A 57,671-nucleotide genomic window follows, 5' to 3' on the forward strand; every position below is an offset into this window, starting at 1 on the left:
AGGAAAGCTGCCTGGGCATTCAGGTGCGTACGGACTGCGGGCGTAACGGCTTGCGAGAACGGGAACATGGCATACCTCATGAAGTGAAGTTCATCAACTGGCGAACACGGCAGTTGCAGGATGCGCATCTGGCGGGTGGCCGGAAAGGGCAACGTCATTGCTGAGTTGCGTGCAGCGCGCCAGGTGGCCTGGTGCGTGCTGCCTACCTTATGGGCCATTTGTGACAGGCGTTTGACGTGCCGGGTCGGATTATTCTGAATCGAGCCGGTGGCGCCGCGAGCCCTGCGCGAGCCCTGCGTCACTAGCAAACGGGCGCCCGGGCTTGCTTTCATCTGGCATGATTTCCCTGCCGGCCGCCCATGTCCCACAAGAACGGCGGCCAACCCGCGCAGCTTGTCAAGCGTTGTTCCAGCCCGTGCTGGTGCCCGTGCAACAGCTCACTTCAACAGCTCACTTGCGGATGAAAATAATGTCTGGTCCCATGGTATAGTGCCAAAAATCAACTAGTTTCCTGGCCGTTGCCATGGCCAGGCCGTTGATGACCCGGGCATGGAGGAGGGATGAGCGGCCACCCGGCCGTGGCCAGCCATCCATGTTGACTTGCACGAGCGGCAATGGACCATCGCACCAGACCTTGAAGCCACCAGTCTCCACCCCAGCACATCGCCAGGTTCCAGAGCAGGCAGCACATCTACCGCGGTACGGCAAGGCGCGGTCCCGTAGCGGATGGCCCTCCACCGTCCGTCGTTCGTGGGGCGATGCCCTTTCCACCAGCCCGGAAGGCCATCGTGGATGCCATTGAAGCGGGCAAGGCGGCCCGGCCCCTGATGACACGCGCGGCGCAGCGCATCGGCGATCTCGTCCTCTCGGCCGACTTCAAGCAGCGCCGCCGGGCGATCGTCGCCCTGATGACGGCGGGCGTGTACGCGATCTGCATCGTCATCCTGTTCTACGGCGGCGAGCGGGGCATCTTCGATCCCGGCTGGACCGGCGTGCTGGCGCTGGCTTGCGGCTCCGTCGTCACGGCGTTCTATGCCGCCATCCGCAGCGGCTTCAACCTCCGTTTCAGCGCGCCGTCGCTGGCGCTGCCGCAGGCCATCTGTGCGCAGACACTGGTCGCGGCGGCCTACATGATCGCCGGGCCGGCCCATCCCTCCATGCTGGCGCTGGCGGCGATGGTGATCGTGTTCGGCATGTTCGAGATGCGTACCCGCTACGTGTGGCTGCTGATGCGCTATACGCTGGTGCTGATGGGCGCCGTGATGGTCTGGTGCGCGCTGCACGATCCGCTCACGTATCCGCCCGAGGTCGAGGTGATCCACTACGCGATCCTGGCCACCGTGCTGCCCGCGATCTCGTCCCTGTCCGCCCAGCTGCGGGCGATGCGCGAGCGCCTGCAGAAGCAGAAGGCGGAACTGGAAACCGCGCTGGAAAAAATCCGCCGCGTCGCCACCCTCGATGAACTGACCGGCTTGCCGAACCGGCGCCACATGCGCGAGCTGCTGGCCGAGCACATCGCGCGCTTCGACCGCGGCGGCCCGGCGTTCGCGGTGGCGCTGGCCGACCTCGATCATTTCAAGAGCATCAACGACCGCTTCGGCCATGCCGTCGGCGACGACGTGCTGACCGGCTTTGCCGACCGGGCCCGCGCCCACCTGCGCACGACCGACATCGTCGGCCGCTGGGGCGGCGAGGAATTCGTCATCATCCTGGCCGGCTCGCCCCCGGCCGACCTGGATTCCGGCATGGAGCGCATGCGCCGCTCGCTGCGCGACACGCCGGTCTGCGCGGACGTGCCGGAAATCCGGCTCACGTTCTCGGCGGGCGTTACGCCGTACCGGAAAGGAGAATCGATCGACGACGTGATCGAGCGCGCCGACAAGGCCCTGTACGACGCCAAGCATGCGGGGCGGGATCGCTCGGTGAGCCGGTAGCTCCAGTCACCTGGAGGTCTGGGAAAGGCAGTGCAGCGCCAGCAGAGTTGTCTGAACGCTACAACATAATTGGTCCGGACGATTGCTAAACCGGCCTGACCAATCTAAAATGGGCCGGACCGAAAGTGCTGTTTTCATTGTAACTTCGGCTTGACCGTCCGCGCGCAAGGCCATCCTCCTCCGGCCGCCCCCGCAACGGCGCGGGACACGCGAGGTGTTCCACGGCGACCGCTCCCCGCGGCGCTTCCGACATCACAATAACCAGATCGGAGACACGTTTGAACACCCAAGACCTTCTCAAGGCCCTGGCGCTTGCCGCCATGGGTACCGCCCTCGGCATGGGCAGCGCGCACGCGGGCATGCTGCCGCTGCAAGGCGCCATCGTCACGGCCACCTACAACGGCGATGCGGCGGGCATGCTCGGCCTCGACCATGGCTTCGCCGCCGAACCGGGCGCCAACACCACCGCGCTGGATACTACCGGCACGGGCGTCGAATTCCTGACGGCCGATTTCCTGTTCGGGATCGATATTTCCGCCAGCGGCGCGCTGACCGTGATCGCCAACGGCACGATCCCGACCGGCGCCTACAGCATGCGCTTCGACTTCGGCAACAGCCTGGCCAGCCCGATCGGCGCCTTCACGTTCACCGGCACGGATGGCGCCAGCGGCGTGCCGGGCCTGTCGCTCGTCGATCCGCACACCATCGCGCTGGAACTGGGCGGCGTCGAATGGAACGAGTTCGGCGCGATCACCGCGCAGATCGACGCCGTGGCGGCGGTTCCCGAGCCGTCCAGCGCCGCGCTGCTGCTGGCGGGACTGGGCTGCCTGGCCGCCGTCCACCGCGCGCGCAGCGGCTACCGATCCGCCGCGCACGACGCACACCAGCGCCGCGGCTGACCGCATACACGACGCGCTCCACGACGCAAAACACGACGCAAAACACGAAGGGCACTTCCGCCAGGGCGGAGGCAGCCCCACGCCAATTCGTTCCTCCACCAGGAGCATCACATGCGACTTCTTGCATTCAAGGCGGCGCTGTGCGCCGCATTCGTCTTCGGCGCCGCGCCCGGTCATGGCGCCGATCCGGTCGACCCGGCCCGCCAGGGCGCACCGCTGGACGGCTGGGCCAGCCAGGGCGGCGGCACGCGGGGCGGTGCCGCCGCGCCGTCCGAACAGATTTACTCGGTTACCAACCGCGCGCAGCTACTGGCGGCCATCCATAACGGCGGCGTCAATGCCAAGATCATCAAGCTGGCCGGCACCATCGACATGAGCGAAGGCCTGCCGTTCACCAGCAGCGCCGACCAGGCGGCACGGGGCGCCATCCGCCTCAAGAGCAATACCACGCTGATCGGCGCCGGTCCCGGTACCGGCATCGTCAATGGCCATATCGTGCTGTCGGGCGTGTCGCAGGTCATCATCCGCAACCTCAAGCTGGTCAATCCCTGCGACGTGGGCCCCGTGTGGGATCCCACCGACGGCTCCACCGGCAACTGGAATTCCGCCTTCGACGCGATCGGCATCTCGGGGTCCGACCATGTGTGGGTCGACCATGTCAGCTTCACGGATGCGCCGGTGACGGACGACCTGCTGCCGGTCGAGAATGACCACGTGAAGCAGTGCCACGACGGCGCGCTCGACATCACCAACGGCTCCGACTACGTGACCGTGTCGTACAACGTGTTCGAGCAGCACAACAAGAACAACCTGGTCGGCGGCAGCGACAGCGCCACGGGCGACGAAGGCAAGCTGCGCGTCACCTTCAGCAACAACGTGTTCCGCGACGTGGCCAGCCGCGCGCCGCGGGTGCGCTTCGGCCAGGTCCACCTGTTCAACAATTACTACGCCGGTGCGAAGTCGCACCCCGTGTACCCGGTCAGCTATGCGGTGGGCGTGGGCACGGCGGCGAAGATCCTGTCCAACAACAATGTGTTCGAGGTGGCCGGTGCGCGCGTTTGCGCCGACGTGGTCCGCGACTTTTCCGGCGCCATCGCCGGCGCCTTCCAGGACAAGGGCTCCCTGCTGAACGCGGCGGCGCTGGGCAGCTGCGGTGTCGCCGCCAGCGCCGGCTGGACGCCGCCGTATGCGTACAGCGTGCGCCCGGTGGCGCTGGTCAAGGCCAACGCGCTGGCGCAGGCCGGCGGCGGCAAGCTGGCGACGGCCGTCACCGGCACGGGCAGCACCACCATCGACACCGGCCCGGCCCTGGCCTGCCCGCCGTCCGGCCTGTACTTCTGCGATGACTTCCAGGGCGGCGGCGCGGCGAAATGGGATCTGCTCCCGGTGCCCGGCCCGAACGGCAGCTTCCGCGTGCAGGACGAAGTGGGCGGCAGCGCCAACAAGGTGCTGCAGTACACGGCCGCCTCCACCGGCGGCGTGCTGGCGCTGATCAAGCCGGCGGCGCTGGACAAGGTGCCCTCGGGCGACTACTTCGTCGAAGCGCGCATCCGGCCGATGACCAACGGCACCACGGGCAACAAGCAGCTGTACCTGGTGACGCGCTATGTCGATGCGGGCAACTGGTATGGCGGCGGCCTGAATGTTCAGAACAGCACCGCCAGCACGCAGGTCGAGATCGCGAAGATGTTCGCCGGGTCGCTGAGCCGGCCGAAGCAGGTGCGCAAGCCGGTCTCGATGGATGGGCCGTTCTACACGGTGCGCTTCGAGATGATCGGCAGCACGCTGACGGTCTACCTCGACGGCGAAAACCTGGGTTCCGTCACCGACAGCGCGTTCGCCGCGCGTGGGCTGGTCGGCCTGTACACGGCCAACAAGTCGTTCCAGGTCGACGATGTGCGCATCGGCGACCCGGCCCTGAAGCCCGCCCAGCTGACGCTCGATCCGGCGGTGACGAGCTTCGCCGCCGAAGCGGGCGACGCGCCGTTGCAGGTCACGGTCAATGCGCGCGCTCCCGACAGCACGCCGGACAGCTACACGGCGGTATCGAGCAATCCGGCGGTGGCCGCGGTGACCATGGAAGGCAATGTCGCCACCATCACCCCGGTCGGCGGCGGCACGGCGAAGATCGTCTTCACCTCCGGCTCGGATCCGCTGCTGACGCGCACCATCGAGGCCACCATCGCGCCGCGCTTCGTGCAGCCCACGCAAACCTACCCGCTCGACAACGCCACCTGGCCGGCCGCGCAGGCGGACAGCGAGCCGGTCGACCTGTCGCTCAAGCTGGTGTTCGACAGGCCGCCGGTGCTGGGCAGCGGCGGCACCATCCGCGTGTTCCGCAAGGCCGACGACGCGCTGGTCGACGTGGTGCGGCTGACCGGCGAAACCGACATGCTGGGCTACCCCGGCCAGGCCCAGGTGCGCAAGGTGAATACGGTGCCGGTCACGATCGACGGCAACGCGGCGACCATCCGGCTGCACGGCAACAAGCTCGAACCGGGCACCGAATACTACGTGGCGATCTCGGATGGCGTGTTCACCGGCACCTCGCTGGGCGGCGTGCCGTTCGCCGGCATCGGCCGGCTGGGCGGCTGGTCGTTCACCACCCGCGCCGCCATGCCGTCGGGCGACAGCGTAACGGTCGACGACGATGGCGCCGCGGACTTCCGCACGGTGCAGGGTGCGCTGAACTACGCGATGCAGTATTTCGGCAAGGCCGATCCCGTCACCATCCGCGTGAAGAACGGCGCCTACCGGGAGCTGCTGTTCTTGCGCGGCAAGGACAACGTCAGCATCGTCGGCGAGAGCCGCGACGGCGTGGTGATCCGCTACACCAATAACGATTCGCTCAATTCGGGCACCGGCGCCAGCCAGGGCGCCAGCACGAGTGGCGCGCGGGGCGGGCGTGCCATCATGCTGGTCGAGGCGGCCGACATGCTGAGCCTGGAGTCGCTGACGTTCAACAACACGACCCTGCGTTCACCGGCCATCTCGGCCCAGGCCGAAACGCTGTACTTCAACAGCGATGGCGGCCGCCTGGTGGCGAAGAACGCCGCCTTCCTCAGCGAGCAGGACACGCTGAACCTGAAGGGCTGGTCATGGTTCTACCGCACGCTGGTGGCGGGCAACGTGGACTTCATCTGGGGCAGCAGCCGCGCCGCCCTGTTCGAGGAAAGCGAGATCCGCTCGGTGGGCGATTCCAGCAATGCCGCCAACGGCGGCTACGTGCTGCAGGCGCGCGTGCCGACCGCCGCCGACAAGGGTTTCGTCTTCCTCAACAGCGCGCTGACGCACGGCCCCGGCCCGGGACCGCTGCACGGCGACGTGCCGAACGGCGCCACCTACCTGGCGCGCAGCCCGGGCGGTACCGACAGCTGGGACAACATCGCCTTCATCAACTGCCGCATGGACCGGCACGTGGCCGCCGCGGGCTGGGCCGGCCTTGGCGTCAACAACCAGCCGGCGCCGAATCCCGTGACACCCGATGCCATGTCGGGCTGGCGCGAATACGGCACCACCGACCTGGCCGGCACCCCGCTCGACCTGGGTGCGCGGGTGGGCGGTTTCCAGCTGAGCGCCAGCGACGTGGCGGCGGGGTTCTCTTCGCGTGCGCAGGTGTTTGCCGGTTTCGGCGGCGGGGCGGGGTGGGAACCGCAGCCGTGACGTTTATCGAGGTGTCCGATGCCTGGACACCGGCGCCGGCGGCCCGGACGACGGGCGCTGGCTGAACGCAATAAAGGGGGCGAAAATCGGGGCGAAGGTCGGGGCGCGGGGCGGGAGGCCTCGCTCCGCGCCACCGGTGGCATTGCGTCAGGCGCAACGATGAATTGACCGCTACATCGTTCCGCCATGCGCGCCCGGCTCCTACCATTGGCTTGCCGCTGTGGCCTTCACCGACAAGCCAAGGAGAAACACCATGCAAGCTCCCGTCCTCTTCCGCCCCGCCTTCCACCTCGCATTCCAGGCCATTTCCGCGCTCGGCCTGGCCGCCGCCTTCCACGGCGCGCTGGCCGCGCCGGCCACGCCCGCCGCCACCACGACCGCCAATGCGCCGGCCAACGCCGTCAGCTACCGCACCGTGAACATCGATGGCGTCAACGTGTTCTACCGGGAAGCCGGCCCGGCGAACGCGCCCACGCTGTTGCTGCTGCATGGCTTCCCCACGTCGTCGCAGATGTTCCGCAACCTGATCCCGCAGCTGGCCGACCGCTACCGCGTGATCGCGCCGGACTACCCCGGCTACGGCCAGAGCGACATGCCGCCGATGGGAGAATTCACCTACAGCTTCGACAACCTGGCGAAAGTGATCGACAAGTTCACCGTGGCCGTGGGAGCCAGGCGCTATGCGCTGTATGTGCAGGACTATGGCGCGCCGGTCGGCTTCCGGCTGGCGGCGGCGCATCCGGAACGGGTAACGGCCATCATCGTCCAGAACGGCAACGCGTATGACGAAGGCCTCGACAACGAGTTCTGGAAGCCGATCAAGGTGTGGTGGACGGACAAGTCGGCGGCGAACACGGCGAAGCAGCGGCCGATCCTGGAACTGGCCGCGACGAAATGGCAGTACACGGAGGGCGTGCGCGACGTGCGGCGCATCAGCCCCGACGCCTGGATGCTCGACCAGGCTTACCTGGACCGGCCGGGCAACAAGGAGATCCAGCTGGCGCTGCTCCACGACTACGGTTCCAATCCGCCGCACTACCCGGCGTGGCAAGCCTACTTCCGCAAGCACCAGCCGCCGATGCTGATCGCGTGGGGCAAGAACGACAAGATCTTCCCGGCGGCCGGGGCCCATCCCTACTTGCGCGATCTGCCGAAAGCGGAACTGCACCTGCTCGACACGGGCCACTTCGCCCTCGAGGAGGAGAGCGCCACGATCGGCGCGCTGATGCGCGACTTCCTGGGCCGCACGCTGAAGCCCGGCATGTAGCGCGGGCTCCGGCGCGCGAGACCTACTGTGCCGCTTTCTTCTCCACCTTGCCCGGCAGCGTCAGCTTGCCGGACGCCACCTTGAACACGTCGGCCACGCACACCAGCGGGTTGTGCACGCTTTCGTTGACGCGCAGCGCGGCGGTCACGCCATCGAAGCCGGCAGCATCGACCACGCCGATATCGTCGAACGGTACGCGCACTTCCAGCGTGTCGCCCTTGAACACCGGGCTGTAGGCGGGACTGTCGATCAGGATCGGCAGGCCCGGCCAGGTTTTCGGCAGCCGGGGTTTCGCGCCCGCGGGGATGTCGACGATCTTCAGCGCACCCTTGCCGCAGGCGTCGTCGGGTTGCAGCACCACCCAGTGCGAGTGCCACAGGTCGCCGTCGTTCCCCAGGTCGCCATCGCCATTCTCATCGTACAGCGGGGTATCGTCGAAGTCCGGGTGGGCCGTCACGGCGAACGCCAGGATGCCCGTTCCCTTGTCGAAGCCGGCAACGTAGGGATCGATCGTGGTGGGCCATACATACGAAAAGATCTTGCTGCCGGCCAGCTTGCCGGTTTTTCCCGGCCGCGATGCGCCGGCCTTGCCCGAGACGGCAACATGGAACACGGCGAGATTGCCCTCCGTGGTGATCTTCGTGTGCACGATGTCGAACGCCGGCGTGACGGCTTTCGCGCCGGCGCTGTGGATGCCGCCGGTATGGGCCTGCGCGGCGATGGATGCGGCGAGCAGCGCGATGGCGAGGAATGGCTTGAAGCGTTTCATGGTGTTTTCCTTGTTAGGATTTAGTCGGTTGTCAGGTCACGGTGGACAGTGGAATGCGGCAGCCGCCCTCGTCGCATTGCGGCTCGTCCGCCTCCTCATGGACCAGGCCCGCCACCAGGGCGCCGACCTGCATGTCGTCGGCCATGCCGAAGACCTGCTGGCGCAGCATGCCCTGGCGGTCGATCAGCAGCAGCGTCGGCGTTCCCCGCATCCGGTAGCGCGCCATCGTGCGCGGCACCGGGCCGCTGTCCGATGGCTGGTCGATGCCGACCGGGAAATCGATGCGGTATTCGTGGAGGAAGGCGTCCAGCGCATCACGGCCCATCACCGCGTGATGCTCGAATACCGTATGCAGGCCCAGTACCTCGACGTCGCCGCGGTCGAACGTGGCGGCGATCTTCTTTGCCTGCGGTATGCCATGCGAGACGCAGCCCGGGCACAGCATCTGGAACGCGTAGACCACCACCACCTTGCCGCGCAGGGCGGCAAGGCTGGGCGAGCCGTGGGCATTCAGCCAGGCCGCCACCTCCAGTTCGGGGGCGGCCGTCACGGTGGCGGGCCTCATTTGGCGCGCAGCTTCACTTGCGGGAAGTCGACCGGCACCGCCAGCGCCACGTTCACGTAGTTCGTGAACAGGTTCAGCGCCACGTGGGCCACGATTTCCACCACCTGGCCATCGTCGAAGCCGGCCTCGCGCAGTGCATCGACATCGCCGGCACCGATCCTGGCGCGGTTGCGCACCACGCTCGTGGCGAACTTCAGCGCGGCGGCCGTCTTCGGATCCTGCGACTGGCCGGCCTGGGCGGCGGCCATCTCGTCGCTCGTGGCGCCGGCCTTGCGGCCCAGGGCCGTGTGCGCGGCCAGGCAGTACTCGCAATCGTTGATGTCGGCGATCGCCACGGCGAGCTGCTCGCCCAGCCTGGCACCGAGCGTGCCGTTGCCGAGGGCGCCGAACGCGCCCCACATGCTGGCCAGCGCGGCAGGGGAGTTGGCGACGGCCTTGAACATGTTCGGCGTAACGCCGAATGCGCCATGGATTTGTTCGAGCAGCGGTTGCGAAGCGCCCGTCGCGGTGTCGCGGGTGAGGAGGGCAACGCGGGCGGTGTTGGCATTCTGGGACATGATGTTTCCTTTCGTGGTTGGCCGTAGGGGGAATGGAAATGCTGGCCTCGGCATTTACATTAGGACTCCTAACTATGGTTCTCGAACTGAAAACCGGACTGGCGTTGCCTTGTCAGTGGTTGCCGCGCCGTCCATGTGAAGCATCTTAGCACGGTCAAGAATAATAGCAAGGAGTCCTAAGCAAATAAATTCGGGGCCCGCGGTAGGCCAGGGCTCGGCGAGGAGCCCGGCTGGGCGTTGTGTCAGTGGAGGTTGAACGCCACCAGCGTGCCGCCACCGGCGATGTAGAGGACACCCGGTTGGACAGCGACAGTTCTCCATCAGGCAGGCGCCTGCGGGCCTTTCCGTGAGTGGTTCGGTCGATGGGCTGTCGACTGCTACCGCTGCTGTCCAGCCTGGACATGCGGGCTGGCTAGGCGTGACTGCAGGCGCCGTGCGATGGCGTGGCGGTATTGTCGCTTTGGCGCGACCCCTCGCAGGCCGGTCCCGCAAATGGCAACGCCTGCCCCGTCTTGCCATGCCGGCAATGTGCAGCGATGACGGGCAGGATCGCCGCCAGGCTCGATGGCTTGGCCAGGTGCCGGTCGAAGCCGGCCGCGGCAACGCGGGCCCGGGTAGTGGCATCGTCCCAAGCTGTCAGCGCGACGATATACGCCGCCGACCGCAGTTCGCTGCGGAGGGCGCGGATCACCGCGAATCCATCCATGACAGGCATGCCGAGATCTAGGAAGATCACTTGCGGATCGAACGTGGCAGCCAGTTCGATGGCTTGCCTGCCGCCGAAAGCGGGGCGCGCGTCGATGCCGTTCAGGCAAAGCAGCTGGGCCAGCATGTCGGCCGCGTCGCGATCGTCGTCGATGACGAGCACACGCGGTTGGGGCGTAAAGGAATGCGAAGCGGAATGCGGAAGATCGATAGTCATGGCCAATGTCCGTGAGTGCCGCCGTGGGGCGGTGGTGCAAACGGCATTGGCTTGGCCGTGGAGAAGAACAGGAAGCGGCATGGCTTTCCTCCCGGTAATTCTAGCACGGCGTACGGCAGGGATCGCCATGAAATTTCATGGTGTTGCAACGGCACCGCCGGGCAGGGTTTGCCGCCCTGGACCCGGTCAGCGGGCGGCGGGCGCCGGCACCCGCCGAAGCACGTCGTCGTAGGCGGGCAGGTCGAGGAAGGCGGAGGCTTCGATGACGCGCCCGCCGCGCATCCGGAAGATCCACGCGTAGCTGTTCCGGTAAGCCTGGCCATCGCCCGCGGTGCCTTCGCCTTTCCAGCGCACGATCACGTGGTCGGCGTCGGCCCAGACCTGGCGCGACACCGGCCTGACGGGGGTGGCCATGCGCGCGGCGAACGGTGCCACGGCGCGGTCCATGAACGCCTTGCGGCCGCGGTAGGTGCCGGCGGAAGGGCCGCTTCCCTCGATGGTCCACACCACATCCTCGTGCAGCAGCTCGTTGAAGAAGCCGTTGCCGCCCGCCGCCCAGCGCTGGAACGCCGCGTCGACGATCCGGCGGTTGCCGGCCGCTTCGGCCTGTGAGGTGCCGGCGGCGGCGCAGGCGCCGGCCGCGGCCAGCATCACGATGGCGATGGCGCACCGGGCGCGCAAAACAGGGTTTGTCGCGACGCCGGCGGCCGGCCGGTCAATTCGTGCAATCGTGGTCGGCATGCGGTCCTCCATGGGTTGACAGTACAGCCCACATGATGCCGCCCGCCTGTCGCCCGCGCACAGGCCGGAAAGTCCGGATTGATTGCCCGATCCTCTGGGGAACGGCCGCCAACCGGACGGCCGGCCATCGCCCTTACACCTTGGCTTCCAGGCCCGGCGTGGCGGACCGCACCAGGAAGGCTTGCGTCAGTTGCGGCAGGTGCTCCAGCAGCCAGGCGGCCATGGCCTTTTCCTGCACGATGATGCGCTCGCACGCGGCCTGCGTGGTGGTATCGCCGGCCTGCTGCGCGGCGGCGATCAGCGCGGTGTAGCTGGCGATTTCCAGGTTCTCGAACACATAGCCGGCCATTGCGCCCTTGACCACTTCATCGCTGACGGTCATGCCGCCGACCGCCTGGCCGAACGCCATCAGCTTGCCGCCCAGGTCCTTCAATATCGAATTGCTGACGCCGCGGCGCGCCATGCATTCGTCGAGCAGGCCCTGCTGCCCGCGCGTTTCCTCGATGTGCTGGACGATGCGCGCCTTCAGCTCGGGATAGTGTTCCAGCCGCTCGGCCTGCGCCGTCAGCATCTTTTCCGCCTGCTGCTCCATCGCGTGCGCGTCGCGCAGCCAGTCGTTCAGGTTCTCGTTCACGTCGGTCGTCATCGCTTCCTCCTTTGGCTGTCAGTAGGGGCGATGGGGAGCCATCGCCGCCGGGAGAACGCATGGTAGCCGCATGGCCCGATCCGATCTGTCGGGGCGACCCTTCAGCGGCTGTAGGAATGCGCCGCACCTGCTTGGCGAGGCGCCGGCAGGGCGGCCGGCCGGCAATTCGTAAGGATTTGTGAGGGCGCCGCCGCCGGGCTCCGTGCCGCGAACACGCTTTTACGGGCTTGCCGGCCACGCGCCATGGGCCTCTGTAAAGAAATGTAAGCCCCACCTGTAGGTGCTCACGGCAATACCGTTTGAAATCAATGACTTGCATTTTATGGACGATGGCTGGGCGGACCGTTGCCGGCGCCGCCGGCCCGTGTTACGGTCGGGACCGTTACGCCCGGAAACCGTTCTCCAGCCGACGCCATGCCAGCCCAGCCGACCACACTTTCGCCCGCACCGCCTTCACCCGCACCGCTGACCGCGCAATCGCCCGGCCTGCCGCGCCAGCGCATCGCTTCGATCGATGCGCTGCGCGGCCTCACGTTCTTCACCATGCTGTTCGTCAACGCGCTGTCCGGCGCCGAAGGCGTGCCGGCCGGGCTGCAGCACCTGCCCGCCAGCGCCGATGGCATGAGCCTGGCCGATGTCGTGTTTCCCGCCTTCCTGTACGTGGTCGGCATGTCGATCCCGTTCGGCCTGGACCGGCAGGCGGCCGGGCAGGGCGCCTGGACCGCGCTGCGCCGCGCGGCACTGCGGGCCTTCGGCCTGATCGTGCTGGGCCTGTTCATGGTCAACGCGGAGGAGAGCGACGGGGCATCGATGGCCATCCCCATCCACCTGTGGATCCTGGTCTTCTACGGGGCCGCGTTCCTCGTGTGGGGCGCGTGGCGTTTCGCCAATCCCTGGCACGCGCGCCTGCTGCGCGGCGCCGGCGTGGCCATCATCGTGGTGCTGGCGCTGCTGTATCGCGGCCAGGACGGCGGCTGGATGAACACCTCGTGGTGGGGCATCCTCGGCTGCATCGGCTGGGCCTACCTGGCGGCCAGCGCCGTCTACCTGTGCTGCCGCGGCCAGGGCCCGCGCACGCTGGCCGCGCTGGCGGCCGCCACGGCCGGCTGCGTGCTGTGGTTCATGGCCAGCCGGGCCTGCAACGGCAATGGCGTGATCGCCATGCATGCCACCCATGCCTCGCTCGTCCTGTGCGGCATGGCTTGCGTGCTGCTGTTCTTCGGCGCCGGCACGGGCGGCCAGGGCTTGCGGACGGTGGCCGCCGGTGCCGCGCTGGCGGCGCTGCTGGCGGCCTGCGCATGGCTGCTGCACCGCTGGTATCCGATCTCCAAGATCGGCGCCACGCCGCCCTGGGCCCTGTATTGCGCGGCACTGTGCACGGCGCTGTACACACTGCTGTACTGGCTGGTCGAGCTGCGCGGCGCCGTGCGCTGGACCGCGCTGGTCGAGCCGGCCGCCACCAATCCGCTGGTGACGTACCTGCTGCCCATGATCCTGGTGTCGCTGATGCACCTGCTGGGCCTGCGCTGGTGGCCGGCCCTGATGCAGGGTGCCGGCGCCATCGCGTTTTCCCTGCTGTTCGCCGCCGCCACGCTGGTGGTGGTGGCCTTCCTCAACCGCTATCACGTCAGGCTGAAACTGTGAACACGCCATCTTCCCCTCCCTCGCGCAACCTGGCCCTGGACGTGCTGCGCGGCCTCACGCTGGCCCTGATGATCATCGTGAACACCCCCGGCAGCTGGAGCACACTCTATGCCCCGCTGGCGCACGCCGCATGGCACGGCTTCACGCCGACCGACCTGGTATTTCCCACCTTCCTGTTCGTGGTCGGCGGCGCGCTGCGGCTGAACATGAAGAAGCTGGCCGCCCTGGACAACGCGGCGTTCCTGCGCACGGTGGCGCGGCGCGGCGCGCTGATCTTCCTGTGCGGTTTCCTGCTGTACTGGTTCCCGTTCTTCACGGCCGACTTCACGCCGGAACCGATCGGCACCACGCGCATCATGGGCGTGCTGCAGCGCATCGGCATCTGTTACTTCTGCGCCGCCGTGATCGTGCGCCTCGGCGGCATCCGGGGCGCGCTCGGCTTCGGCGCCGCGGCCTTGCTTGGCTACTGGTGGCTGCTGTGGCAATTCGGCGACTACACGCTGGCCGGCAACGCCGTGCGCGCGCTCGACCTGGCCGTGCTGGGTGCGCCGCACATGTATGGCGGCGACGGCATCCCGTTCGACCCGGAAGGCATCCTCAGCACCTTGCCGGCCATCGTCAACGTGCTGGCGGGCTACCTGGCCGTGGCGTGGCTCGGTCACCGCGGCCGCACGATGGCGGCGGTCGGTGGTCTGGCCGCGGCCGGCGCCGCATGCCTGCTGCTGGCGTACGGGTGGGACACGCTCCTGCCGATCAACAAGAAGCTGTGGACCAGCTCCTACGTACTGTGCACCGTCGGCTGGGACCTGCTGGTGCTGGCCGTCCTGGTCTGGGCGGTCGACATCGGCGGGCTGCGCGCCGGCCTGCCGTTCTTCGAAGCGTTCGGCAAGAACACGCTGTTCATCTACCTGCTGTCGAGCGTGGGCGCGACCGTGCTGGCGCTGGTGCGCGTGGGCGGCACGTCACTGCACGGATGGCTGTACGAAAAGGTCTTCCTGTCCTGGGCCGACCCTTACTTCGCATCGCTGTGCTTCGCTGTCGCCTACATGCTGGCCTGCTGGCTGGCGGCCTGGGCGCTGGACCGGCGGCGCATCTACATCAAACTCTGACACGGGAACACCATGCGCATGTCTTCGTCCATTCCGCTTCGCCGGCTGTCCATCTTCTGTGCCGCCGCCATGCTCGTGGCCAGTGCCGCGCCTTCCGCCGCCGGCTCTGACAAGAATTACCAGGTGGGCTCGTACTACACCGGCTGGAGCGTCGACAAGGGCTTCCGCCTGAAGCAATTCGACCGCTCCCCGGCGGCCGACGGGTTCACCTTCCTGGTCTATGCGTTCGAGAATATCTACCCGATGCCCGATGGCAGCCACCGCTGCGACAGCGGCCGCGACGTGCCGGACCGCGACGGCGCCGGCATGCGCGCCACACTCGACTACGCGCGCCGCTTCGGCGCCGGCGAATCGGTCGACGGCAGTGCCGACAAGCCGGGCCAGCCGCTGGCCGGCAATTTCCACCAGCTGGCCCAGCTGAAGGCGCGCCGCCCGAACCTGAAGGTGCTGGTGGCGCTGGGCGGCGGCGAGTGGTCGCGCTGGTTCGCGCCGGGTGCCGCCACCGAGGAGGGCCGCCGCGCGCTGGTCAGCTCCTGCATCGACCTGTACCTGCGCGGCAACCTGCCGCACCTCGACGGCCACGGCGGCCCCGGCGCAGCGGCGGGCGTGTTCGACGGCATCGACCTCGACTGGGAACACCCCGGCCCGGCCGACAAGGGCAACTTCACGCTGCTGGTGCAGGAACTGCGGCGCCAGCTCGATGCGCTCGGCAAGGAAACCGGCAAGCGCTACCTGCTGACGGCGGCCGTCAACAGCACCGATGAAAAGATGCGGCACACCGAACCGGCCGTCTACAGCCGTTCGCTGGACTGGATCAACCTGATGACCTATGACTTCAATGGCGCGTGGAACGCCCAGGGGCCGACCGGTTTCCAGTCGAACCTGTATCCCGATCCGGCCAGCAAGGACGCCAGCCCGCGCAGCGTCGATACCGGCGTGAAGCGCTTCCTGGCCGCCGGCGTGCCGCCCGAGAAAATCGTCGTCGGCGTGCCGTTCTATGCGCGCGGCTGGCGCGGCGTGGCTCCCGCCAACAATGGCCTGTACCAGCCGGCGCAAGGCGCCGCGCGCGGCTTCGAGGAGGGCGCGGAAGAGTATGCGCGGATCGCCGCGCGCAAGCTGCCCGGCCAGTACCACCCCGTCACGCGGCAATGGTGGACCTACGCGGACGGCACGTTCTGGACCTATGACGATCCGCGCGTGATCGAGGAAAAGGCCGGCTATGTCCGCACGCGGCGCCTGGGCGGCCTGATGTCGTGGGCGCTGGACCAGGACGACGCGGCGTTCTCGCTGTCGCGGGCGATGACGACGCTGCGCCGCGCGCCGTGAACGGCCGCTGTGGCATCGACGGCACACCGCTCTGTAATGATTTGTAAGCTTTTGAATCGGAATCTGCGGCCAGGGCAGGCGCGCCGCGGGGTTTCCGGCGATGCGTGCCGCGCTTCGTAAGGAAGTGTAAGCACAATCGCCCTTGGGAATCGGAAAATCGTTTGGAATCAAGCATGTAGCAACTATTTTTGGCGGAAAGGGTGGAGGGTTGGCCGGTGCCGGGCGCGCTGTTACTGTCGAATCACCGCAGCACAGGACACAAAGGCAGGCGGTGGAACACTCGAGCAGGTGGACCAGATGACGACCCAGCCGTCACGCTACTAAAAAGGAAAGAGCATGTTTGATTCGAACCGCAGCAAGACCCTGATCAGCTCCGCGGTGGCCGGAGCGCTGGCGCTGCTGGCCGCGCCGGGCACCTTCGCACAGGAAGCGCCGGCGCTGTCCGGCGATGCGATCCAGGAAGTCATGGTGACGGCCACGCGCTACAGCACCTCGCTGCTGAAGACACCCGTCGCCGTGTCCGCACTGACGCAGGACGACCTGACGCGCAAGGGGGCGCTGAACATCAAGGCGCTGACCGGCGACATCCCCAACCTGCAGCTGGGCGGGGCGGTCGATGGCAGCTCGGGCGTGCAGATCGCCATCCGCGGCGTGTCCAATTCCGACTTCACCGAGATCGGCAATCCGGCCGTCGGCCTGCACGTGGCCGGCATCTACTCGCCGAGGCCGCAGGGCGCGCTGGCGCTGCTGTTCGACCTGGACCGGCTGGAAGTGCTGCGCGGCCCGCAGGGCACGCTGTTTGGCCGCAACTCCACCGGCGGCAGCATCAACATCATCCCCAACAAGCCCGTCTTCGGCAGCAGTGCCGGCAGCGCGGAACTCGACCTGGGCAACTTCAATCACCGCCAGCTGTCGGTGGTGCAGAACATCCCCGTCAACGACCGCTTCGCGCTGCGCGTCACGGCCAGCGGCGTCAAGCGCGACGGCTGGGTCGACCAGGCGCAGGACCTGTACGACGTGAACATGCCGTCGAAAGGCTTCGTCGCCGACGGCATCCCCGATGTCGACCAGCGCCGCAACCGCAAGGTCGGCAAGGGCGACTTCTACACCAACCGCGACCAGTGGGCGGTGCGCCTGTCCGGCCTGTGGAAGGTGACGGACCGGCTGCAATGGCTGCTCGCGTTCGAGAATTACCAGAACAACGATGCCGGCGACATCGCCCTGAAGGATTGCGAGCAGGCGGCCGGCACGCCGTATGCCTGCCAGGGCGGCAAGTACGACGTGGCGATCAACGTGCCGGGCGTGACCGACATGTCGATCCGCACGCTGCGCTCGAACCTGGTGTGGAACGTGAATGCGCAGACCGACATCGAGTACAGCTACGCGCATGCGATCCAGCGCCGCTTCCAGCAGCAGGACAGCGACGCCGGCTATCACCGCATCGAAGCGGACGTGAACGCCACGGCGGCCGCCGGCGGCGCGCGCTGGCCCGTCGAGGACAATGCCACGTACACGCTGGGCTCGAAGTTCGAATCGGACGTGCACGAGCTGCAGCTGCGCCAGAACTTCGGCAAGCTGCGCTATGTGGCCGGCCTGTTCTACATGAAGGAACGCAACAGCATCGACTTCGGCCAGGACTTCCTCGCCAACGACAGCAACGGCTACCCGTACGCCAACTTCTACCACCAGCCGGACCGGGTATCCGAATCGAAGGCCGTCTTCGCCCAGGCCGACTGGCAATTCCTGCCGGCGTGGACCTTCACCGCGGGCGTGCGCTACAGCCGCGACGGCCGCGCCGACCGCAACGGCCAGTTCTGGGAAGCCTACGGCACCGATTACTTCAATGGCCTGCTGGTGCCCGGCGCCCCCGGCACGCCCGGCTACACGGGCATCAACGCCGGCATGCTGCTGCCCGGCATGGGCGCCTTCTACGGCGGCGGCGCCTTCCCGGCGGCTTCCACCATCAGCGACAATGCGGATTCCTGGAGCAAGACCACGGGCCGGCTGGGCCTGACCTGGCAAGTCGATCCGCGCAACATGCTGTACACGTCGCTGTCGACCGGCTACAAGGCGGGCGGCTTCAACGACCGCTTCAACCTGTGCGGCAACGACATCAATCCCGCCACGGGCACGCCGTACGATTGCGCCACCGGTCCCGCCGGCCCGCAGTACTCGTTCCTGCCGTACAGCCCCGAGACCGTCACCAGCCTGGAACTGGGCTACAAGGGCAAGATGCTGGAAGACCGCCTGACGCTGTCGGCCACGCTGTTCTACAGCCGCTACAAGGACATGCAGGTGACGGGCCAGCACACGGTGGGCCGCACCAAGCGCGTCTGCGAACCGGACAACCCGGGCTGCGACGCCGTCATCAGCTGGTGGTCGACGCAGAACGTGGGCCGCGCCAACATCAAGGGGCTGGAGCTGGAAGGGCAGTACCGGCCGTGGCGCGATGCGCGCATCACGTACTCGGCATCGCTGCTGAGCGCCAAGATCGCCGACTACCCGACCTACAGCGACGACATCGGTTGCGCGGCGCGCGAAGCGCAGGGCATCACGCCATGCCCGCCATACTACTCGGGCACCGACCCGTCGCTGGCCCAGCTGCGGCCGTACGACGTGACCGGCAACACGCTGCCGTACTCGCCGCGCCGCACGATGAACCTGAGCTTCTCGCAGGACTTCCGCTTCGACAACGGCTGGTCGCTGACGCCGTGGCTGTCGGCACGCTGGCAGGACAAGGTGTACTTCAACCTGCGCAATCTCGACGAGGCGCACCTGTCCGGCGTGCAGAAGGCCTACAGCATGTTCGATGCATCGCTGCGGCTGGACGGGCCGTCGGCGGGGCGCTTCCCGTGGCATGCGGAACTGTACGTGCGCAATATCGCCGACAAGCGCGTCAAGACCTGGGCCGGCGCCGGTGGCCCCGAGTCGAGCTTCACGCTGGCGTCGTACAACGACCCGCGCATGTTCGGCCTGCGCGTCGGAACCGAGTGGTAAGCGTGCCGGTCAAGGCGAGGAACATGGCACCGCTGCTGCTGGCGGCCTGGCTGGGGGCGATGCTCCCGGCGGGCGCCACGGAACTGTTCGTCGCCACGCCCCTGACGGCGCCGCGCGGCTTCACGGCCGGCATCGAAGGCCCGGCGGTCGATGCGGCCGGCAACATCCATGCCGCCAATTTCGCGCGCCAGCAGACCATCGGCATCGTCGCGCCGGATGGCACGGCCCGCGTGCTGCTCGCCATGCCGGGCAAGGCGGTGGCCAATGGCCTGCGCTTCGGCCGCGACGGCACGCTGTACGTGGCCGATTACGTGGGCCATGCGATCTACCGCGTCGCCCCGGGCACCACGACCGCCGTGCGGTTCGCGCACGAGCCGTCGATGAGCCAGCCGAACGACATCGCCATCACGGCCGATGGCGTGCTGTATGCCAGCGATCCCGACTGGCGGCGCGGCAGCGGGCGGATCTGGCGCATCGATACCGCCGGCCGCGCCACCCTGGCCGCGGACGGCCTGGGCACGACCAACGGCATCGAGGTGAGTCCGGACGGCCGCACGCTGTACGTCAACGAAAGCGAGCAGCGCGCCATCTGGGCATTCACGATCGGCGGCGGCGGCGCGCTGGAAGACAAGCGCCTGGTCGCGCGCTTCCCGGACTTCGGGCTGGACGGCATGCGCGCCGACGTGGACGGCAACCTGTACGTGACGCGGCATGGCAAGGGGACGGTGGTGAAGCTGGCGCCGGACGGCACGCTGCTGCGGGAGATCACGCTACCCGGTGCACGCCCCAGCAATATCTGCTTCGGCGGCCCGGATGGCCGCACCGCCTATGTCACGGAAGTGGAGCATGGCCGCCTGCTGCAGTTCCGCGTCGACCGCCCGGGCCTGGAGTGGCAGCGGCTGCACGGGCCGCCCTAGGCGGCGCCGGCGGTCCGGCCGCTCATCGTCATCGTCATCGTCGAGTCTCAACAAGGTAAAGAGTACAAGGTCAAGAATGTCGATACAGCAAACGCAACGCATGCACCAGTATTTCCTCACCGCCGTGTGCGGCCTCGGCGGCCTGCTGTACGGGATCGATATCGGCATCATCGATCCGGCGCTGCCCTACCTGCATCGCGCCACCAGCCTGCCGGAAAGCCAACTGTCGCTGGTGGTCGCCGCCGTGATGGCGGGTTCGATCCTCGGCTCGGTGGTGGCCGGCATGCTGGCCGACTGGCTGGGGCGGCGGCCGATGATGGTGGTCAGCGCGCTGCTGTTCGTCGGCAGCGTCACCGTGATCTGGCTGTCGCAGTCCTTCGTGCCGCTGCTGCTGGGGCGCCTGCTGCAGGGACTGAGCGGCGGGGTGATCGCCGTGGTGGTGCCGCTGTACCTGGCCGAATGCCTGCCGGCCGACCAGCGCGGCCGCGGCGTGGCGCTGTTCCAGTTCATGCTCACCGCCGGCATCGTGCTGGCCGCGTTCATCGGCAACCATTACCTGGGCAACGCGGAACTGGCGATCCAGGCCGCCGGCAGCGACACGCGCGCCGCGGTGGCCGCCGCCGACCATGCCTGGCGCAGCATGTTCCTGACGGTGGTCTATCCAGGCGTGCTGTTCCTGCTGGGCTGCTGCTGCGTGCCCGAATCGCCGCGCTGGCTGATGCGGCACCGCGGGCCCGAGCGGGCGCGCGCCGTGCTGGCGCGGCTGCGTTCGCCGGCCACCTGCGAACAGGAACTGGCGGGTATCGGCGCCGCGCTGGACGAGGAACGCGCGCGGCCCCGGCTGTCGCGCGGCGCCGCGCTGGTCGAGATGCTGACACAGCGGCGCTACGTGGTGCCGTTCGTGCTGGCCTGCGTGATCCTCGGCTGCAACCAGGCCACCGGCATCAATTCGCTGCTGCAGTTCATGTCGACCATCCTGCAGCATGCGGGGCTCGACCCGGTCAGCGCGGCCAGCCACGGCACGGCGATCAAGATCCTCAACTCGGTGATGACGGTGGCCGCCATCGTGCTGGTCGAACGCAAGGGCCGGGTCTACCTGCTGAAGCTGGGCACGGCCGGCATCATGGTGTCGCTGTGCCTGCTGGCGCTGCTGTTCCACCGCTTCGAATCGCAGCGCATCGACGTGCGCGAGCAGGTCGCGGCACTGGTGCGCGGCAATGCCCTGCAACTGAACCTTGCCGACGCGGGGCTCATCGCTGCCAGCCCGGCCGGCGCGCCGGGAGCGGGGCCGATGCAGCTGACCATCCTGTACCAGTATGGCGACCGCCAGCAGGTCGCCGAGGCCTACACGCCCACCGCCGAGGCGCGCGAGGTGCTGGTCCGCGAGGCGGCACTGGTGCGGGCGCTGCCGGCGGAACAGCGCGCGCTGCTGGAGGCGGCCCACGCCGCGTGGAGCGGCCGGGCCGACGCGGGTGCCGCGGCGGCCGCGCAGCCACTGATCGCCAGCCTGCCGGCGCCGTCGCGCGCCACGATCGACGCGGCGCGGCGCATCTACCAGGCGCAGCACGTGCAGGTACGGGCACCGGATGGCGTGCCGGCCGGTGCACAGCTGACGATCGTCCGCGCCAGCCTGGGGCCCACGCCCGGCAAGGACAGCGGCGTGCTGGCCGCGCTGTGCATTGCCGCCTTCATCGCCTCGTTCTCGATCGGCCCCGGCGTGTGTGTCTGGCTGGCGCTGTCCGAGCTGATGCCGACGCGCATCCGCTCGGTCGGCATGGGAGTCGCGCTGCTGGTCAACCAGGGCGTCGGCACGCTGATCGCCGGGGCCTTCCTGCCCATCGTGGGCAACCTGGGCTACCACGCGATGTTCCTGTCCTGGGCGGCCTGCACGGCGGTCTACTTCATCACCGCCACGTTCTTCCTGCCCGAGACGAAGGGCAAGTCGCTGGAAGAGATCGAACGGCATTTCGCCGGGGCGGCGGGGCGGTGATCCGATGGCATCCTGGCCAATGAGAAAGCTTGCGGGGCGCGTGATGCGGCGGATGGGCGGCGCGGGGCTGGCCGCTTGCCTGGCCTGCGGCATGGCGCCGGCCGGCGCCGGCACGCTGGTGATCGAAAGCTGGCGCGTCGACGACCGGGCGCTGTGGGAGAACGTGCTGCTCCCCGCGTTCGCGCGCCAACACCCGGACGTCGCCGTGAAGTTCGCGCCCACCGCGCCGACCGCCTACGACGCGGCGCTGGCCAGCCGCCTGGCCGACGGAACGGCCGGCGACGTGATCGCCTGCCGGCCGTTCGACGCCTCGCTGGCGCTGTACCGCAAGGGATACCTGGAACGCCTGAACGGCAGGCCCGGGCTGCAGAACTTCGCGCCGCCAGCCCTGGTGGCCTGGCAGACGGATGACGGAAAGGAGACGTTCTGCATGCCGGTGGCGTCGGTGATCCACGGCTTCTTCTACAACAAGGACATGTTCCGCCAGCTGGACCTGCAGCCGCCCGGCACGGTCGACGAATTCTTCCGGGTGCTGGACGTGCTGAAAAACGCGGGCATCGCGCCGCTGGCGCTGGGCACCGCCGAGCAATGGGAAGCCAGCCAGGTGGTGTACACCAGCATCGGGCCGAATTTCTGGCGCGGGGAAGAGGGCAGGAAGGCGCTGATCGAGGGGCGCGCCAGGCTGACCGACGCGCCCTTCGTCGAGGCGCTGCAGTTCACGGCGCGGCTGGGCCGCTACCTGCCGCGCGATGCCGCCGCGCTCACGTACCGCGACAGCCAGGCCATGTTCGCGGCGGGCCGCGCGGCGATCTACCCGGCCGGCTCGTGGGACATCGCCCAGCTGGGGCGCGTGCCGCGGCTGTCGCTGGGCGTGTTCGCGCCGCCGGTGCGCAAGCGCGGGGACGCCTGCTACATCTCCGATCACATGGACCTGGGCATCGGCATCAACCGCAACGCACGCAACAAGGAAGATGCGTGGAAGTTCCTGGCCTGGGTGGGGTCGCAGGAATTCGCCGACCTGTACACCAACCGGCTGACCGGCTTCTTCACGCTGTCGCACCACCTGATCGCGGTGCGCGACCCGGTCGCCAAGCAGATGGCCGAATGGCGCCAGCGCTGCGCCTCGACGATCCGCTTCAACGCCCAGGTGCTCAATCGCGGCCAGCCCGGCATGGAAAGCGAACTGTGGAACATCAACACGCGGGTTCTGGAGGGGAGCCTGGCACCGCGCGATGCTGCCGCCAGGCTGCAGGAAGGTTTTGCCGGGTGGCTCACGCCGCGGCAAAAGTAGTATCGCACCGGTTAGTCCCCCTTATCGGTGCGATTCCTTGGGCCGGCGCCGGCGGCGCCGGCCATTTTTTGAATCGGGAGAGCTCTTGCGTACTTGGACATTGAATTCGGCACTGTATTCGACATTGAACCTCCATGGCAGCCGCGCCGCGGCGGGGCTGAGGATGCCGCCGCTGCGGTTGGTCGCTGTGCTCGTGGCGGCGATGGTGGCGGCAGGCGCGCCGGCCGCGGCACACCAGCACGGGCAGGGTGCACCTGCCGCCGCGGCAATGCGGGGCGACCGGCAGGCCGAACCGCCGGGCGTGGCCAGCGGTGCCAGGCTGCGCCTGCGCTGGGAACTGCAGCGCAGCGTGGCCGAGGCGGCGCCCGGCCGCACGCAGGGGCGCTTCATCCTGACCAATGACGACAGCCAGCCCCTGCCGCCAGCCGGCTGGTCGCTGTACTTCAATTCGATGGACAGCCTGGCGACCGGCGAACTGGCCGGCAGGCTGGTGCTGGAACAGGTGGCCGGCGGCCTGTGGCGCCTGCGCCCGGCGCCCGGGTTCGCGGGCCTGGCGGCGGGCCGGACGCTGGAGATCCCCTACCTGCACAACCAGGTCATGATCAAGCTGGCGCACGCGCCGGTCGGCCCCTACCTGGTGTACGACGCGGCGCCGGATACCGCCGTGGCCATCACGGATTTCCAGCACCTGCCGGTGACGCGGCCGGAGCAGCTCGACCGGCGCAGCGCCCCCGGGCATGCGCTGGTGACGCCGGCCGATACCTACCGGCGCAACCAGCGGGCCGACCTGCTGCCGGCAGCGGCGGTGCCGCCGGTGCTGCCGACCCCATTGCAGCTGCAGCCGGGCGGAGGCACGCTGGCGCTGGCCGGCCAGCCGGCGGTGACGGCGCCGGCTGCACTGGCCACCGAGGCGGTGCTGGCCCGGTCGCTGTTTCCGGCCAGCCTGCCGGCTGCCGGCGGCCCCGCCTTGCGGCTGTCGGTCGGCAGCGTGCCCGGCCAGTCGTCGCCGGAAGCGTATCGCCTGGCGATCGCCGCCGGCAGCGGCATCGACATCGTCGGCAACAGCGCGGCCGGCGTGGCCCATGGCCTGCAGACGCTGCGCGAGCTGCTGCCGCTGCCCGGTGCGGGCGCGCCGGCGCTGCCGGAGCTGACGATCGTCGATGCGCCCCGGTTCGGCTACCGCGGCTTCATGCTCGACGTGTCGCGCAACTTCCACGGCAAGGAAACCGTGTTCAAGTGGCTGGACCTGATGGCGCGCTTCAAGCTGAACAAGTTCCACTTCCACCTGACCGAGGATGAAGGCTGGCGCCTGGAAATCGCCGGCCTGCCGGAGCTGACGTCGATCGGCGCGGTGCGCGGCCACAGCGCGAAGCCGGGCGTGCGGCTGCAGCCGGCCTACGGCTCCGGTCCCGATCCGAAGGATGCCGGCGGCAGCGGCTTCTACAGCCGCGCCGACTACATCGAGATCCTGCGCTACGCGGCGGCGCGGCACATCGAGGTGATCCCGGAAATCGAGATGCCGGGCCATGCCCGCGCCGCCGTGCAGGCCATGGAGGCACGCTACCACCGCCTCAAGGCGGCCGGTGGCAGGGATGCGGCGAAGTACCTGCTGAAGGACTTCGCCGACCGCTCGGTGTACAAGTCGCCGCAGATGTACAACGACCATGTGATGGATCCGGGCCTGGAGTCGACGTACACCTTCATCGAGCACGTGGTGGCCGAGGTCGTGAAGCTGCACCGCGCCGCCGGCGTGCCGCTGCGAACGATCTACATGGGTGGCGACGAAGTGCCGGACGGCGCGTGGGAACGCTCGCCCGCCAGCCAGGCGCGCATGCGCAAGGCCGGGCTGGAAAGCACCGTCGACCTGTGGGACGATTTCTACGAGCGGGTCGACGGCATCCTCAAGAAGCACGGCCTGTTCACCTCCGGCTGGGAAGAGATCGCCGCCCGCAAGACCCTGCTCGATGGCAAGCCGAAGCTGGTTCCCAACCCGCGCTTCACGCGCCACGGCTTCACCGCCTACGTGTGGAACAACACCACCGGCGCCGAGGACCTGGCCTACCGGCTGGCCAACGCCGGCTACGACATCGTGCTGGCGCCGGTGACGAAGATGTACATGGACATGGCGCACAACGCCAATCCGGAAGAGCCGGGCGTGAACTGGGGCGCCTACGTGGAGCTCGACGACGTGTATGGCTTCATTCCGTTCGATTACCTGAAGAACGCCCCGGACGGAGCGGGCGCCGGGAAGGACCGCCTGACCGATGCCGGCAAGCGCCACGTGCGCGGCATCCAGGCCACGCTGTTCACGGAAACGGTGCGCGACCCGGCGCTGATCGATTACCTGGTGATGCCGCGCCTGGTAGCGGTGGCCGAACGGGCCTGGGCACCCGATCCGGCGTGGGCCACCGGCAGCGACGCCGCCCGGAACGAAGCGCTGTACCGCACCGCGTGGTCGGGCTTCGTCAACGCGCTGGGCCAGCGCGTGCTGCCGCGCCTCGACCTGGAAGGACGCGGCATCGCCTACCGGATCGCGCCGCCCGGCCTGCTGGTGGAGGGCGGCCGGGTGCTGGCCAACCACGTGCTGCCCGGGCTGGCGCTGCGCTATACGAGCGACGGCAGCGTTCCCACCGCGGCCAGCCGCATGGTGGCCGGCCCGATCGCGGAGCGGGGCACGATCCGCGTGGCCGCCTTCGACCGTAACGGCCGGGCCGGCGCCGTGGCCAGCGTCGACAATCCTTGAGCGCCGGCCGCGATGGGGTCCCCGCCGCGGAGTTCTTCGCTATAATCGATTTTTTCTGCGGGATAATGAGTGACAGCCTCGCGAGTGATAGCGTCGAACGAAACAGCTGCCGGCCGCCATGTCGATCGCTCGTCGCCGCGTCTTCGCACCCGCCGCGCGTTGCTTGCCGGCTTGCTGGCCACGGGCGCCGCACGCGCCATCGGCGCACCGTCTCCTTCCATCGGCGCTCCATCCCCTTCCACCGGCGCGCCGGCGCCTTCGGCCACGCCACCGTCCGGCCTGCAGGTACTGCACTGGTGGACCTCGGCCAGCGAGCGCAAGGCGGCCGACCTGCTGGCCGCGCGCGTGGCCGAGGAGCAGATCGGCTGGCGCGACGTGGCCATTCCCGGCGGTGCCGGGCTGGGCGCCGGCAAGGTGCTGAAGGGCAGGGTGCTGGCCGGCGATGCGCCCGAAGTCACGCAGATCATCGGTGTCTCGATCGCCGAATGGGCCGACATGGGCCTGCTGCTCGAACTCGACAACGTGGCCGCGGCCGGCGCCTGGCGCGGCGCGCTGTTCCCCACCGTGGCCGACCTGATCCAGCATCGCCAGCACGTGGTCGCCGCGCCGCTGGGCATCCACCGTGTCAATACGCTGTTCTACCACCGCGCGCTGTTTGCCCGGCTCGGGCTGGCGCCGCCGCGCACCTGGCGCGAGTTCGAGGCGGCGGCGCAGCGCCTGCGCGCGGCCGGCGTGGCGCCCCTGGCCCAGAGCAGCGAGGCGTGGCAGGTGGCGGCGCTGTTTGAAAACCTGGTGCTGGCCGCAAGCGGCCCGGCGTTCTACCGCGACCTGTTCGTGCAGCGCAGCCCCGTTGCGGCGGCGGACCGGCGCACGGCCGAGGCGCTGCTGCGCCTGCGCGCGGTGAAAGGCTGGCTGCGCGGCCGGCTCGACGAACGGCCGTGGACCGACGTGGTGCGCCAGTTCGCGCGCGGCCAGGCCGGCATGATGATCATGGGCGACTGGGCCAAGGCCGAGCTGGCGGTGCACGATGCCGCGCTGGAGCGCGACTATGGCTGCGCGGCGGCACCCGGCACGGGCGGCTACCACCTGTACAGCGTCGATACGCTGGCCATGTTCGCCGGCGACTACCGCCACATGGCGGCCCAGGAAAAGATGGCGCGCCTGCTGATGACGCCCGCGCTGCAGCTGGACTTCAATGCGCTGAAGGGCGGCGTGCCGGTGCGCAGCGATGCCAACCCGGCGCGCATGGACAGCTGCGCGCGCGCCTCGTGGACCACGTTCGCGCGCGGCGCCGCGGTGCAGGCGCCCAGCCTGGTGCACCGCATGGCCACCGACGAGGCCAGCCGCGACGCCATCATCGCCGAGGTGCACCGTTTCTTCCTCGACGACCGGGTGCCGCCGGCGCAGGCCCAGCGCCGCCTGGCCGCCCTGTTCAGACTGTTCAACCTCAAACCTCACGGAGTGGCTGGTGCGCAAGATCCTGATCGTGGACGATGACCAGAAAACCCGGGTCCTGCTGAAAGCGTACCTGGAAAAGAACCAGTATGAAGTGCTGCTGGCGCACGATGGCGAAAGCTTCCTGGCCGAGCTGCAGGCGCATGTGGACACGCTGTCGCTGGTGATCCTGGACGTGATGCTGCCGGACACCGATGGCTTCGTGCTGTGCCGGCAGGTGCGCCAGCGCTCCAACGTGCCGATCATCATGCTGACGGCCAGTTCCGACGAGACCGACCGGATCGTCGGCCTGGAACTGGGCGCCGACGACTACATCGCCAAGCCGTACAGCCCGCGCGAACTGCTGGCGCGCATCAAGGCGATCCTGCGCCGCACCGCGCTGGAAGCGCCGGCGGCGCGCTACTACCGCTTCGTCGGCTTCACGCTCGACCTCATGGAGCGCAAGGTCACTGACAGCGAGGGTACCCAGGTGGCGCTGACGGGACTCGACTTCCAGCTCCTCAAGTACTTCGTCGAGCACCCCGGCATCATCCTCGACCGCAGCCTGCTGTGCGAGGAAACCCGCGGCCGCGATGCGGGGCCGCTGGACCGCTCGCTGGACGTGCAGATCAGCCGCCTGCGCCTGCGCCTGAACGACGACGGCAAGCAGCCGGCGCTGATCAAGACCGTGCGCGGGGCCGGCTATGTGTTCTCCGCCGACGTCAGCGTGTCGAGTGCGTAGCGGCTGGCCTGCCCGCCTGTGGCCGGCCTCGCTGCTGGGCCGCCTGACGCTGGTGATGGTGGCAGGGCGGCTGGTGACCCAGCTGGCGGCCAGCGCCATCTGGGACAGCCAGCTGCGCGCCAAGGCGCAGGTGGAAGCCCAGTCGGCGGCGCGCTACGTGGCGCACGGCGCGGCCGGCGCGATCCGCTTCTTCCGCAGCCTGCCGCCGGCCTACCGCCTGCTGATCATCCAGCAGCTGCGCGAGATGGGCGGCACGCGCTTCTTCGTCAACCTGAACCATGCCTACGTGCCGGTCGAGGCGATCGCCGGCCAGCCGCTGGCGGACAGCGTGATCGCCACGGTCGGCGCCCCGCTGCGCCAGGACTTGCCGAACTCGCCGGGCTTCCGGCTGGCGTTCGCGTGGCCGGACCGGCTGGCCGTGGCGGAACACGACGTGCGGCTGGACGACCTGCCGAACGCCTGGGTGCAGCACGTGCTGCTGCTGCAGCCCGACCCGGCGCCGATCCTCGTGATCCAGACCGAGATCGAGCCGGGCAACTGGCTCTACATGGCCGCGCTGATGCCGAATCCGTACTTCCTGAACACCAGCGATCCGTTCGCGTGGGACCGGCTGATGCCGCAGGCGCTGTCGCTGGCCGTGGTGCTGCTGCTTTGCCTGCTGGTGGTGCGCTCGATCACGCGGCCGCTGGCGGCCCTGTCCGACGCCGCCGCCGCGCTGGGCCAGGGCCACGACGAGGAAGCCAGGCCGCTGCCGGAGACGGGCAGCCGGGAATTCATCAATACCGCGCGGGCCTTCAGCGCGATGCGCGAACGGATCGGCCGCTACATCGACGACCGTGAACGGCTGTTCATCTCCATCTCGCACGACCTGCGCACGCCGATCACGCGGCTCAAGCTGCGCTCCGAACTGCTCGACGACGAAGCGCTGCGCAATGAATTCGAGGAAGACCTCGACGAGCTGGACATGATGGTCAAGGGTGCGCTGCAGTGCGTGAAGGATAGCGATATCCATGAAAACCCCGCCGAGATCCGGCTCGATGCGCTGCTGGGCCGGCTGGTGCGAAGCGCGCAGCTGGCCGGCCACGCGGTGGCCTTTTCTCCGGCCGGCATCACGGTGCGGGGCAAGCCGCTGGCGCTCAAGCGCGCGCTCGGCAACTTGCTGGACAACGCGCTGTTCTATGGTGCGCGCGCCGAGATCGGCGTGGCCGAGGAGCCGGGCAGCGTGGTGATTTCCGTGCGCGACCACGGGCCCGGGGTGCCGGAAGACGCGCTGCCCCGGCTGTTCGACCCGTACGTGCGGCTGGCCCACGGCCGCGAGCAGAACGACGGCGGCATGGGGTTAGGGCTGGGCATCGCGCGCGGCATCATCGAGGCGCACGGCGGGCGGCTGGAACTGGCCAACCATCCGGAGGGCGGACTGGATGCGCGCGTGCGGCTGCCTGCGTCCGGGTGACGGCGCCGGCGCAATGGCGTCGATGCAATGGCGTCGATGCATTGGCGCCGACATAGCGGCAGCGACACGGCGGCCGGCCTTGCTCAGCGCCCCCGCACCACCTGCAGCTTGACCTTGCGCCCCTGACGGTAGGTGAACATCGTCATCGCCGCATTGCGCAGGTCGCCCCTGGCGTCGAATGCGATCGACCCCGTGACGCCTTCATGGCGCACCTTCGCCAGCGCGGGCAGGTAGCGGGCCGGCGCGGTCGATTGCGCCGCCTGCATGGCGGCGGCCAGCACCATCACGGCGTCGTAGGCGTACGGCGCATAGCTTTCCACGGGCAGGGCGAAGCGCGCACGGTAGCGCTCCGTGAAGGCCGCATGGCTGGCTTCCTGCGGGCCGTCGATGCCGCCGGCCACCACGCAGATCACCTTGCCGTCGCCCAGCGCGTCGCCGGCCAGCAGCGGCAGGCGTTCCGAGCAGATCCCGTCGCCGGACACCAGCCGCGCATCGATGCCCAGCGTCTTCATCTGCTTGAGCATCGGGCCGGCCACCGCTTCCATGCCGCCATAGAAGATCACGTCCGGCTTCTTCGCGCGGATCTGCGTGAGGATCGCGCTGAAGTCCACCGCCTTGTCGTTGGTGAACTGCCGGCTGACGATCGCCTCGTTGCCGGCGATGGCGCGCACGCCCCTGGCGAATTCGTCCGCCAGGCCCTGGCCGAACGCCGTGCGGTCGTCGATGATGGCGATCCGCTGCGCCTTCAGCGCCTTCGCCGTGTACGTGGCCAGCGTGCGCCCGATCAGCCGGTCGTTGGCGACCACGCGGAACGCGGTCTTGAAACCCTGCTGCGTGTAGCCCGGCGTGGTGGCCGCGGGTGAAATCTGCGGGATGCCTGCGGCGGCATAGATTTTCGACGCCGGCACGGTGGTGCCGGAATTGAGATGCCCGACCACGCCGGCCACGCGCGCATCGACCAGCTTCTGCGCGACGGCCGTACCGGACTTCGGGTCGGCGGCATCGTCTTCGGCCAGCAGCTGCCACTGCACTTTCTGGCCGCCGATGACGATGCCTTTCGCGTTCAGGTCGTCGATCGCCAGCTGCGCGCCGTTCTCGATATCCTTGCCCTGGTGCGCGCCGGGGCCGGACAGCGGCGACGCGCTGCCGATCTTCACGACGGTTTGGGCGGAAGCGCTGGCGCCGAGCAGCAGGGCGGCGGCGGCGATGGCGGCACGGGGCGGCATACGGGCTCTCGATAGGGAAAGCGCCGATTGTAATGTCGAGCCGGCGGGCGTGGCGCGCGCCAACGCCGCCCGGGGCGCCGGGGTTACGCGGCGCGCTATTTCGCGGGGCGGCCGTCGGGACTGGGTCGAAGGCCGGCGGCCACCCTGGCTCGCGCCGGGCCCGCCGGCGAAATGCCGAACAGCGGCCGCAGGGCCGGCACTGGCCGCACGGCCTCGAAGGCGGCGAGGCTGCCGGCAAAGGTGAGGATGACGACGACGACCGCTTCCGTGAACGGCGCGATGTGCAACGGTTTCAGCGCCGTCGCCACGACCACGATCAGGGTCTGGTGGACGAGGTAGACACAGAACACCGCTTCAGTGAGGTAGCGGCGCGCGCCGGCATCGACGTTCAGGTGCCGGTAGCCGAAACCGCATACGGCCATGATGGCGCACCATTGCAGCGTGCTGCGCACGGCCGCCGTCACGAGCGCGAGGTGTTGGCCGGGCTGCTCGTGTCCCGGCACCGCGTGCAGGCACACGAGCAGGGCCCAGCTGCCCAGCGCCAGGGCCAGCGCATGGAAGCGCAGGCGTGCCACCTCGGCCCAGAATCGGTGCTGCCGCGCCAGCAGCAAGCCGGCCAGGAACATCGGAAAGTACACGGCGTGGTTGTACCAGTCGTCGACCAGCGCGTAAGTGGTGGGGAAGCGCGGACTCAGGACCGCGCGCGCCACCGCCAGGGCAGCCACCGGCAGCAGTATCGCGCGCCAACCCGCCAGCAGGCCGGTCAGCCAGTCGGCGGCGCCGGCCAGGCGCCGCCGGCCGGCGATCGCAAGGACGAACGACAGCACCAGCGTATAAACCCACAGGTAGGCGACGAACCACAGGTGGTTCCAGGCCGGCAGCACCAGGCAATGCCCGCCAGCGCAGAAGCCGGGGTCGCCCGACAGGTAGCGCTGCAGGAACGCCCCGTAGCTTTCCTGGTAGCCCATCTTTTCGGCCACCTCGCAGAACGCCTGTGGCGGAACGATGACCAGCATGCCGAATGCCAGCGGCACCAGCAGGCGCATGCTGCGCTCGCGCAGGAATCCCGTGTCGGACGCCTTGCCCAGCAAAAGGGCCGACGCCGCGCCGCTGACCAGGAACAGCAGCGACATGCGCCACGGTGACGTCAGCAGCAGCAGCGGCTCGACCGCCGCGCCGGCATGCACGCTTTTCACGTGCCATTCCCAGGGGCCGTAGTACAGCCCCATATGGAAGCAGACCAGTACGCAGACCGCGCCGATGCGGATCCAGTCGAGGAAATACAGCCGCTGGCTGGCGGCGGGGCCGGCCGGTTCCGGCAGGCTGGCGTGCATCGGGTAGCCCATCGCGCCTCCATCGTGCAATGGTTGGTGTGTTCCCCAGCTTAATCGCGTGACCCGCCAGTGCAAGGCACGAGAAGAACTTGCGACAAGTGGTGACACTTCGAGATACGCGGTGCAGCGCAGGTGTTGGTACGGCACAGGTGCTGGGACGGCGCAGGTGTTGGCACGGCGCCGGCCTCCCTGTATGCTGCGGCGGCATCATGTACAACCCATCACGAAAGAATCCATGAAACAGCTGCTTTCCTCCTGCGCCCTCGGCCTGGCACTGGCCTTCACGCTTGCCGCCTGCGACCGTGCCAAGACCCCGCCGCCGGCCGCCGCCGCCCCTGTCGCGTTCCAGAAGATCGATCACCCGGCCGGCACCGGCAAGGAAGCGGTCGCCGGCAGCACGGCCGTCGTCAACTACACGGGCTGGCTGCACGTGCCGGGCGCACCCGAGCAGCGCGGCGAGCAGTTCGATTCCTCGGTCGGGCGCGACCCGTTCAGCTTCCGGCTGGGCGCCGGCCAGGTGATCCAGGGCTGGGACGAAGGCGTGCAGGGCATGAAGGTGGGCGGCAAGCGCACCCTGATCGTGCCGGCCGCCATGGGCTACGGCGCGGGAGGCGCCGGCCCGATCCCGCCGAACGCCAACCTGATCTTCGAAGTGGAATTGCTGGACGTGCGCTGAAGCGTTCAGCGGGCCGCGGCATTGGCGGCGGCCGCACCGGTGCCCGCTGCACTACTTCCCGACTCTCCGCGCACCTGGTTGCGGCCGGCCTGCTTGGCGTCATACAGGTGCCGGTCCGCGCTGCCGATCAGCTCTGACGCCGCGGCGGCACCGGTGGCGTTGCCGCCCTTGCCCGGGTAGAGCGTTGCCACGCCCAGGCTTGCGGTGACGACGTGCCCTGGTGAATGCTCGTGCGGGATGCCCAGCGCCATGATGCCGGCCCGGACCTGTTCGGCGACGGCCATTGCGCCGTCCTCGCCGGTGTTCGGCATGATTACGGCGAATTCCTCACCGCCGTAGCGCGCGGCGACGTCGCCGGCGCGAAGGATCCGGTCCGACAGCACGCCGGCCGCGCGCTGCAGGCACTCGTCGCCCGCCAGGTGGCCATAGCGGTCGTTGAACTGCTTGAAGAAGTCCAGGTCCAGCATGATCAGCGACAGGGGCGTGCGGCCGCGCTGCGCCCGCCGCAGTTCCTTGTCGAGCACTTCGTCGAAGCGGCGCCGGTTTGCCAGCTGGGTGAGCTGGTCCGTGTGAGCCAGCATGCGCAGGTCGACGTTGCGCTTTTCCAGTTCGCCGGAGTACAGCCGCAGCTGCGCATCGAGCCGGTCGCGGATGGCGATCTGGCGCACCAGCTTCGTCGCGAACGTGGCCAGCATCGCACTGATGAGCAGGACCGCCACGCCGATCAGCATGCTGGAGCGCTTCCAGTCGCCCAGCAGTTCGGCCTTGGTCTGGCCGACCGACACGAGGAATGGGAAGTTTTGCAGGCGCCGGTAGCTGTACAGCCGTTCCACCTTGTCCACCTTGGCGACGAGGAAGGTGGACCCGACCGGCCTTTTCCGCAATTCCTTGAAGATGTTGCCGTTCGATAGGTCCGTGCCGATCAGCTTTTCGTCGAACGGCCGGCGGTAGATCACCGTGCCGTCGTACAGCATCAGCAGCACGACACCGGTCCGGCCGATGTCCAGCTCATCGTAGATGCGTTCGAAGAAGTTCAGCCGCAGCGTGACGAGCGCCACGCCCATGAAGGTGCCGTCGGCGGCGTAGATGCCGCGCGACACGGGGATGATCCAGACCCCCGTCGACTTGCTCTTGACGGGCGCGGCGATATGGATTCCCTCGTCCTGGTGGGTGCGGTGATACTGGAAGTAGGCGCGGTCGGCGTTGTTGCCCTGGACCTCGCGGCCCAGCGACGTGGCCAGCCAGGAGCCGTCCGGCCCATACAGGAACATGCCGTACAGCTCGGGCGTGACCTTGGCCAGCTCGCCGAGGTGGGTCCTCAGCCGCTCGCGCGCCGCCTCGCCGGTGCCTTCGTGCTTGGCGCGTTCGGCCATGTCGGACAGCGCCATGCTGGCCGTCTTCATCGCCGATTCCACCTGGGCGCCGACCATCCGTGCCACGTTCGACGTGGCGACCCGGGTCTGCTGGATCTGCGCCTGCCTGGCGCTCCACATGAACCAGGCGGAAAAGCCGGCGAGGGCGAGGCAGGCCAGCACCGTCACCACGATCACGAGGCGAATGACGGGGTGGCGCCACAGGGCGGGCAGGCTGGCATGGCTGTCCGCGTCGAAAGGCGCTGCCGGGTTATCCGGGGTAGGACTCAAGAGTGGCTTCCCTTGGTGAAGTGAGAGCTTGCTGGCTTGGCGAATTGTGCCATCGCGCGGGCGGGACTGTCGCAACGTGCGGAGAAACGTGCGGAGAAACGCCGGGCAGTGCCATGTGCGAAAAAAAACGCCCGGCAGGCCGGGCGCTTTCGGGACGGGAACGCGGATCAGATCGCGCGGCGGACCATCAGTTCCTTGATCTTGCCGATCGCCTTGTTCGGGTTCAGGCCCTTCGGGCAGACGTCGACGCAATTCATGATCGAGTGGCAGCGGAACAGGCGGTACGGGTCTTCCAGGTTGTCCAGGCGCTGGCCGGTCGCTTCGTCGCGCGAATCGGCGATGAAGCGGTAAGCCTGCAGCAGGCCGGCCGGGCCGACGAACTTGTCCGGGTTCCACCAGAACGACGGGCACGACGTCGAGCAGCACGCGCACAGGATGCATTCGTACAGGCCGTCGAGCTCTTCGCGCTCGGCCGGGGTCTGCAGGCGCTCCTTCTCCGGCGGGATCGAATCGTTGATCAGGAATGGCTTGATCGATTCATACTGCTTGAAGAACTGCGTCATGTCGACGATCAGGTCGCGGATCACCGGCAGGCCCGGCAGCGGGCGCAGGATGATCGGTTCGGACAGTTCGTTCAGGTTCGTCGTGCAGGCCAGGCGGTTCTTGCCGTTGACGTTCATCGCGTCCGAACCGCACACGCCTTCGCGGCACGAGCGGCGCAGGGCCAGCGAATCGTCCACGTCGGACTTGATGCGCTGCAGCGCGTCCAGCAGCATCTTGTCGGTATCCTTCAGCTCGACCGTCAGGTCTTGCATGTAGGGCTTCTCGTCCTTGTCCGGATCGTAGCGGTAGATCTTGAATTTCAGGGTGCGTGCCATGTTTGTCGAGGCCTTAGAAAGTGCGTGCTTTGGGCTTGAAGGTTTCCACCGTCAGCGGCTTGGTGACGACCGGCTTGTACTCCAGGCGGTTGCCTTCGGAGAACCACAGCGTGTGCTTCATCCAGTTGTCGTCGTCGCGGTTCGGGAAGTCGCTGTGCGCATGCGCGCCGCGCGATTCCTTGCGGGCCACCGCCGAGGTAATGGTCGCCTTGGCCGTTTCGATCAGGTTGTCCAGTTCCAGCGCTTCCACGCGGGCGGTGTTGAAGACCTTCGACTTGTCCTTGAACGAGACGTGCTTGCGGCGCTCGTCGAGCTTCATGATCTCGTCGAAGCCGGCCTTCAGCAGGTCGTCGGTACGGAACACGCCGCAGTACTTTTGCATCGTGGCGCGGATGTCGTTGGCCACGCCCTGCACCTTCTCGGAACCGGTCGAGGTTTCCAGGCGGTTCAGGCGGTCCATGGCGTAATCCGATGCATCCTTCGGCAGGTCCTTGTGTTCCTTGGCCTTCAGGTTCGACGCCACCACATGGTTGCCGGCCGCGCGGCCGAACACCACCAGGTCGAGCAGCGAGTTGGTGCCCAGGCGGTTCGCGCCGTGCACGGACACGCAGGCGCATTCGCCGATCGCATACAAACCGTTGACGATTTTTTGCGAACCGTCGGCGGTCGGCGCCACGACCTGGCCGTGGATGTTGGTCGGGATGCCGCCCATCTGGTAGTGGATCGTCGGCACGACCGGGATCGGTTCCTTGGTCGCGTCCACGTTGGCGAACTTGTGGCCGATTTCCAGGATCGACGGCAGGCGCTTCTCGATGGTTTCCTTGCCGATGTGGCGCAGATCGAGCAGCACGTGGTCCTTGTTCGGGCCCACGCCGCGGCCTTCCTTGATTTCCTGGTCCATCGAGCGCGACACGAAGTCGCGCGGCGCCAGGTCCTTCAAGGTCGGCGCATAGCGTTCCATGAAGCGCTCGCCCTGCGAGTTGATCAGGATGCCGCCTTCGCCGCGCACGCCTTCGGTGATCAGGACGCCCGCGCCGGCCACGCCGGTCGGGTGGAACTGCCAGAATTCCATGTCCTGCAGCGGCAGGCCGGCGCGTGCCGCCATGCCCATGCCGTCGCCGGTGTTGATGAACGCGTTGGTCGACGCGGCGAAGATCCGGCCGGCACCGCCGGTGGCGAAGATCGTCGTCTTCGCCTGCAGGATCATCACGTCGCCGGTTTCCATTTCCAGCGCGACCACGCCGATCACGTCGCCTTCGCTGTCGCGGATCAGGTCCAGCGCCATCCATTCGACGAAGAAGTGGGTGCGGGCACGGACGTTACGCTGGTACAGCGTGTGGAGCAGCGCGTGGCCGGTACGGTCGGCCGCGGCGCAGGCGCGCTGCACGGCCTTCTCGCCGAAGTTGGCGGTATGGCCGCCGAACGGGCGCTGGTAGATCGTGCCGTCGGGATTGCGGTCGAACGGCATGCCGAAGTGTTCCAGCTCGTACACGACCTTCGGCGCCTCGCGGCACATGAATTCGATGGCATCCTGGTCACCCAGGTAGTCGCCGCCCTTGACGGTGTCGAACATGTGCCAGAACCAGTTGTCTTCGGCCATGTTGCCCAGCGAAGCGCCGATGCCGCCCTGTGCCGCGACGGTGTGCGAGCGGGTCGGGAACACTTTCGACAGCACGGCCACGTTCAGGCCCGCTTCAGCCAGTTGCAGGGAGGCGCGCATGCCGGAACCGCCGGCGCCAACGATCACCGCGTCGAAGCGGCGTACGGGAATGGAGGATTTGATTGCTGCCACGATTTACACACTCCAGAGAATCTGCACCGACCACACGGCGCACGCGATCAGCCACATGGCCGACGCGGTTTGAATGAGGAAGCGAACACCGACGTTCTTGATGTAGTCCTGGTAGACGGAAACGACGCCGACCCAGGCGTGATAGAACAGGCCGATCAGGGTGGCCAGCGTGAACAGCTTGAACCAGGTCTGCGCGAACAGGCCGGCCCAGCCTTCATACGAGAAGTTGTTCCCGGTGAGGAAAGCGGCCAGCAGCACGACGGTGTACACCACCATCACGATGGCGGTGGCGCGCTGCGCGAGGAACTCGCCCAGGCCGTAATGGGCGCCGACGACGAGGCGCTTCGGTCCGATATTGTTTTTCATCTCAGAACACTCCGAACAGTTTCAGGGCGACCAGGAAGGTCACCGCCAGGCTGATGACCAGCACGGCCACCGACGTCTTGCGGGCCGAATCCTTGTCCAGGCCGATGTGGGTATCCATCACCAGGTGGCGGATGCCGGCGCAGAAGTGGTGCATGTAGCCCCACACCAGGCCCAGGATCACGAGCTTGCTGAACGGGTGCTGGGCGATGCCCTGGAAGTGCGCGAACGAAATCTCGGAGCGGATGGATTCCTGCAGCAGGTACAGGATGAAGGGGAGCAGCACGAACAGCAGCATGCCGCTGATACGGTGCAGGATCGATACGATTGCCGAGAACGGCATCCGGTAATTCGACAGCTCTGTCACGTGGATGTTGCGGAACTCTCGTCGCGCTTTTCTCTGGGTTTCTTGTACAGCCATTGGAGACCTCTCACCTGGTTATTAATCCCGCGCGTGACCATGCCCATGGTCAACGCAGGTTGCAAGGCGTGGATTATCGTGAAATGCCGCTATACTGTCCAATATATGAAACGTTTAGAATCCAGATGATAGTCAGATACCGGATCGGAAAATTGTCATGGAATTAAGACGACTCCGCTACTTCGTGGCCGTGGCCGAGGAGGGTAACGTGACCCGGGCCGCGGAACGCCTGGGCATCGGCCAACCCCCGCTGAGCCAGCAGATCCTCACGCTGGAGCGGGAACTGGACGTGCCGCTGTTCCATCGCACCGGCCATGGCATGTCGCTCACCGAAGCCGGCAAGGCCCTGATGGCCGACGCGAAACGGCTGCTGAACGATGCGCAAAGTGCTGTTGCAAATGCGCAACGCGCGGGCCGGGGCGAAACGGGCCACGTTCACCTTGGCTTGACGGCGTCCGCGGCGTTTCACCCGATCGTACGCGCGCTGATCCGGGCCTTCCGGGCCACCTATCCCGGCGTCGCGCTGACCTTGACCGAAGGCACCACGACCCAGTTGCTGGCCTTGCTGGAAGAGGGCCGGCTCGACCTGGCACTGATGCGCCCCGGCACCCACTCGTTCGCCGGCATCGCGCTGTACCAGATCGCCAGCGAACCCATGAAGGTGGTGCTGCCGGCGGGCCACCGGCTGGCGAAGAGCCGCCGCATTCCGCTGACGGCGCTGGCCGGCGAAGCCTTCGTACTGATTCCCCGCGAGGAAAGCCCGATGCTGCACGACGAAATCCTGAATGCCTGCCGGCTGGCCGGCTTCGAGCCGGTGCCGGGCCAGCAGGCGCCGCAGCTGTCGTCGGTCGTCAACCTGGTCTCCGCCGAATTCGGCGTCTCGATCGTGCCTGCTTCCGTGAGCCAGATCCGTGCCGAAGGCGTGGTCTATGTGGACATCGCCGACGTGAAGGTCGTGACCAACCTCGCCCTGGCCTCGCGCGATGCCGAACCATCGGCGAAGGTGGCCAATTTCCTCGCGCTGGCCGACCAGGCGAGGTCGGCCGCGTCGGCGGGGGCGGGCAGCCATGCGGGGAAACGGCGCGGCAAGGCGACCAACGGAGGGCCGGCATGATCGACATCGGACAAGTGGCGCGCGCGTTGTGCGTGGCCCTGGTATGCGCGGCATTGCCCGCCGGCGCCGCGCCGGCCCAGGGAAAACTGCAAACCGGTACCATCGGCACGGTGACCTATGCCAGCGGCGGGAGCTCGGTGGACGAACGCGCCGCGCTGGAAACGATGCGGGCCGCGTTCAACCTGCGGCTGGCCTTCGCCGTGCACGACACCGGCGCCAAGCTGGGCAATGTCGCGCTGGTGGTCGAGGACGTGCGGCAGGGTCCTGTCTTCAAGCTGGCCGGCAGTGGGCCGCTGGTGTACCTCAAGCTGCCGCCAGGCACCTATACGGTGTCCGCCACGTCGAAGGGCGTCGAGCAGCGGCGCCGGGTCACGCTGGACCGTTTTGGCGACGCGCGCGAATTGTTCATTTATTGGGTGCCGTGACGGAAGTACTGTCGCGGGATCAGGACATTTCGTGCGGCGCGATCGTTCAGCGTGCTGGTGCGTGGAATGATGGCGTATCAGCGGTTCAGAATCACCGTGGAGCCATGATGGTCTGCCACGCCACTTCAGATATCCTCAGGCCGCAAGTCACCTTAATATCAGATCATGGAAGTTAAAATATCGCGCGACAGGTATGACGGGAGCCCTGCAATATCCTGTCTGGTGGCCGCTAACGTTATGACCCTCGAAGGTAGCCCTTGTATTCAGGTACCTCTGGCGCACGACGGCGAGTTTGTGATCTATTTCGCGGGCGACGCGATGAAAGTCGATGAGTCTGTGCTGCAGTCGGCAAGAAGCCTGCTGCAGGCGCTGGGTGATCTCGACAATAAGGTGCAGGAGGCTTGTGCTGCTGAATGTAGAAAATCTGGGCTGCATCCACGGTACTTCGAAGGTGAGCTGGCTTATATTACGATGTCCGGCGGATCCGCTTTACTTCATTACTTTGGTATCAAGGTCAACTCCGAATGGGATGAACGTGTGAAACTGGAGAGCGATGAATGGAGGCATGTAGCGACGACTGTGGAGTAATAGTATTTGCGTACTTCGTGGCGCAAACGGCCCTCATGCTGGACTAGTATCGAAAATGCTGATGAAACGGATTCTTCCACACATTGACATCGGATTGGGCGAAGGCAACCGATGCGTCCTCGTCATCGAGGACTATGAACTGTTCGATGTCATTTCCGATTATCTCGGCGATGAATGTGACTTGCCGCATGAGTATCAATCGTCGGAACAGCGACCGGGCGGTGAGATTATCACGATGTATTTTCCTGAGTCGGTCGAAGCCGCAGCCGTCGAAGAGTGCCTGTCTAGGCTGTCTCCCGCCGACATCGAGCGGATTTACCGCCTCAACAATTAGATCCTGTGGCTGGCCGTCCGCAACGGAGCGGCAACGGCCGGCCGTGACAAGCGCCTGATGGCCCAGGCCATATCCAGGCTGAAAGGTATTTCAGCCGCCTCCCGTGCAATGCTGTGGTACTTCTTTCGCCAGTTTCATGATGTCCAGCGCCACCCATGCGCCGCCGACTTTCTGCTCGAACTTGTCGAAGCTGTAGACAAACATGGAATCTCCGTTCGCAAAGAACGCCGGGCAACCGTAACGGTCACGCGCGATATGGCCTTCAATCATCTTGTCCGGCCATTCCTTGTCGGGATATTTCGGGTGGGCGCGCGCTTCGACCCGAGCCTGCCCGAATACGGGATCGTCAGGGCTGGAGGATGTCGATTTGCCGGAGTTCCCGAAACCCGGAGCCCGCAGGCCGGCGATCGCACCAGCCGCCTTGCCCAGGTTGGAAAGGCCTTCGGTCAGGCTTTGTGCTTGTACTGCATGTTGGGTGGCGCCGGTAATAATCAGTGCCACCAAAAGCGATTTCGTCATTTTCATCGATACCTTCGAGAGATTCCAGATCACGCGGAGCAGAAGCCGCGGGCCGGACGTACGGCAGCTTGGCCGCAGTCTGCTCAGGCGTGTAGCGCTGTCGAGTATGCCGTCCTGTCCGCGCACTGTCTGTCAAACTTTGTATTCAGATGTCTGGAATTTTCGATGTCGACGGACGATTCCAGATCGTCGACGATGCGCGACAACATGCCGGCGGCAATGAACGCAATGAACGCAATGAACGCAATGAAGGCAATGAAGGCAATGTAACGGGCTGCGGCCAGCTCCAGGGATCAGGGCCGGCGACCACCTGCCGCCTTGTCCGCCACGGGTTCGCCGAAATCGGGCGTGCCATCCGCACGCCACGCGATCGCCTGCGCGCGGGTATGCCGGTTCGGATCGTTCAGCGAATCGCCGGGAATATGCTCGTAGTCGCGCGCGTGATAAACCAGGATGTCGGTCTTGCCATCCGGCGTAGTGGTGAACGAATTGTGGCCGGGGCCATACTGGCCGGTGGCCTTGCTGCTGGCGAAGACCGGGCGCGGCGACTTGGTCCATGAGGCGGCGTCGAGGAGATTGGCGCCGGCATCGGCCGTCAGCATGCCCAGCGCGTAATTCGCATCGGTCGCGCTGGCCGAATAGGTGACGAACACGCGGCCATTCTTCACCAGCACGGCCGGCGCTTCGTTGACGTCGAACTTCACCTTTTCCCACGCGTATTCGGGCGTGGTCAGCAGGGTCGCCGGGCCCTTGATCGACAGCGGCGTATCCATTTCGGCGATATACACGGCCGTCATGTGCTTGTCGGCCGTGGGCGGGCGCTGGGTCCACAGCAGGTAGCGCCGGCCGTCGAGGGCGAAGGTGGTGGCGTCGAGCGCGAACACTTCCCAGCCCGTCTTCAGCTGCCCGCGCTCCCTCCAGGTTCCCTCGAGCGGATTGGCCGCGTCGTTTTCCAGTACGTACAGGCGGATATCCAGCGGCGCATCGTCGCGCCCGGCCGTGAAATAGATATACCACTTGCCATCGATCCGGTGCATTTCCGGCGCCCAGATGTTCCGGCTCATGGGGCCGGTGGCGTGGCTGCGCCAGACGACCTTGCTCTCGCTCTTGCCGATGCCGTTCAGGTCGCGCGCGCGGCGCACCTCGATGCGGTCGTACTCGGGGGCGGTCGCCGTCAGGTAGTAATAGCCGTCGGCCTGCAGCGTCACGTGCGGATCGGCGCGCTGCGGCACGAGCGGATTGTCGAAAACGGGCGCGGCGCCGGCCGGCAACGAGAAGACCAGGGCGGCAATCAGGGGCAGGGAACGGTATGGCATGGGACGGTATGGCATGGAAGCGGGAGAGTAGACAGGAGCGGCGAGTGTGCCATCGCCGTCGCTGCCCGCGCCAATCACATTTGCCTGCGAAGGGATGCCCGAATCGGTATCTCCACGCCCGCGCCGACGCTGCAAAAGTTATGATTGCGCTATCTTTGTCGCCTGCTTTATGCGAACATTCAGTGTACGGTATATGCACTGTTTGCGCTACCGGCGGTGACCGGAATGGCCCGGCAGGGCCACGTCCGTCATCGTGGTAATCACCGTGAGCATCGCCGGCAAGCGCCATCCCGGCATTGCCGTAACCTGGAGAGGAGATCGAATGCAAGCCCAGATTTGCATGGAAAAAAACCGCCGTTCCATTCGTCCGCTGACGGCCGGACTGCTTGCCGGCGCATTGGCGCTGGCGTGTGCCTTCGCGCCCCCCGCGATGGCGCAGGACGACAAGATGACGCCGATCGCGGCACCGGCGCAGCCCGACGCGATCGTGCTGGACACCGGGGCGCTGCCGGGTGCGACGGTGCAGGAATCGTGGCACCGGCAGTACGGCAGCGTGTTCGCCCGCAACGTGACCGTGGCCACCCTGACGCCGTTCCTGCCGCCCAAGGGCAAGGCGACCGGTGCGGCCGTGATCGTCGCGCCGGGCGGCGGCTTCCGCACGCTGTCGATGAACAATGAAGGCTGGGACGTGGCGCGTGCGCTGGCCGACAAGGGCGTGGCGGCGTTCGTGCTGAAGTACCGCCTGAACCAGACCCCGGCCGACATGCCCGCCTTCGAGCGCGCCATGGCCGAGATGTTCTCGGGCGCCGCCAAGCCGCGGCCGCAGCAGGATCCCGCCGTCGAACTGGCGCCGCAGATCGCCGATGCACGCGCCGCGTTCGCGCTGGTGCGCGCGCGCGGCGGAGTGGGGCGTGGACCGCGACCGCATCGGCATGGCCGGCTTCTCGGCCGGTGCCATGCTGACGCTGTCCACCGCGCTGTACGGGCAGGATGCCAAGCCGGCCTTCATCGCCAACATCTATGGCCCGCTGTCGCCGGTGACGCCGCCGGCCGGCGCGCCGCCGCTGTTCGTGGCGCTGGCCGCGGACGATCCGTTCTTCGCCAACGCCGGCTATGGCCTGGTCGACAGCTGGCGCGCGGCCAGGCGTCCCGTGGAATTCCACCCGTACGAGCAGGGCGGGCACGGCTTCGGCATGTATCCGAAGACGACCGCCAGCACCGGGTGGTTCGACGGCTTCACGCGCTGGCTTGGCATGCACGGCTACCTTCAGCGCAAGAGCTAGCCCGTACCAACCACGGCGGCACCGCTCAAGTTCCTGAGTGAATGGGGCGTGCCGCTGGCCCGCCGCGGCGGCCGGCTCTACCATGCCATGGTCCAGTCCATGAGAGAGCCGGCATGTCCCACCACTCCAGCCACCGCCGTCACTTCGCCCTGTCGCTGCTCGCCGCGCCGTTCCTCGCATTGCCGGCTTGCGCGACACTTGGCGATGCCAGGCGCTTCCCGATCACCGGCTTCGGCGCCGTCGCCGACGATCGCACCGTCAACACCGCCGCGATCCAGCAAGCCATCGACCACGCCGCGGGGCAGGGCGGCGGCACGGTGGTGGTGCCGGCCGGCGTGTTCGTCAGCGGCGCGCTGTTCCTGAAGCCGGGCGTGCACCTGCACCTGGAGCAGGGCGCCGTGCTGAAATGCTCGACGGACCTGAGCCATTTCCCGGCGCGGCGCACGCGCATCGAAGGGCACTTCGCGCCGAACTTCAACCCGGCCCTGATCAATGCCAGCGGCTGCGATGGCCTGAAGATCACCGGCAAGGGCACGCTCGATGGCGCCGGCCGGCCCATCTGGGACCTGTTCTGGAAACTGCGCAACGCGGCGCCCGACCCGCACAACTTCGCCAACATCAGTGTGCCGCGCGCCCGGCTGGCCCTGATCGAACGCTCGCGCAACGTGACCGTCGAAGGCGTCACGTTCAAGGATTCGCAATTCTGGAACCTGCACCTGTACCGCTGCCAGGACGTGACGGTGCGCGGCGCGCGCTTCGAGGTGCCGGACGACTACAAGCAGGCGCCCAGCACCGATGGCATCGACCTGGACAGCTGCCAGCGCGTGACGGTCGACGGCTGCTATTTCTCGGTGACGGATGACTGCATCGCCGCCAAGGGCTCGAAGGGCCCGCACGCGCTCCAGGACCAGGACAGCCCGCCCGTCGAACATATCCGCGTGCGCAACTGCGAGTTCCGCCGCGGCCACGGCGTGATGACCTTGGGCAGCGAGGCCACGCTGGTGCGCGACGTGCTGGTCGAAAACTGCAAGGTGGGGCCCGGCGTCTCCAACGTGGCCGTGCTGAAGCTGCGCGCCGACACGCCGCAGCATTACGAAAACATCCACTTCCGCGGCCTGGTGCTCGATTCCAGCCGCGGCCTGATCGTCGCGATCCGGCCATGGACGCAGTACTTCGACCTGAAAGGCGCGCCGCCGCCGAAGTCGGTGGTGCGCAACGTCAGCCTGGTGGACATCAAGGGGCGCTTCGGCGCCTTCGTCAAGATCGCGCCGAACCCGGGCCAGACCGAGATCGCCGGCATCCTGCTGAAGGATATCGACGTGCAGCTGGACAAGGCCGCGCTCGACGCGACGGGCATCGCCGGCCTCCAGCTGGAAAACGTGCGGGTCAACGGCCAGCCGGTCACGCTGTAGCCGGCGCCGGCGGGCCGCGCCAGCGCGGTAAGGAACACTGTTGTATCGGCGTCGCACGGCGCCGAAAAATGCGTGGATAGAAGGGCACGTTTCGGCGACTTGCATCTTGACAGGCGCTATTATTGCCGCACGGCTACATTCTTCCCGCATTTCCTCCTTCCTTACCGACCCATCACATGAACCAGCGTCCCACCTGGAGCCGTGCGCTCCTGCCCGTGCTTTGCCTCGCCGCGTGCGCAGGCGCCGCGCAGGCATCCGGCACCGAAACCGGCACCGACACCGACACCAGCATCCGCGTCGACTCCACCACGCAGGCGGCGCAATGGACCGCGACCGCAGGCGTCGTGTCGCAGTACGTCTCGCGCGGCATCCGCCAGACCTGGGGCAAGCCGGCCGTGCAGGGCGGCGTCGACTACGTGCGCGCGGATGGCTGGTCGGCCGGCACCTGGGCATCCACGGTGAGCGACCGCTTCATGGAAGAAGGGCGCGTCGAGTGGGACCTGTACGGCGGCTATAGCGGCAGCGCGGGCGCCATCGGCTACAGCGTGATGGCTTATCTCTATGAATACCCGGGGGCCCGCATGAGCGCCACCGGCGACAAGTTCGACTACGCCGAACTGGCGCTGGGCGTCACCTGGCGGGCCGCGTATGCCAAGTACTACCGCACCGTCAGCCCCATGTTCTTCGGGATTCCCGATTCACGGGGCACCGTCTACCTCGACGTGGGCGCCAACCCGGCGCTCGGCGAAGGCTGGACGCTGAACCTGCACGCCGGCGATGGCCGCGTGGCCGGCGCCGGCAACGACATCTGGAACTGGCGCGACGCCAAGGTGGGCGTCACCAGGGACCTGGGCGGCGGCTGGAGCGCTTCCGTGGCGCTGACGCGCGCCTGGGGCCGGACCAACATCTACCAGACCTACACCACCGGCATGCCCGATGCGGCCGGGAACATCCGCCACGCGAACGTGGCCAAGGCAACCGCCATCGTCGGCGTGAGCCGCACCTTCTGACGGAGCGCAGCATGAAGCTATTTCGCAACTTGTCCCTGAATGCCCGCATCGGCATCGCCGCCAGCGGCCTGCTGGTGGCCAGCCTGGCGCTGGTCGCCGGCGTCACCGGTGTCCGCAACAGCAACAGCGCGGAAGCAGCCGCCATGCAGCTCGCGCATACCTCCGCCGCCGCCGCCGCGGCCACGCTGGCGGGACGCATCGAGACCAATTTTGCCGCCACGTCGACACTGGCCGGAACGGTCGGCGCCACGCTCGGCGCCGGCCACCACCTGTCGCGCGACCAGGTGGACGACGCCGTCCAGGCCGTGCTGCGCAATGCGGAAGACCTGATGGGGTCTTCCGTGACGATGGAACCGAATGCCCTCGATGGCAGGGATGCCGAATTCGCCGGGCAAGAACCCCGTTTCGACGCCTCCGGCCGCTACATGCCGTACTACACGCGCAAGGCCGATGGCGGCATCCATGTCGAACCGATCACCTTCAGCAGTGCCCCCGGGGCGAACGACTGGTATGACGTGCCGATGAAGACCGGCAAGCGCATGCTCACCAAACCGGTGGCCTATCCGGTCAACGGCAAGGATGTGCTGATGGCGTCGCTGATGGCGCCGGTGCTGGTCGGCGGCCAGGTCAAGGGCGTCGTCAGCGGCGACCTGTTGCTGACGAAGCTCGGTGAAATCCTGGCCGGCATGCGGACGGTGGAACAGGGCAGGCTGGCGCTGGTGTCGAACCAGGGCCTGTACGCCAGCCATCCGGACATCGCGCGCAACGGCAAGAAGGCCGACGACATGCCGGCGGCGGCGCTGGCCGCGGTGCGCGCCGGCCAGCCGTACGAATATGAAGTGGACGGCATCGTCAACCTGGTGCAGCCGCTGCGCCTGGTCGGCGGCGTGGCGCCGTGGGCCGTGCGCCTGGCGTTTCCGAAAAGCGTGGCCACCGCGCCGGCGCGCGAGCTGATGATGTACACGGTGATCGCCTCCGCGCTGTGCGCCGCCATCGCGGCCGCCGTGATGCTGTTTACGCTGCGCCGCCTGACCCGGCCGCTGCGCGAACTGGCCCGCACCATGACGCAGCTGGCCGGCGGCAACGCCGACCTGACCAGGCGCCTGGCCGTGGCGGGCAACGACGAGCTGGCGGTGATCGGCAACGGCTTCAACGCCTTCGTGGCCAAGATCGAGGCGGTGCTGGCGCGCGTGCGCGACAGTTCGGCCAGCGTGGCCACGGCCAGCGCCGAGATCAGCCTGGGCAACGCCGACCTGTCGGCACGCACCGAGCAGCAGGCCAGCGCGCTGGAGGAAACCGCCGCGTCGATGGAAGAACTGACCAGCACCGTGCGGCAGAATTCGGACAATGCCGCGCAGGCGCGCGAGCTGGCCGCCAACGCGTCCGGCGTGGCTGTGCGCGGTGGCGCCGTGGTGGCTGAGGTGGTCGAGACGATGGCGGCGATCAATGCCTCGTCGCACAAGGTGGTCGACATCATCTCCGTGATCGACGGCATCGCGTTCCAGACCAATATCCTGGCCCTGAACGCGGCCGTCGAAGCGGCCCGTGCCGGCGAGCAGGGCCGCGGCTTCGCCGTGGTGGCCAGCGAGGTGCGTAACCTGGCCCAGCGCAGCGCCAGCGCGGCCAAGGAAATCAAGGCGCTGATCGGCGAATCGGTCGCCCAGGTGGAACGCGGCAGCGCGCTGGTGCAGGGCGCCGGCGCCACGATGGACGAGGTGGTGACGAGCGTGCGCGGCGTGGCAGGCATCATCGCCGAGATCGCGGCCGCCAGCGTGGAGCAGAGCGGCGGCATCGGCCAGGTCACGCAGGCGGTCGGCCAGATGGATGGCGTGACGCAGCAGAACGCCGCGCTGGTCGAGGAAGCCGCCGCCGCGGCCGAAAGCCTGCAGCAGCAGGCTGCCACGCTGGTCGCGCTGGTCGGGGAGTTCCGCATCGGCAACTGATTGTGGACGGGGGGCCGCGTATGAAGGAGAATACCGCCGACATGCGCAACCAGGAGAAATCATCGTTCCACTACCGGAAATGCCACGCGGGCCCGCCTCGTGCGACGGCGGCGACGGACATCGTGCGACGGGCGTGACCGGCAAGCCGGGGCCGATGTCCGCCGGATCCGCCCCGGCGAAGTAGGCGGGAATCGCATGGCGCCCCTTCGCTCCAGTATTCTGCCGTCGCTGCTGGCCCTGGTGACGGCATCGGCGCCGGCATCCGCACCGGCCGCGCCGCGCCAGCCCGAACCTCGGGTAGCCAATGAGGCGGCCCGGAACTCGTCCCAAGACGTGGCCGCGCCTGCGCCCGCACGCGCCACGCTCCAGAGCACGAGCTGGACTCGCAAGGATGGCGCGCCCGCCAATGTGTTTTCCATGGCCCAGGATGGCAACGGCCTGCTGTGGTTTGCCGCGACCGACGGCCTGTACAGCTTCGACGGCGCGCGCTTCCTGCCCCAGCGCGCGGTGTATGGCCATCCCCTGCATGTGCAGGCAACCACCGCGGTGACGGCGGTGGGCGAGACGATCTCGGTCGGCTACCAGTTCGGCGGCATCAGCCGCTTCGAGCATGGCGCGGTGCGGCACTACGCCGGCAAGGACGGACCGCAGGGCGCGATCTACCATTTCATCCAGCTCCCCGACGGCAGCCTGTGGGCCACCGGCTCGCGCGACCTGCACCGCTTCGACGGCGAAGGCTGGCGGCTGGTCACGCCGGCCGACGGCCTGTCGGAAGGCCTGGTCATGTTCCATACCGTGTTGCCCGACGGCAGCATGCTGGTCTACGCCCCCGATGGGATCTACCAGAGCGCGCGCAAGGCTGGTTCCGGCGGGTACACGTTCACCAGGGTGCTGGACGAACCCGGCGTGGACGGGGGCGACGTGTGGAAAGACGGCCAGGTGCTGATCAACAGCCGTGCGCACGGCCTGCGGCTGTTCGATCCCGCCAGCGGCAGGCTGGCGCCATTCGCGCTGCGCAACGGCGGCCTGCCGATGCATACCTATACCGTCGACCATCGCGGCCGACTGTGGGTCAACACGGGCGATGCACTCCAGCTGCTGGATGAAGCGCGCAGGCCGCTGCAGCAGTTCATGCCGGCCAACGGTTTCTCGGGCAAGACCATGACTACGGCGCTGACCGACCGTGAAGGCAATCTGTGGTTCGCGACCGAGAACGGCGTCGATCGCGTGCGCGAACCGCGGCTGGCGACGATCGCGCTGCCCACCGGGCTGACCGGTCCTCCCGGGGTCGTCGCGGGCGATGATGGCGCGGTATGGGTCATCAACTTTCATCATGAGAATGCGTTCAGGGTACCCACCTTCATCGTCGATGCCGATGGCACGCGCCGCGACACCGGCATCCACCGGGTCAGCGCCACGCACCGCCAGGCCGACGGCACTCTGTGGTTTGCCGGCGACGGCGGCCTGTGGCGCGTGCGCAAGGGCGAGACGACGCGGGTCCCGTTGCCGGGCGAGCTGGCGGGCCGGACCGTCCAGGCCATCGCCATGGGAGCGGACGGTGGCCTCTGGCTGTCGGTGGTGGGCCAGGGCATCCATGCCTTGCGGCGGGGCGCGTGGAGCGCCGGCGGCGGCCATCCCGAACTGGCGATGCCGACCGCAATTTCACTGAGCGCCGACCGGGCCGGGCGAATCTGGCTCGGCTACCCGGATAACCGGACCGCCATGCTGGAGAACGGCGTGGTGCGGCAGTTCGACGGCAAGGACGGTCTCGCCGTCGGCAATACCCTGGCGATGGTGCAGGGGCATGACCGCTTCTGGATCGGCGGCGACCGTGGCCTGGCCTGGTTGGATGGCAGGGGCTTCGTCGGCGTTGGCGAGCGCGGGCGGGGATCCTTCTATGGCGTCTCGGGCATCGTCGAGCGTGGCAATGGCGGGCTGTGGCTGCGCGAAACCAGCGGCCTGGCGCGCCTGGATGCCGCGGCGCTTTCCACCGCGGCGGACCGGCGTCTGCCCGACGTCGCCGCCGAGCGCTTCGACCACCTCGATGGCCACCGGGGCATGCCGGCCCAGATCAGGCCCTTGCCTTCGCTGGTCCAGGCCACCGATGGCCGCCTGTGGTATGCGACGTCCAGCAGCGTGGGATATATCGATCCCGCCGCGATTCCCCGCAACCCGCGCCCGCCGACGGTACTGATCGGCGCCGTCCGCACGGACGAACGCGCCTATCCGGCCGGCGCGGCGCTGGCACTGCCGGCGCGCGTGCCGCGGCTGGAGATCGACTTCACCGCCACGGCGCTGTCGATGCCCGAGCGGGTGCGCTTCCGCTATCGCCTGGTCGGCCAGGACGGCGCCTGGCGCGATGCCGGCGGCCCGCGCCAGGCGGTCTATACGAACCTCGCGCCGGGCACCTACACATTCGAAGTGATTGCCGCCAACGAGGATGGCGTGTGGAGCCCGCGCCCGGCGAGCGTGGCCCTGTCCATCGAGGCCGCCTTTACCCAGACCCTGTGGTTCAAGCTGGCCTGCGCGCTCGCTGCGGTGGTGGCGGTATGGCTGCTGCACCGCTGGCGCCTGGCCCGGGTCGCCACGCGGCTGCACAACGACCTGAAAGTGCGCATGCTGGAACGCGAGCGGATCGCCCGCACCCTGCACGATACCTTCCTGCAGAGCGTGCAGTCGCTGGTCCTGCGCATGCATGTGCTGATGCACAAGCTGCCGGACCATAGTGCCGTGCGGGCGGAAGCCGAGGAGGTGCTGGCGCGCGCCGAGCGCGTGATGGACGAAGGCCGCGACCGGGTCCGGCAGTTGCGGGGGCCTGCCGTGCGCGAGGGAAGCCTGGCGCAGGCGTTGACGGAAGCGGGGCGCGAGTTCGCGGCATCGGTTAGCACCCGCTTCGTCGCGCACGTCGACGGGCGCGCGCCGGAACTGGCACCCGAGGTCGAGGACGAGTTGTTCACCATCGGCCGCGAAGCGCTCGCCAACGCCTTCCGCCACGCCGCCGCCACCAAGGTGGCCTTGCAGCTCGACTACCGCGGCGGCATGTTGCGCCTGGCCGTGGTCGACGACGGTCGCGGCATCCCGCGCGACATTCTTGCGCGCGGCGCGCGGGCAGGGCACTGGGGCTTGCCCGGCATGCGCGAACGTGCCCACCTGGCCGGCGCCGCCCTGGAGATCGACAGCACGCCGCGCGGCACGACGATCCGCGTGACCATGCCGATCGCGGCGGGCACGCCCGTGCGCGACCTGCATACCGCGTGATGGACCGGGCCCCGACCATGCATACCACTTGCCACTGGTCTTGAAGCGGTATCACTGCTAGCATGTCCCAACGATAACGAAGGGGACAGGCATGCAGCAGATGAGCATCGACAACCTCGGCGCGCCGGTGCGCCATTCGACACGGGAGGTGGTGGCCGGCATGCTGTTCGTGGGGCTGCTGTTCTTCATCCTCGGCTTCGTCACCTGGCTCAATGGCTCGCTCGTGCCGTTCCTGAAGATCGTCTGCGACCTGAACAACTTCCAGGCCCTGTGGGTGACCTTCGCCTTCTACATCGCCTACACCGTGATGGCGCTGCCGTCCGCCGCGGTGCTGCGCCGCACCGGCTACAAGAACGGCATGACGATCGGCCTGGGCATCATGGGCGTGGGCGCGCTGCTGTTCATCCCGGCCGCGCACAGCACGCGCTATGAACTGTTCCTGGCCGCGCTGTTCACGCTGGCCACCGGCATGACGCTGATGCAGACGGCCATCAATCCCTACATCGTCTGCCTCGGCCCGCGCGACAGCGCCGCCATGCGCATCAGCATCATGGGCCTGTTCAACAAGGGCGCCGGCGTGGTGGTGCCGCTGATCTTCACGTCGCTGATGCTGGCCGACATCGACCGGTTTTCCCATACCGCGCTGGCCACGCTGGAGCCGGCCGCGCGCGAGGCGATGCGCGCCGCGCTGGCGCAGCGGCTGGTGTTCCCGTATGCATGCATGGCGGCGCTGCTGTTCGCGATCATGGTGTTCATCCATTTCTCCAGCCTGCGCGATATCGCCCCGGAGGAAGATGAACCGGCCGCGCCGGCGGAGGAGGCGGCACGGCCCGGGTATGTGGAAGCAAAGGGCGGCGTGCTGCAATTTCCCCAGCTGGTGCTGGGCGCGCTGGCGCTGTTCGCCTACGTGGGCGTGGAAGTCATCGCCGGCGACACCATCGGCCTGTACGGCCATGAGCTGGGCGTCGCCAACTTCGGCGTGCTGACGTCGTACACGATGGTGTGCATGGTGCTCGGCTACCTGGTCGGCGTGGTGGCGATCCCGCGCTGGCTGTCGCAGCAGCGCGCGCTGCTGCTGTCGGCGGTGGCCGGCATCGTGTTCACGATCGGCGTGGTCACCGGCTCCACCCAGCCCGGCGGCATTGCCGAAGTGCTGCTCGGCTGGACCGGCATCGCGCCCGTGCCGGACACCGTGATGTGCCTGGCCCTGCTGGGCATGGCCAATGCGATGGTGTGGCCGGCCATCTGGCCGCTGGCCCTGCAGGGCCTGGGGCGCCACACCGCCAGCGGCTCGGCGGTACTGATCATGGCCATCTGCGGCGGCGCGGTGTTGCCGCTGCTGTATGGCTACCTGTCCGACCTGGCCACGCCGCGTGCCGGCTACTGGCTGCTGCTGCCGTGCTACCTGCTGATCCTGTGGTATGCCGCGAGCGGCCACAAGCTGCGCAGCTGGCGCTGAACCGAACAACAATGCACTGGGAGACACGCTTGGGTAATCGAACGAAGGCCTGGGGCAGCGCCCTGGCCACACCGCACTGGCTGGCGATGCTGGCACTGCTGGCATCCTCATCTGCAACCTCATCTACAAATTCGGCAACCGTGGCGGCAGCGCCCGCACCGGCCGCGTCCGCGGCGGCGCCGGACGGCGCGGCCAGTGCCGCCAGGCTGCAGGTGCGCTGGGAACTGCAGCGCAACGTGTTCACGGAACAGGCGCCACGCGGGCGCACGCAGGCGCGGCTGATCCTCACCAACAACGACAGCCGGCCGTTGCCGGCGCGCGGCTGGACGCTGTACTTCAACAGCATGGATGCGCTGGAGACCGGCGCCGTGGGCGGCGGCCTGCTGCTGGAGCAGGTCGCCGGCGGCTACTTCCGCCTGCTGCCCGGCGACGGCTTCGCCGGCCTGGCGCCGGGCCAGTCGCTGGAAGCAGGCCTGCTGTACCCGTACCGCATCGTCAAGCTGGACAAGGCGCCGACCGGGCCGTACCTCGTGTACGACACCGCGCCCGACGTGGGCATGCCCATTGCCGACGATGCGCTGTTGCCGGTCACGCGGCCGGAGCAGGTCAGTACGGGCAACGACAATACCACCGGAACCACCGGCCCCAAACCGCTGGTCGCGCCGGCCGACACGTATCGCCGCAATGCCCGTGCCGACCTGCTGCCCGCGGCCGCCGTGCCGCCGGTGCTGCCGACGCCGTTGCACCTGCAGCCCGGCACCGGCAAGCTGCGCCTGGCGGGCAAGTCGGCCGTGAGCGCGCCGGCCGCGCTGCGCGCCGAAGCGGCGCTGGCGCACGATCTGTTCGGCGCGGGCGGCGCTCCCTGAAACTCGCGGTGGGCAAGGTGGAAGGGCAGACCTCGCCCGAAGCCTACCGCCTGGTCATCGATGCCAGGAACGGCATCGCCATCACCGGCAACAGCCCGGCCGGCGTGTTCTACGGCCTGCAGACGCTGCGCGACCTGATGCCGCTGCCCGGCACCGCCGATCCGGCACTGCCCGAAGTGGCGATCACGGATGCGCCGCGCTTCGGCCACCGCGGCCTCATGCTGGACGTGGCGCGCAATTTCCATGGCAAGTCCACGGTGTTCAAGTGGCTCGACCTGATGGCCCGCTACAAGCTCAATACCCTGCATTTCCACCTGACGGACGACGAGGGCTGGCGCCTGGAAATCGCCGGCCTGCCGGAGCTGACGGCGATCGGCGCGGTGCGCGGCCACAGCACGAAACCGGGCGTGCGGCTGCAGCCGGCCTACGGCTCCGGCCCCGATCCGCGCGATGCAGCCGGCAGCGGCCATTTCAGCCGCGCCGACTACCTCGAGATCCTGCGCTATGCGAAGGCGCGGCACATCGACGTGATCCCGGAGATCGAGATGCCCGGCCATGCGCGCGCCGCCGTGCAGGCAATGGAAGCGCGCTACCACCGGCGGAAGGCCGCGGGCGGCAAGGATGCGGCGAAATACCTGCTGCACGACTTCGACGACCGCTCCGTCTACAAGTCGCCGCAGCTGTACAACGACCACGTCATCAATCCCGGGCTGGAATCGAGCTACACCTTCATCGCCCACGTGGTGGCGGAAGTCGTCAAGCTGCACCGCGCGGCCGGCGTGCCGCTGCGCACGATCCACATGGGCGGCGACGAGCTGCCCGACGGGGCGTGGGAAAAGTCGCCCGCCAGCCTGGCACTGATGCGCAGGGAAAAGCTGGAGACCAGCGCCGACCTGTGGGACTACTTCTACGACCGTGTCGACGGCATCCTGAAGCGGCACGGGCTGTTTGCTTCCGGCTGGGAGGAAATGGCCGCGCGCAAGACCACGCTGGCCGGGCGCCACAAGCTGATCCCGAATCCCCGGTTCACGCAACGGGGCTTTTCCGCCTATGTCTGGAACAACAAGGAGGGCGCCGAGGACCTGGCATACCGCCTGGCCAACGCCGGCTACGATATCGTGCTGGCGCCGGTGACGAAGATGTACATGGACATGGCGCACAACCAGAATCCCGAGGAGCCCGGCGTCAACTGGGGCGCCTATGTGGAACTGGACGACGTGCATGACTTCATCCCCTTCGATTACCTGAAGAACGCGCCGGACAAGGCGCGCATCGGCAAGGATGGCTTGACGGACTACGGCAGGCGGCGCGTGCGCGGCATCGAGGCCACGCTGTTTACGGAAACGGTGCGCGACCCGGCGCGCATCGACTACCTCGTGATGCCGCGCCTGCTGGCGGTGGCCGAGCGGGCCTGGGCGCCGGATCCGGCCTGGGCCACCGAGGCCGATCCGGCCCGGGCCGCGGCATTGCACCGTACCGCGTGGTCCGGCTTCGTCAATGCGCTGGGCCAGCGCGTGCTGCCACGCCTCGACCTGGAACGGGCCGGCGTCGACTACCGTATCGCGCCGCCCGGCCTGCTGGTCGAGAATGGCCGGGTGCTGGCCAACCACGTGCTGCCCGGGCTGACGCTGCGCTACACGAGCGACGGCAGCCCGCCCGCGGCCACCAGCCGGCCCGTGACCGGGCCGATCGCCGAACGGCGCCTCATCAAGGTGGCGGCGTTCGACCGGAACGGCCGGCCAGGGCTGGTGGCCAGCGTAGAGAACCGCTGACCGCCAGCCGGACGATCCTCAGCGGGGCGGCGGCACCGTGATGCCGGCCTCGGTCTGCACCACCGTCTTCATCGTGCCGTCCGGGTTGTACTGCAGGTGCTCGACGGTGACGGCACGCCGGCCGATGGCGCCGTTCATGTCGCCGATCGCCAGCGTGGCGTTGTGCAGGAACAGGTACCAGTTGTCCTTGAACTGCACGATGCCCGGATGGATCGTGAAGCTGTACTTGCCCGAGCCGGTGAGCAGGCCGCGGTGGGTCCACGGACCCTCGATGCTGGGCGCCGTCGAGTAGGAAACATGTTCGTCGCGCTGCGTGGTGCGGTCCAGCGACGCGTACGTCAGGTAGTACATCTTGCCGCGCTTGTGCAGCCACGGGCCTTCCTCGAAATGGGGCGGCGTGATCTCGCGGATCGGGCCGTCGATCTCGGTCATGTTGGGCTTCAGCTTGGCGATATAGCACTGCCGGTTGCCCCAGGCCAGCCAGGTGGTGCCGTCGTCGTCGGTAAACACGGTGGGGTCGATGTCTTCCCAGCTGTGCGTGCCCTTCGGCGTCATCGCGTTGGTGACGAGGGCCGAGCCGCGCGCATCGCGGAACGGGCCGGTCGGCTTGTCCGACACCGCCACGGCGATGGCCTTGCCGGGATGCGTGCCATCGTGCTCGACGGCCGCGTAGAAGTAGAACTTGCCGTTCTTCTCGATCGCCTGCGATGCCCAGGCATCCGCCTTGGCCCACTTGAAGTCCTTGACGTGCATGATGGGACCGTGATCGGTCCAGGTCCTCATGTCCTTCGTCGAATACACCAGCCATTCGCGCATGTTGAACATCTCGTCGCGCTGCGCCTCGTCGTGGCCCACGTACAGGTACAGCGTGTCGCCGACTACCAGCGGCGCGGGATCGGCCGTGAACTTGTCGCGGATGATCGGGTTCGACCCGGGCGCGGCCTTGGCTTGCGTGTTCTTAGCCTGGGCCGGCTTGCCTTGCGTCGTCTTCACCTGCGCCGCCGCCGGCGCGGCCAATGCCGCCGCGCACACGGCAACGGCGGCCAGGCGCAGTGCCCGGCCGGATTCGCGTTTCGTGACTGCTTTCATGGTGCCTCCTGTTGTTTATTGATTTTTACCTGGTGATGTTCGCCTGCACGAACGGACCGACCACGACGCCGACGAAGCCCTTGGCCTTCTGGGTGGACAGGAACGTCACGTCCACCCCCGTCTTCAGCGTCTTCAGCTGCCCGCCCTGGTCTTTGCCATTCCTGTAGCGGTAGGCCGACTGGCCGCCGCGCATTTCCATGGCCAGCTCGACGCGGCCGTCCGGTGCCGGTGCCGTGCCGAGCAGGGTCTCCCTGCCGCCTTCGGATTTGTACAGCGCCACCACCCGCTTGCCATTCACCCGCGCCAGGCCGAGGAACATCCATGCGCCGTCGTTCTGCATCGCCAGCAGGCCGGCGCGGTCGCCATCGTGCTGCGGGGCGTAGTCGACGACCGTCGAGACGGTGGCGTCATGGTGCTGCTGGCGCCGGCCGATGAAGCCCGGCACGCCCGCCAGGTCGCCCAGCGGCTGGCCCGCGTGCAGCACCAGCGCGCCACCTTTCAGATCGTACACGCTGGCGCGCGGCGTGCGCAGACCCATCCAGCCCGGCGACAGCGGCCCGTCGAACTCGTCGACATAGGCGAAGTCGCCGTTCATCGGCACGGCGGGCGCGGGCTGCGCCGGCAGGTTTGGTTTCGCATGCGTGTAGGGAACCGGCTTGCCCTGTTCCAGGATCATCGGCCAGCCATCCTTCCACGTGACCGGCAGCAGGAACGTGTCGCGGCCGATGTTGTAGAAGTTGCCGGGATAGGGGCGCGTGGCCAGGAACGCGGCCCACCATTCGCCGTTCTGCGTCTGCACGAACTTGGCGTGGCCGGCCGTCGTTACCGGATTGGCGCGCTGCGGGTCCAGGTCGCGCTGGGTCAGGATCGGGTTCACCGGTCCCGGCACGTACGGGCCCATCACGTCCTTCGAGCGGAATACCACTTCGGAGTGGTTGTCGGCGGTGCCGCCCTCGGCGCAGATCAGGTAGTACCAGCCGTCCTTCCTGAAGATGTGCGGCGCCTCGATCCAGATCGGGTTCTTCTTCGGGTCCACGCCGCCGTCGACCAGCACCTTCGGCTTGCCGATGCGCTGCAGCGAAGCGGGGTCCAGTTCGGTGATCCAGATGGCGCGGTGGCCGTCATAGCGGGGCGTGCCTTCGGGGGCGTCGTTGTGGACCACGTACATCTTCCCGCCATCCCGGAAGATCGACGGGTCGATGCCGTTCAGCCCCTGCACGGTGACGGGCTTCGACCACGGTCCGGCCGGATTGGTGGCCGTGACGATGAAGTTGCCCACGCCGCCGGGGCAGCTGGCGCAGGTGGTGATGATGTAGTAGCGGCCGTCATGGTACGAGATGT

The 57,671-nt window shown here is 67.9% G+C and carries 47 protein-coding genes (2 of these 47 running past the window's edge); 28 read left to right on the forward strand and 19 right to left on the reverse strand.

What is annotated here, in order from left to right:
• A protein-coding gene (phaP, locus tag OU994_RS13465; protein WP_281611160.1) for a phasin family protein crosses the window boundary here: on the reverse strand, positions 1–80 show its start. It extends 565 nt beyond the left edge of the window; only the first 80 of its 645 coding nucleotides appear in the window; the start codon lies at positions 78–80; the stop codon falls past the left edge of the window.
• Positions 81–788: 708 nt separating this feature from the next.
• Between phaP and OU994_RS13470 the strand changes: the two genes are divergently transcribed.
• The 4 genes from OU994_RS13470 (at position 789) to OU994_RS13485 (ending at position 7,763) form a co-directional block, all read left to right on the forward strand.
• Positions 789–1,934, forward strand: a complete 1,146-nt coding sequence (locus tag OU994_RS13470) for a GGDEF domain-containing protein (protein ID WP_281611161.1) — start codon at positions 789–791, stop codon at positions 1,932–1,934.
• Between the two features lie 278 nt (positions 1,935–2,212).
• Complete coding sequence (locus OU994_RS13475; RefSeq protein WP_281611162.1) at positions 2,213–2,833, forward strand: PEP-CTERM sorting domain-containing protein; 621 nt, start codon at positions 2,213–2,215, stop codon at positions 2,831–2,833.
• 111 nt (positions 2,834–2,944) lie between these two features.
• On the forward strand, positions 2,945–6,496 hold the full coding sequence (locus OU994_RS13480; RefSeq protein WP_281611163.1) for a pectinesterase family protein: 3,552 nt from the start codon (positions 2,945–2,947) through the stop codon (positions 6,494–6,496).
• 253 nt (positions 6,497–6,749) lie between these two features.
• Positions 6,750–7,763: an alpha/beta fold hydrolase gene (locus tag OU994_RS13485; protein WP_281611164.1), complete on the forward strand. Its 1,014-nt coding sequence runs from the start codon at positions 6,750–6,752 to the stop codon at positions 7,761–7,763.
• Positions 7,764–7,785: 22 nt separating this feature from the next.
• On the opposite strand, the gene OU994_RS13490 is transcribed toward OU994_RS13485, so the two are convergent.
• The 6 genes from OU994_RS13490 to OU994_RS13515 form a co-directional block, all read right to left on the reverse strand.
• Positions 7,786–8,532, reverse strand: coding sequence for a hypothetical protein (locus OU994_RS13490; RefSeq protein ID WP_281611165.1), 747 nt, complete (start codon positions 8,530–8,532; stop codon positions 7,786–7,788).
• A gap of 31 nt (positions 8,533–8,563) precedes the next feature.
• Entirely contained in the window at positions 8,564–9,097 is a 534-nt protein-coding gene (locus OU994_RS13495; protein ID WP_281611166.1) for a TlpA disulfide reductase family protein, read from the reverse strand.
• Positions 9,094–9,654 carry a carboxymuconolactone decarboxylase family protein gene (locus OU994_RS13500; protein WP_281611167.1) on the reverse strand — a complete coding sequence of 187 codons (561 nt, stop codon included), beginning with the start codon at positions 9,652–9,654 and terminating at the stop codon, positions 9,094–9,096. Before OU994_RS13500 ends, OU994_RS13495 begins: the two co-directional genes overlap by 4 nt.
• 412 nt (positions 9,655–10,066) lie before the next feature.
• On the reverse strand, positions 10,067–10,576 hold the full coding sequence (locus tag OU994_RS13505) for a response regulator (RefSeq protein ID WP_281611168.1): 510 nt from the start codon (positions 10,574–10,576) through the stop codon (positions 10,067–10,069).
• A 186-nt stretch (positions 10,577–10,762) separates the two neighbouring features.
• Entirely contained in the window at positions 10,763–11,317 is a 555-nt protein-coding gene (locus tag OU994_RS13510; protein ID WP_281611169.1) for a nuclear transport factor 2 family protein, read from the reverse strand.
• Between the two features lie 133 nt (positions 11,318–11,450).
• Positions 11,451–11,963, reverse strand: coding sequence for a ferritin-like domain-containing protein (locus OU994_RS13515; RefSeq protein ID WP_373922590.1), 513 nt, complete (start codon positions 11,961–11,963; stop codon positions 11,451–11,453).
• Between the two features lie 414 nt (positions 11,964–12,377).
• On the opposite strand from OU994_RS13515, the gene OU994_RS13520 reads away from it, so the two are divergent.
• The 11 genes from OU994_RS13520 to OU994_RS13570 all read left to right on the forward strand — a co-directional run bounded on the left by OU994_RS13520 (position 12,378) and on the right by OU994_RS13570 (position 29,609).
• Positions 12,378–13,607 carry a DUF5009 domain-containing protein gene (locus OU994_RS13520; RefSeq protein WP_281611170.1) on the forward strand — a complete coding sequence of 410 codons (1,230 nt, stop codon included), beginning with the start codon at positions 12,378–12,380 and terminating at the stop codon, positions 13,605–13,607.
• The gene (locus OU994_RS13525) at positions 13,604–14,716 is read left to right on the forward strand and encodes an acyltransferase family protein (RefSeq protein WP_281611171.1); all 1,113 of its coding nucleotides are present in this window, start codon (positions 13,604–13,606) and stop codon (positions 14,714–14,716) included. The genes OU994_RS13520 and OU994_RS13525 overlap by 4 nt, the downstream gene beginning before the upstream one ends.
• An 18-nt stretch (positions 14,717–14,734) precedes the next feature.
• The gene (locus OU994_RS13530; RefSeq protein WP_281611172.1) at positions 14,735–16,042 is read left to right on the forward strand and encodes a glycoside hydrolase family 18 protein; all 1,308 of its coding nucleotides are present in this window, start codon (positions 14,735–14,737) and stop codon (positions 16,040–16,042) included.
• A 336-nt stretch (positions 16,043–16,378) separates the two neighbouring features.
• Positions 16,379–19,039, forward strand: coding sequence for a TonB-dependent receptor (locus tag OU994_RS13535; protein WP_281611173.1), 2,661 nt, complete (start codon positions 16,379–16,381; stop codon positions 19,037–19,039).
• Between the two features lie 23 nt (positions 19,040–19,062).
• On the forward strand, positions 19,063–19,956 hold the full coding sequence (locus OU994_RS13540) for an SMP-30/gluconolactonase/LRE family protein (RefSeq protein ID WP_281611174.1): 894 nt from the start codon (positions 19,063–19,065) through the stop codon (positions 19,954–19,956).
• 76 nt (positions 19,957–20,032) lie between these two features.
• Entirely contained in the window at positions 20,033–21,946 is a 1,914-nt protein-coding gene (locus tag OU994_RS13545; protein ID WP_281611175.1) for an MFS transporter, read from the forward strand.
• Between the two features lie 52 nt (positions 21,947–21,998).
• A complete protein-coding gene (locus OU994_RS13550; RefSeq protein WP_281611636.1) occupies positions 21,999–23,237 on the forward strand; it encodes an ABC transporter substrate-binding protein in 1,239 nt (412 codons plus the stop codon).
• An 85-nt stretch (positions 23,238–23,322) separates the two neighbouring features.
• Positions 23,323–25,980 carry a family 20 glycosylhydrolase gene (locus OU994_RS13555; protein ID WP_281611176.1) on the forward strand — a complete coding sequence of 886 codons (2,658 nt, stop codon included), beginning with the start codon at positions 23,323–23,325 and terminating at the stop codon, positions 25,978–25,980.
• A gap of 69 nt (positions 25,981–26,049) precedes the next feature.
• Positions 26,050–27,477, forward strand: a complete 1,428-nt coding sequence (locus OU994_RS13560) for an ABC transporter substrate-binding protein (RefSeq protein WP_281611177.1) — start codon at positions 26,050–26,052, stop codon at positions 27,475–27,477.
• Positions 27,446–28,156 carry a response regulator gene (locus OU994_RS13565; protein ID WP_174800453.1) on the forward strand — a complete coding sequence of 237 codons (711 nt, stop codon included), beginning with the start codon at positions 27,446–27,448 and terminating at the stop codon, positions 28,154–28,156. Before OU994_RS13560 ends, OU994_RS13565 begins: the two co-directional genes overlap by 32 nt.
• Complete coding sequence (locus tag OU994_RS13570; protein ID WP_373922591.1) at positions 28,119–29,609, forward strand: sensor histidine kinase; 1,491 nt, start codon at positions 28,119–28,121, stop codon at positions 29,607–29,609. The genes OU994_RS13565 and OU994_RS13570 overlap by 38 nt, the downstream gene beginning before the upstream one ends.
• An 83-nt stretch (positions 29,610–29,692) precedes the next feature.
• On the opposite strand, the gene OU994_RS13575 is transcribed toward OU994_RS13570, so the two are convergent.
• Together OU994_RS13575 and OU994_RS13580 are read right to left on the reverse strand one after the other, a co-directional pair.
• Complete coding sequence (locus OU994_RS13575) at positions 29,693–30,835, reverse strand: branched-chain amino acid ABC transporter substrate-binding protein (RefSeq protein WP_281611178.1); 1,143 nt, start codon at positions 30,833–30,835, stop codon at positions 29,693–29,695.
• Positions 30,836–30,930: 95 nt separating this feature from the next.
• Entirely contained in the window at positions 30,931–32,181 is a 1,251-nt protein-coding gene (locus OU994_RS13580; protein ID WP_281611179.1) for an acyltransferase family protein, read from the reverse strand.
• A 223-nt stretch (positions 32,182–32,404) separates the two neighbouring features.
• Here OU994_RS13580 and OU994_RS13585 point away from each other — a divergent pair, with 223 nt between their 5' ends.
• On the forward strand, positions 32,405–32,845 hold the full coding sequence (locus OU994_RS13585; protein ID WP_281611180.1) for an FKBP-type peptidyl-prolyl cis-trans isomerase: 441 nt from the start codon (positions 32,405–32,407) through the stop codon (positions 32,843–32,845).
• A 5-nt stretch (positions 32,846–32,850) separates the two neighbouring features.
• On the opposite strand, the gene OU994_RS13590 is transcribed toward OU994_RS13585, so the two are convergent.
• From OU994_RS13590 to sdhC, 5 genes are all read right to left on the reverse strand, one after another.
• Positions 32,851–34,488, reverse strand: coding sequence for a diguanylate cyclase (locus tag OU994_RS13590; protein WP_281611181.1), 1,638 nt, complete (start codon positions 34,486–34,488; stop codon positions 32,851–32,853).
• Between the two features lie 167 nt (positions 34,489–34,655).
• Positions 34,656–35,366: a succinate dehydrogenase iron-sulfur subunit gene (locus tag OU994_RS13595; protein ID WP_281611182.1), complete on the reverse strand. Its 711-nt coding sequence runs from the start codon at positions 35,364–35,366 to the stop codon at positions 34,656–34,658.
• Between the two features lie 13 nt (positions 35,367–35,379).
• Positions 35,380–37,158 carry a succinate dehydrogenase flavoprotein subunit gene (sdhA, locus tag OU994_RS13600; RefSeq protein WP_281611183.1) on the reverse strand — a complete coding sequence of 593 codons (1,779 nt, stop codon included), beginning with the start codon at positions 37,156–37,158 and terminating at the stop codon, positions 35,380–35,382.
• A gap of 3 nt (positions 37,159–37,161) precedes the next feature.
• Positions 37,162–37,524 carry a succinate dehydrogenase, hydrophobic membrane anchor protein gene (gene sdhD / locus OU994_RS13605; protein WP_130184892.1) on the reverse strand — a complete coding sequence of 121 codons (363 nt, stop codon included), beginning with the start codon at positions 37,522–37,524 and terminating at the stop codon, positions 37,162–37,164.
• A gap of 1 nt (position 37,525) precedes the next feature.
• Positions 37,526–37,942 (reverse strand): succinate dehydrogenase, cytochrome b556 subunit, encoded by a 417-nt coding sequence (gene sdhC, locus OU994_RS13610; RefSeq protein ID WP_281611184.1) that lies wholly within the window; start codon positions 37,940–37,942, stop codon positions 37,526–37,528.
• A 157-nt stretch (positions 37,943–38,099) separates the two neighbouring features.
• Here sdhC and OU994_RS13615 point away from each other — a divergent pair, with 157 nt between their 5' ends.
• From OU994_RS13615 to OU994_RS13630, 4 genes are all read left to right on the forward strand, one after another.
• Positions 38,100–39,056 carry a LysR family transcriptional regulator gene (locus tag OU994_RS13615; protein WP_281611185.1) on the forward strand — a complete coding sequence of 319 codons (957 nt, stop codon included), beginning with the start codon at positions 38,100–38,102 and terminating at the stop codon, positions 39,054–39,056.
• A complete protein-coding gene (locus OU994_RS13620; protein ID WP_281611186.1) occupies positions 39,053–39,481 on the forward strand; it encodes a hypothetical protein in 429 nt (142 codons plus the stop codon). The genes OU994_RS13615 and OU994_RS13620 overlap by 4 nt, the downstream gene beginning before the upstream one ends.
• A 237-nt stretch (positions 39,482–39,718) precedes the next feature.
• Positions 39,719–40,069, forward strand: a complete 351-nt coding sequence (locus OU994_RS13625; protein WP_281611187.1) for a hypothetical protein — start codon at positions 39,719–39,721, stop codon at positions 40,067–40,069.
• A 61-nt stretch (positions 40,070–40,130) separates the two neighbouring features.
• On the forward strand, positions 40,131–40,403 hold the full coding sequence (locus OU994_RS13630; protein WP_281611188.1) for a hypothetical protein: 273 nt from the start codon (positions 40,131–40,133) through the stop codon (positions 40,401–40,403).
• A gap of 90 nt (positions 40,404–40,493) precedes the next feature.
• Here OU994_RS13630 and OU994_RS13635 read toward each other — a convergent pair whose 3' ends face one another.
• From OU994_RS13635 to OU994_RS13645, 3 genes are all read right to left on the reverse strand, one after another.
• Complete coding sequence (locus OU994_RS13635; RefSeq protein ID WP_281611189.1) at positions 40,494–40,928, reverse strand: hypothetical protein; 435 nt, start codon at positions 40,926–40,928, stop codon at positions 40,494–40,496.
• A 287-nt stretch (positions 40,929–41,215) separates the two neighbouring features.
• Positions 41,216–42,238 carry a glycoside hydrolase family 43 protein gene (locus OU994_RS13640; protein WP_281611190.1) on the reverse strand — a complete coding sequence of 341 codons (1,023 nt, stop codon included), beginning with the start codon at positions 42,236–42,238 and terminating at the stop codon, positions 41,216–41,218.
• A 207-nt stretch (positions 42,239–42,445) separates the two neighbouring features.
• Positions 42,446–43,024: a hypothetical protein gene (locus OU994_RS13645; protein ID WP_281611191.1), complete on the reverse strand. Its 579-nt coding sequence runs from the start codon at positions 43,022–43,024 to the stop codon at positions 42,446–42,448.
• 77 nt (positions 43,025–43,101) lie between these two features.
• Here OU994_RS13645 and OU994_RS13650 point away from each other — a divergent pair, with 77 nt between their 5' ends.
• The 8 genes from OU994_RS13650 to OU994_RS13685 all read left to right on the forward strand — a co-directional run bounded on the left by OU994_RS13650 (position 43,102) and on the right by OU994_RS13685 (position 55,241).
• Positions 43,102–43,521, forward strand: a complete 420-nt coding sequence (locus OU994_RS13650; RefSeq protein WP_281611192.1) for an alpha/beta hydrolase — start codon at positions 43,102–43,104, stop codon at positions 43,519–43,521.
• 113 nt (positions 43,522–43,634) lie between these two features.
• A complete protein-coding gene (locus OU994_RS13655; RefSeq protein WP_281611193.1) occupies positions 43,635–44,933 on the forward strand; it encodes a glycoside hydrolase family 28 protein in 1,299 nt (432 codons plus the stop codon).
• A gap of 176 nt (positions 44,934–45,109) precedes the next feature.
• The gene (locus OU994_RS13660) at positions 45,110–45,943 is read left to right on the forward strand and encodes a TorF family putative porin (RefSeq protein WP_281611194.1); all 834 of its coding nucleotides are present in this window, start codon (positions 45,110–45,112) and stop codon (positions 45,941–45,943) included.
• A gap of 11 nt (positions 45,944–45,954) precedes the next feature.
• Complete coding sequence (locus tag OU994_RS13665; RefSeq protein ID WP_281611195.1) at positions 45,955–47,886, forward strand: methyl-accepting chemotaxis protein; 1,932 nt, start codon at positions 45,955–45,957, stop codon at positions 47,884–47,886.
• A 195-nt stretch (positions 47,887–48,081) separates the two neighbouring features.
• The gene (locus OU994_RS13670; RefSeq protein ID WP_281611196.1) at positions 48,082–51,144 is read left to right on the forward strand and encodes a sensor histidine kinase; all 3,063 of its coding nucleotides are present in this window, start codon (positions 48,082–48,084) and stop codon (positions 51,142–51,144) included.
• 91 nt (positions 51,145–51,235) lie between these two features.
• A complete protein-coding gene (locus tag OU994_RS13675; protein ID WP_281611197.1) occupies positions 51,236–52,603 on the forward strand; it encodes a sugar MFS transporter in 1,368 nt (455 codons plus the stop codon).
• A 29-nt stretch (positions 52,604–52,632) separates the two neighbouring features.
• On the forward strand, positions 52,633–53,469 hold the full coding sequence (locus OU994_RS13680) for a carbohydate-binding domain-containing protein (RefSeq protein WP_281611198.1): 837 nt from the start codon (positions 52,633–52,635) through the stop codon (positions 53,467–53,469).
• An 8-nt stretch (positions 53,470–53,477) separates the two neighbouring features.
• The gene (locus OU994_RS13685; RefSeq protein ID WP_281611199.1) at positions 53,478–55,241 is read left to right on the forward strand and encodes a family 20 glycosylhydrolase; all 1,764 of its coding nucleotides are present in this window, start codon (positions 53,478–53,480) and stop codon (positions 55,239–55,241) included.
• 18 nt (positions 55,242–55,259) lie between these two features.
• Here the strand turns inward: OU994_RS13685 and OU994_RS13690 are convergent, their stop codons facing one another.
• Entirely contained in the window at positions 55,260–56,330 is a 1,071-nt protein-coding gene (locus OU994_RS13690) for a glycoside hydrolase family 43 protein (protein ID WP_281611200.1), read from the reverse strand.
• Positions 56,331–56,355: 25 nt separating this feature from the next.
• A protein-coding gene (locus OU994_RS13695; RefSeq protein WP_281611201.1) for a glycoside hydrolase family 43 protein crosses the window boundary here: on the reverse strand, positions 56,356–57,671 show its 3' portion. It continues 364 nt past the right edge of the window; 1,316 of the gene's 1,680 nt are visible here — the last part of the coding sequence; its start codon lies off the right edge, out of view; its stop codon occupies positions 56,356–56,358.

This window comes from Pseudoduganella sp. SL102 (assembly GCF_027856995.1).
Taxonomy (GTDB): domain Bacteria; phylum Pseudomonadota; class Gammaproteobacteria; order Burkholderiales; family Burkholderiaceae_D; genus Rugamonas; species Rugamonas albidiflava.

Coding starts and splice junctions, on each gene's coding strand:
- OU994_RS13670 (WP_281611196.1), top strand. CDS start 48,082: ATGGCGCCCCTTCGCTCCAGTATTCTGCCGTCGCTGCTGGCCCTGGTG.
- OU994_RS13535 (WP_281611173.1), top strand. CDS start 16,379: ATGTTTGATTCGAACCGCAGCAAGACCCTGATCAGCTCCGCGGTGGCC.
- OU994_RS13480 (WP_281611163.1), top strand. CDS start 2,945: ATGCGACTTCTTGCATTCAAGGCGGCGCTGTGCGCCGCATTCGTCTTC.
- OU994_RS13490 (WP_281611165.1), bottom strand. CDS start 8,532: ATGAAACGCTTCAAGCCATTCCTCGCCATCGCGCTGCTCGCCGCATCC.
- OU994_RS13495 (WP_281611166.1), bottom strand. CDS start 9,097: ATGAGGCCCGCCACCGTGACGGCCGCCCCCGAACTGGAGGTGGCGGCC.
- OU994_RS13575 (WP_281611178.1), bottom strand. CDS start 30,835: ATGCCGCCCCGTGCCGCCATCGCCGCCGCCGCCCTGCTGCTCGGCGCC.
- OU994_RS13570 (WP_373922591.1), top strand. CDS start 28,119: ATGTGTTCTCCGCCGACGTCAGCGTGTCGAGTGCGTAGCGGCTGGCCT.
- OU994_RS13615 (WP_281611185.1), top strand. CDS start 38,100: ATGGAATTAAGACGACTCCGCTACTTCGTGGCCGTGGCCGAGGAGGGT.
- sdhD (WP_130184892.1), bottom strand. CDS start 37,524: ATGAAAAACAATATCGGACCGAAGCGCCTCGTCGTCGGCGCCCATTAC.
- sdhC (WP_281611184.1), bottom strand. CDS start 37,942: ATGGCTGTACAAGAAACCCAGAGAAAAGCGCGACGAGAGTTCCGCAAC.
- OU994_RS13635 (WP_281611189.1), bottom strand. CDS start 40,928: ATGAAAATGACGAAATCGCTTTTGGTGGCACTGATTATTACCGGCGCC.
- OU994_RS13650 (WP_281611192.1), top strand. CDS start 43,102: ATGCACGCGCCGCGTTCGCGCTGGTGCGCGCGCGCGGCGGAGTGGGGC.
- OU994_RS13485 (WP_281611164.1), top strand. CDS start 6,750: ATGCAAGCTCCCGTCCTCTTCCGCCCCGCCTTCCACCTCGCATTCCAG.
- OU994_RS13595 (WP_281611182.1), bottom strand. CDS start 35,366: ATGGCACGCACCCTGAAATTCAAGATCTACCGCTACGATCCGGACAAG.
- OU994_RS13545 (WP_281611175.1), top strand. CDS start 20,033: ATGTCGATACAGCAAACGCAACGCATGCACCAGTATTTCCTCACCGCC.
- OU994_RS13580 (WP_281611179.1), bottom strand. CDS start 32,181: ATGGGCTACCCGATGCACGCCAGCCTGCCGGAACCGGCCGGCCCCGCC.
- OU994_RS13500 (WP_281611167.1), bottom strand. CDS start 9,654: ATGTCCCAGAATGCCAACACCGCCCGCGTTGCCCTCCTCACCCGCGAC.
- OU994_RS13640 (WP_281611190.1), bottom strand. CDS start 42,238: ATGCCATACCGTTCCCTGCCCCTGATTGCCGCCCTGGTCTTCTCGTTG.
- OU994_RS13620 (WP_281611186.1), top strand. CDS start 39,053: ATGATCGACATCGGACAAGTGGCGCGCGCGTTGTGCGTGGCCCTGGTA.
- OU994_RS13665 (WP_281611195.1), top strand. CDS start 45,955: ATGAAGCTATTTCGCAACTTGTCCCTGAATGCCCGCATCGGCATCGCC.
- OU994_RS13625 (WP_281611187.1), top strand. CDS start 39,719: ATGACCCTCGAAGGTAGCCCTTGTATTCAGGTACCTCTGGCGCACGAC.
- OU994_RS13520 (WP_281611170.1), top strand. CDS start 12,378: ATGCCAGCCCAGCCGACCACACTTTCGCCCGCACCGCCTTCACCCGCA.
- OU994_RS13505 (WP_281611168.1), bottom strand. CDS start 10,576: ATGACTATCGATCTTCCGCATTCCGCTTCGCATTCCTTTACGCCCCAA.
- OU994_RS13530 (WP_281611172.1), top strand. CDS start 14,735: ATGTCTTCGTCCATTCCGCTTCGCCGGCTGTCCATCTTCTGTGCCGCC.
- OU994_RS13645 (WP_281611191.1), bottom strand. CDS start 43,024: ATGGCGCGCTCGAAGGCGGGCATGTCGGCCGGGGTCTGGTTCAGGCGG.
- OU994_RS13690 (WP_281611200.1), bottom strand. CDS start 56,330: ATGAAAGCAGTCACGAAACGCGAATCCGGCCGGGCACTGCGCCTGGCC.
- OU994_RS13515 (WP_373922590.1), bottom strand. CDS start 11,963: ATGACGACCGACGTGAACGAGAACCTGAACGACTGGCTGCGCGACGCG.
- OU994_RS13655 (WP_281611193.1), top strand. CDS start 43,635: ATGTCCCACCACTCCAGCCACCGCCGTCACTTCGCCCTGTCGCTGCTC.
- OU994_RS13660 (WP_281611194.1), top strand. CDS start 45,110: ATGAACCAGCGTCCCACCTGGAGCCGTGCGCTCCTGCCCGTGCTTTGC.
- OU994_RS13540 (WP_281611174.1), top strand. CDS start 19,063: ATGGCACCGCTGCTGCTGGCGGCCTGGCTGGGGGCGATGCTCCCGGCG.
- OU994_RS13630 (WP_281611188.1), top strand. CDS start 40,131: ATGAAACGGATTCTTCCACACATTGACATCGGATTGGGCGAAGGCAAC.
- OU994_RS13510 (WP_281611169.1), bottom strand. CDS start 11,317: ATGCCGACCACGATTGCACGAATTGACCGGCCGGCCGCCGGCGTCGCG.
- OU994_RS13675 (WP_281611197.1), top strand. CDS start 51,236: ATGCAGCAGATGAGCATCGACAACCTCGGCGCGCCGGTGCGCCATTCG.
- OU994_RS13550 (WP_281611636.1), top strand. CDS start 21,999: ATGGGCGGCGCGGGGCTGGCCGCTTGCCTGGCCTGCGGCATGGCGCCG.
- OU994_RS13585 (WP_281611180.1), top strand. CDS start 32,405: ATGAAACAGCTGCTTTCCTCCTGCGCCCTCGGCCTGGCACTGGCCTTC.